Origin of the sequence: Flavobacterium sp. (assembly GCF_027531905.1) — a bacterium.
GTDB lineage: Bacteria > Bacteroidota > Bacteroidia > Flavobacteriales > Flavobacteriaceae > Flavobacterium.
Map to the genome: position 1 here is coordinate 1 of NZ_JAPZSU010000036.1, position 57,671 is coordinate 57,671.

Here is a 57,671-nt window from a genome sequence, read left to right on the forward strand (position 1 = left end):
AGCCTACCGTCTGGACACATCTTTTGATAGACCACAGATGACACAGATTGAACGGATTTAAACCAATACATTTGTTGTCTTTTGAAAAAATGTGTTGAAAAAACATTAAGTTTATAAATAATATTTTTAATATACAACCAAAAATCGGCGATAATCTGCCTAATCTGCGTGCCATTTTAACATAAAAATATTTGTGTCCAGACGGTAGACTCCTGCCGGGGCTATTGAGCAACAAATAGCCTATTTATTCACAAAAAGTTGTCAATCAAACCTATGCTTGAGTGCTTTTCGATGAATAGTGTAACTCTCAATTGCGAAAATGATGATTGTATTAAATAAAAAAAAACTAGCGTTCATGACTTTTCGGATAAAATCATGAACGCTAGTTAAAAACAAGTTCCGTTTGAGTTAAGCGTCTTGCTTGGTATCCGTAATAATAATTTCACGTAAAAGGACACCTTGTGGTAATTCGTAGGCGAATTTGATCGTAGTAGCTATGTCTTTGGCGTTAATATTTAACGCACCCACAGTTTCTTTCCATTGGTTATATCCATCAATAATATTTTGGTCTGTGGTATGCCCAAGAAGTTCGGTAGTCACCGCGCCAGGTTCAACTACGATAACGCGGACATTGTGTGGACTCATCTCCATTCTGGCGGTTTGTGTAAGTCCTCTAACGGCGTATTTTGATGCGCAATAAGCCGCATGATTCCCAAAAGGTTGAAGTCCTGCTATAGAAGAAACATTAATGATGGTCCCACATTGTCTTGCTTTCATGTCATTCATAACAATTTGCATTCCATTCATAACGCCAGTAACATTAATGTCCAACATCGATTTCCATTCTGCTGGATCTTGAGTAGCAAGGTCGCCAAGAAGCATTTTTCCAGCATTGTTTATCAATAAGTCTGTTTTCCCGTATACTGCTTCTGCTTCTCTAATGGCGTTTTCAAAAGCATTTTTATCTGTAATGTCCACTTTTCTACATAGCGTATTGGGTAGATTGAGCGCTTCCATTTTTTCTAATCATCTGGCCAAAAGTAAAAGGGGATAGCCGCTTTTTGAGAATTCTTTAGCCATTTCTAATCCAAAACCCGAGCTTGCTCCAGTAATAACGATGAGTTGTTTGTTCATGATTTTTTCTGTTTAAAAGGTAAATTTAATTCTAATTCTTGATTTTGACCTAATTTTGAATGAATTATAACATAAGTTTAAAGAAAATAAGCGCTTGTTTTTCAATTCAAAAGGTTGGAAATAAAAAGCTTGTTTGCCAGTTGAAAATTTTATAATTTTGCCACCCAATTTTATTACGTAAATTAAAGAAGACGATGGATATCAAAAGAGTAGCTATAGATGCTGTGACTGAAACAATTGTGATGAATGTGGTACACATGGATTACAAAGGTCAAGTAGCCAAAAGAATCAATGAAAAAATGCCTTTGGCGCAAGTAAAAGGGTTTAGAAAAGGTGCAGTGCCAAAAGATTTGGTTGAAAAACAATACGGAAAAGCAATCAAAATAGAAGAAGTTAAAAAAGTAATTGATTTAGCTTTGGAGCGTTACATTCAGTCTGAAAGATTGAACTTGTTAGGAACGCCTCTTGCAAAAGAAGAAAAAAATAGAGATTGGTCTGCGGAAGAATTAACTTTTGAGTTCGAAATTGGTTTAGTACCTAATTTCGAATTGGATTTAGAAGCTAAAAACGACATCGTAAAATACACAGTGATTGCTGATGATAAGTTAATTGACGGTCAAGTTGCGCGTATCCAAAAACAATTCGGAAAAGCAATTCCTCAAGAAGTAGTTGCAGAAGGATGTGACTTAACTGGAATTTTCTCTAGCGAAGCCAACGGAATCAACAATCCAACAACAATTGCATTAGATACTTTCAAAGACAAAGCGACTCAAGATTTATTTATTGGTAAAAAAGTAGGTGATGTTGTGACTGTAAACACTAAAGGTTTATTTGAAGACGACCACCAATTGATGGACTACCTAAAAGTAGGACACGATAATGTACACGACTTAGCGGTTGATGTTGATTTTACAATCGAAGCAATCAACGCTTCTGAGCCAGCTGAATTGAACCAAGAATTGTTCGATAAATTGTTTGGTGAAGGAAATGTTGCTACATTAGAAGAATTGAAAGCAAAAATCAAAGAAGATGCTGAGGCGCAATTCGCTCAACAAGCAGATCAAAAATTATTGGCTGATGTTCAAAACTTCTTGATTGACAATACTAAATTTGATTTACCAGCTGAATTCTTGAAAAAATGGTTGCAAACTGTTGGAGAAAAAAAATTAACTCCAGAAGAAGCTGAAGTAGAATATGCACGTTCTGAAAAAGGATTGCGTTTTCAATTGATCGAAGGAAAAGCGATGGCACAAAGTAATATTCAAATTACTTTTGAGGATTTGAAAACGTTTACTACCAATGCCATCAAACAACAAATGGCACAATTCGGACAAACAAATCCTACAGACGAAGAGGTTCAAGGAATTGTAGCTAGAGTATTGTCTAACCAAGAAGAAGTAAAAAGACTTTCAGAGCAAGTAGTTGCGGTTAAATTATTGGAGCTGTTCAAAGAAAAAGCAAATCCAACAACTAAAGAAGTTACTTACGAAGAATTTATCGCTGCTTCATACGGAGAATAAATTATAGTTAGGGTTAGAAATAGAAGTTTGATTTCTGAAATAGAGAGCTAAACTTTATGATTTCATTAGAAAACCGAAACCATAAAAAATAGTTATATTTGAGCGTCAAAAGAATTTTTCTTTGACGCTCTTTTGTTTAAAAATAAGGATTTATAGATTGTACCTTGAACTTTTAAACTTTTAAACTTTAAACTAAATAAAAATGAACTACGGTAAAGAATTTAAAAAATTTGCTACAAAGCACCAAGGAGTAAATGCCATGTATTACGATAAAATCGTTGCGGCAATGAATCCAACGAATATGACTCCATACATTATTGAAGAACGTCAATTGAATGTATCTCAATTGGATGTTTTTTCGAGATTAATGATGGATAGAATCATTTTTTTAGGCACGGGTATCGATGACCAAATTGCCAATATTGTTCAAGCACAGTTACTGTTCTTAGAAAGTGCCGATGCATCTAAAGACATTCAGATTTACTTGAATTCACCAGGCGGAAGCGTATATGCAGGATTAGGAATTTATGACACGATGCAATACATCAAACCAGATGTAGCGACTATTTGCACAGGTATGGCTGCTTCTATGGGAGCGGTTTTGTTATGCGCAGGTGCTGCCGGAAAACGTTCTGCTTTGCCGCATTCACGTGTGATGATTCACCAACCTTCTGGAGGCGCACAAGGTGTAGCTTCAGATATGGAAATCAACTTACGCGAGATGTTGAAATTAAAAGACGAATTGTATAGAATCATTTCACATCATTCAGGGCAGACTTTTGATAAAGTATATGCTGATAGCGAGCGCGATTATTGGATGATTTCTGATGAAGCCAAAGAATACGGAATGATAGATGAAGTTTTAAGAAGATAAAATAAAGTTAGAAATTAGAAATTAGAAGTATCAACTAACTTCTAACTTCTAACCTCTGACTTCTAACCTCAAAAGATGGCAAAACAACAGTTACAATGTTCTTTCTGCGGAAGGAAAAAATCAGAAACAAATCTATTGATTGCGGGTATAGATGCACATATTTGTGACAAATGTATCGAGCAAGCACATGGAATTGTTCTCGAAGAATTAAAATCAAACGGTAACTCTAAGTTAGTGGGTGATTTGATTTTGAAAAAACCAAAAGAAATTAGAGCGTTTTTGGACCAATACGTTATTGGTCAAGAGCAAACCAAAAAAGTGATGTCTGTAGCGGTGTACAACCACTACAAGCGTTTGATGCAACAGCAATTAGACGACGAAGTAGAAATCGAAAAAAGTAACATCATCATGGTGGGCCAAACCGGTACCGGAAAAACATTGGTAGCCAAGAGTATTGCCAAAATGCTAGATGTTCCCTTGGCGATTGTTGATGCTACGGTTTTGACAGAAGCTGGTTATGTTGGAGAAGATGTGGAGAGTATCTTGACTCGTTTGTTGCAAGCGGCAGATTATGATGTAGCCAAAGCAGAGCGAGGAATTGTATTTATTGACGAAATAGATAAAATTGCTCGTAAAAGCGATAACCCTTCTATCACTCGTGACGTTTCTGGCGAAGGAGTGCAACAAGCTTTATTGAAATTGCTAGAAGGAACCGTGGTAAATGTGCCGCCAAAAGGAGGACGTAAGCACCCAGACCAAAAATTTGTTGAAGTAAATACTCAAAACATTTTGTTTATTGCTGGTGGTGCCTTTGATGGTGTGGAACGTATAATTTCTAAACGTTTGAATCGCCAAGCGGTTGGTTATTCAACTTCTAAAAATGAGGATAATATCGACAAAGACAATTTATTGCAGTACATTATTCCAAAAGACATTAAGGATTTTGGTTTGATTCCTGAAATCATTGGACGTTTACCGGTGTTAACACACATGGATCCTTTGGATAGAGCTACTTTGAGAGCGATTTTGACACAGCCTAAAAATGCTTTAATCAAGCAGTATCAGAAATTGTTTTTGATGGATGAAGTAGCTTTTAGCATTACAGATGAAGCTTTGGATTTTATTGTGGATAAAGCTTTAGAATACAAATTAGGAGCTCGTGGTTTACGTTCTTTATGCGAAGCTGTTTTGACGGATGCCATGTATGAATTACCAAGTTCAGATGATAAGGTATTAGCAATCGATAAAGACTATGCGCAAGAAACTTTAAATAAAAATTTATTGAAACGTTTGGAGATAGCTTCTTAAGTAATTTCAAGCGCAATGAAAAGGAAAATAAAGCTCAAAAACAATTGTTTTTGAGCTTTATTCGTTAAAGATTATAGCTAAAATGGTATTTATTTTTTCGAAATTGATGATTAAAAGTCGTGGTTTAAAACATTATTTTCACTTTTGATAAAAACACGAAAGTCCTTTCTTTTCAACATAAGAATCCCGATTTTTGGGACTCATTAAATCGTTCATAAAATGGCAATAGGAAATAAAGAAATAATCTTATTAAAAGTTTCAGGTCAGGACAAAATAGGAGTAACCGCTGGCCTAACATCTATTTTGGCTAATTATGACGCGACTATTTTGGATATTGGTCAAGCTGATATTCATGATACGTTGTCTTTAGGAATTCTATTCGAAATTGAGAAGGGGTCGAATTCAGGTCCGGTTTTGAAAGATCTATTATTTAAAGGATATGAGCTTGGAATCAAAGTTAAATTTACTCCTGTTACTATTGAAGATTATGAAAATTGGGTGAAAGGCCAACGGAAACAACGCTATATCATCAATGTTTTGGGAGAAGAACTGACTGCGGTTCAATTATCCGCAGTAACTCAAATTTTATCCAATAACAAACTAAATATTGATTCAATCATACGATTGACGGGAAGAGCCTCTGTGGTCGAAAAAGAAGAATATCCCCGTTCTTGTATTCAGTTATCCGTTACTGGAAGTTTATTAGATAAAACCGGAATGACCGCAAGTTTTATGGACGTGTCCCGCGATTTGAATGTAGATATTTCTTTTCAAGAGGATAATATGTACCGTCGTAACCGTCGCTTGGTTTGTTTTGATATGGATTCAACGCTAATCCAAACCGAAGTAATCGATGAATTGGCTGAGTTGGCTGGAGTAGGGGAAGAAGTTAGAGCGATTACCGAGTCGGCTATGAATGGCGAAATTGATTTTAGTGAAAGTTTCAAAAAACGAATGGCGCTTTTAGAAGGCTTGAGCGAAGAAGTGTTGCAAAATGTAGCTATCAATCTTCCAATTACTAAAGGAGCCCACCGATTGATGAAAGCCTTGAAGTATTATGGCTATAAAACAGCTATTCTATCAGGAGGGTTTACTTATTTTGGCGAATATTTACAAAAAGAATTGGGTATCGATTATGTGTATGCCAATCAATTAGAGATAAAAGACGGAAAGTTAACGGGCAATTATTTAGGAGAAATCGTAGATGGTCAAAAGAAAGCCGAATACTTAAAGGCAATTGCTGAAAAAGAAGGCATTCATATCAACCAAACCATAGCCGTTGGTGATGGTGCCAATGATTTACCCATGTTGAATTTAGCTGGACTAGGAATAGCTTTTCACGCTAAACCAAAAGTAAAAGAAAGTGCTTCTACTTCCATTTCGAGTTTAGGATTGGATGGTGTCTTGTATTTATTAGGTTATCATGACCGACACATCGATATGATGCAAGAATAGTCGCTTTATAAAAAAAAATCCCATTTACCAAGTGTAAATGGGATTTTTGGTTTAAAGAAGTCGGGATGACTGGATTCGAACCAGCGACCCCTAGCACCCCATGCTAGTACGCTACCAGGCTGCGCTACATCCCGAGAGGGGTCGAAATTACTATCTATTGTAAAAAAATCAAAGTAAAAGTTATGTTTTTTTAATAGGGAGTTAATTTAAAAAGGTAACTTTATTGTTGTCAATCGGTTAGGGTAAATGATAAAACAATGGAAATATTACATTTTTCAATTTTGATACAAGCTACAAAAGAAAAAATTTGGGCTGTTTTATGGGATGATGCTACTTACAGACAATGGACGTCCGCATTTTGTGAAGGAACTTATACTGTTAGTGATTGGGAGGAGGGAAGTAAAATTCATTTTCTATCTCCCACTGGCGAAGGAATGAATAGCCTTATCCAAACAAAACAAGAATATGAGTATATGGCTTTTAAGCATTTAGGAGAATTGAAAAACTTTCAGGAAATGCCTATAGATGAAGCGACTCAAGTATGGACAGGGGCTATGGAAACGTATCGATTAACAACAATACCTAATGGGGTTGTACTTGAAACAACAATGGATTGTTTAACGCAGTATCAGCAGTATTTTGAAGATGCTTTTCCAAAAGGTTTAGCCATTGTAAAACAACTTTCAGAAACTAAATAGGATATAATTATGACAGCAATCAATCCTTATTTAATTTTTAATGGCAATTGTGAAGAAGCTTTTTTGTTATACCAATCTGTTTTTGGTGGCGAGTTTCCTTATGTGGGCAGGTACGGAGAAATGCCTGAAAGTGATGGAAATCCTTCTTTGTCTGAGGAAGACAGTAACAAAATTATGCACATTTCTTTACCTATAGGCGCTCATTCGGTTTTAATGGGAAGCGATAGTAATAGTGCTTCGGGTGCAGTTACTTTTGGGCAAAATATGTCGGTGTCTATCAATGCCTTGAGTCGTGAAGAAGCCGATAGGTTTTTTAATGGTTTATCTGAAAATGGTGTAATATCGATGCCTATGACCGATACTTTTTGGGGCGCGTATTTTGGAATGTGTACTGATAAGTTTGGGGTAAATTGGATGGTGAATTTTGATGAAGTTAAGGAGGAATAAAAGAATAATTGATGTTTATTGTACTTAAATCAAATGCCTAATTTTTTTAATGAAATTAGGCATTTTGGTACACGTATTAATTTTGTAATTCCTTCAATTGCTCCAAATAGTCTCGTTGGTTAGATAGTCTCGGAATTTTGTTTTGTCCGCCCACTTTATTGCGTTGTTTGAGCCAATCATAAAATAGATTTTCTCTAGCCACATTAATGACCAAAGGGTTTAAGGTCATGTTGTTGTAGCGTTTGGCTTCGTAATCAGAATTTAAAGATTGCAACGTATTGTCTAACACTTGGTGAAAATACGTCAAGTCTTGTGGCGGAGTTTTAAATTCAATCATCCATTCGTGTGCTCCTTTTTGCTTGCCTTCCATAAAAATAGGTGCCACCGTATAATCTACAATTTCAGCTTGAGTCGCTTTGCATGCTTTGGCCAAGGCTTGATCCGTATTTTCGACCATTAACTCTTCGCCAAAAACATTAATATGATGCCTGGTTCTTCCAGTTACTCTTATTCGGTAGGGGCTTAGCGAAGTAAAACGAACTGTGTCGCCAATCAAATAACGCCATAAACCACCATTGGTAGTAATGACCATGGCATAATTTTTAAATAATTCCACATCGGCCAAACGCACTACTTTTTGGTTGGGAGAGCCGTAAGAATCCATCGGAATAAATTCATAAAAAATACCATAATCTAACATCAACAACAAATCGCTTGAATAGTTTAAGTCTTGAATAGCAAAAAAACCTTCGGAAGCATTGTATATTTCGTAATACTTGAAATTGTTTTTAGGCAAAATCTTATGGTATTGTTCGCGATACGGATCAAAACTTACGCCACCATGAAAATACACTTCTAGATTGGGCCACAATTCTACCAAATTGCTTTTTCCAGTCTCTTCTAATATTTTATTCATCAAAACCAACATCCACGAAGGAACACCTGCAAAACTGGTTACATTTTCATTAACAGTTTCTTTGATGATGGCATTCATTTTAGATTCCCATTCGCTCATCAAGGAAATTTTGCTACTTGGAGTACTGCTAAATTCAGCCCAAATTGGCATGTTTTCTATCAAAATCGCTGATAAATCGCCAAAGAAAGTATTGTTGTTTTCATAAATTTGAGAACTCCCGCCCAAGCGAAGACTTTTACCTAAAAACATCTCTGAATCCTCATTGTTGTTGAGGTACAAACAAAGCAAATCTTTACTGCCTTTGTAGTGGCAATCTTCTAAAGCTTCATTGCTGACTGGGATAAATTTACTTTTAGCATTAGTCGTTCCGCTTGATTTAGCAAACCATTTTATGGGAGTTTCCCATAGCACATTTTGCTCGCCTTGACGTGTTCTTTCTATCATTGGTTCCAAATCCTCATAACTCGAAATCGGAATACGTGCCGCAAATTGGGCATACGATTTTATGGAACTATACTCATATTGCTTTCCCAACAATGTGTTTTCAGAAGAGCGGAGCAAATTCATTAGCAGTTCTTCTTGAACTTCGTTGGGGTATTTTAAAAACAATTCAATTTGATGGATGCGTTGCTTTAAAAACCAAGAAGCGATGGAGTTGATAATGGATAAAGGCATGAAAATATATTGTTTTAGAAATTAGATCGCAGTAATTAGATTTGAAAATATCGATTCAAATACTAACTTTGCGGTAATCCCAAAAATAGTGTTTTTTATAAAAATACTTCATTTGTTTTTTTAAATATTCTGACACCTAAATAGGACTTTCAGAAGTGAAATTTTAATCTAAATCAACCGTCCCAAATGATATACGAAGGAGTACTCTCTAAAATGCCAACCGAAATAGGAAATCCTATTCAATATTATTTGGTTTTTGAATCCAGTTTTTTAAACATGAACCAACTTTTGAATAAAGAAATTAGTATTCAGTTTCAAGGGTATCAATGTTTGAATTGCGGAAAAAAGAAAAAAATTTTCAGACAAGGATTTTGTTACGACTGTTTTTATTCCAGTCCAGCAGTAGGCGATTGGATTATGAAACCCGAATTAAGTACCGCACATTTAGGAATAGAAGACAGAGATTTGGCTTACGAACAAAAGGTGCAGTTACAACCTCATATCGTTTATTTGGCTTTGTCAAGTGAAGTCAAAGTGGGTGTCACGCGCAAAACCCAAATGCCCACCCGCTGGATTGACCAAGGTGCTGAAGAAGCCATCGTCATCGTGGAGGTTCCCAATCGATATTTAGCAGGAATTACAGAGGTCGCGCTAAAAAATCATTTTGCAGACAAAACCAACTGGCGAAAAATGCTGACCAATACTTATGACGCCGTAGATTTGGTTCAAGAAAGGGCAAAAGCTCAAGCTTGGCTTCCAGATGAAGTTCGCGAATATTTTAGTTTAGAAAAAAATGAAGTTATTACGATGCATTATCCAGTAGCCGCTTATCCTTCCAAAGTGAATAGCTTGAATTTAGATAAAACGCCTTTTTATCAAGGGCAACTCATTGGAGTGAAAGGCCAATATTTGTTATTTGCCGACGGAACCGTTTTTAATGTTCGAAGCTATGAAGGCTATGTGGTGAAAATAGAAATGCAATAATCTGGAATAGTAGAAGCGGAATGATTTGGGCTTTTTTGGATGCAAAGTCCCGCTCTCCGTTATATCTTTGCCTTTTAAAGAAAAAAGACAAAGGATGCCACTACAATCGGGGCTAAAAGCTAGCATTTGGCTTCAAAGTAAGAGCATCAAAAGAGTATTATCTTTTCAAAGAAAAATGACCTCTTTTTTCAATCCCAGAATCATCTAGTTTCAGTACATACCAATAATCGGTCGAAGGCAGAGGGTTCTTGTTTAAAGTGCCACCCCAAGACAAATTAGCTGATGATAATTGGCTAATTAGTTTTCCGTACTGGTCAAAAATAGAAATGGTCGCCTTTGGGTAAACCTCAAAATCTTTTACATACCAAACATCATTGAAACCATCATTATTTGGGGTGAAAAATTTTGGTGGAGCTATAACGATAAATTGTTCTTGGTCCTGGTTACAAAAGCTAGTATCTCTTACATAAGCCGTCTGAATTCCAGCAGGTGCATTCGTAAAGATATTTGAACTTTGATAACTAATGTTGTCAAGAGAATATTCAAAATAAGGAGCTGTATTCGTTACTTCTATGGTTACTGTTGTTTCTTTTACCGTTACTGCTTTTATTTCAGGTACAATTTGGCGAATCACTGTAAAGTTTTTTCTACTCGTGCAATTCTCAGGTGCTGGGCTAGTAAGGTCTACATAAAAATTGCCAACATCATTCACTTGTATAGTTGAAGTCGTTGCTCCCGTTGACCACAAATAAGACATTCCGCTCAAGCCAGCATCAAGAGTTACAGGATTTGACTGGCAAATAACTTTTTCTTCATCGGTAACAGCCGGAAGCGGATAAATCTTCACTTCTACAGGAACTCTAGTTCCGTTGCTACAATTCGAATTGACGGCCTCGGCATAGAAAGTAGTATTCGCATTCAAAAACGGAGTAACGTAGGTAGTTCCTGTTCCTAATGTAGTTGTACTCGTAGCGTCTGCATACCAATTAACTGTACCCGAAGAGGCTGTAGCTTTTAAAGTTACTACAGATGGTCCGCAATTGCTCACAGGAGAATTGGTAGCTGTTATGGTTGGAATTAAATTGATGGTAGCAACAACGGCTGTTCTATTAGTAGTGCATCCTCCAGAAGTTATCCCTACATAATAAGTGGTAGTAGCGTTTATAATTGGAGTGATAAAACTAGAACCACTACCAATTAGATTTCCGCCGAAGCTTTGGTCGTACCAATTGATGGTGCCGATAGAAGCAGTAGCCTGTAAGGTTAAGCTGCCAGAATCACATTTTGTAGCAGGTGTTGTACTTAGAATTGATGGAATAGTAATCGAAGTACTGGCTGAAAGTTGTAAAACAGGATCGCCTGGCATGCCGCCATATTCCACAATAAATCCTTTGGGTTGGTAATCGCCACTAGAGGCGCCAGTATTGGACAAATCATTCCACGAACCCGCTATTCCTATTCCTGGTGCGGTAATGTGAGCGTAATCTTCATCACCGGATTGATTTGGTTCGCTAGTGTTCCAAAAAGCAAAATTAGGCGTGCTTCCATTGGCGTTTCCATTCCAGAAAATTGTTCCGGCTTCTGGACCAGTAACCCATTTCCAAATGCCTTCTGTTTCTGTATCACTTCCACCAATCCAGCCCGCTCCTGGGGCTTGTTTTCCAGCCAATTGTGCTTCGTCAGCGGCGGTAAGTGTGGCAAGATAGCCTTTGAGTCCGTAATAAGTGCGAAGTTCAGCCGCCGCTTTAGCGCTTGTCCAAGTAATTCCAATAGTAGGAACGTATTCATAATAATGTCCATTTCTTGGCAAATAATTGGCTTGACCAATACTAATTGAAAAACTTCTACTGCCAGTTGCAGTTGCAGATGAGTTGTTGAATTGAACATCCTTGATGGCGTTAACAAAATCCGTGTAACTTACAGCAACTCCTGTTGGACTATTCAGTGTTAGTTTTCCTTCAGCAGCATTCCAACTACTTTTAATTGCAGGATGTGCAGACACATTACTTAAAAAAAGCACATCTTGCCCTAAATTATAGCCTGAGGATATCTGAATGTAAATAGCCTCAGTGCTGGTGTCATCTGGATCTGTAATACTAATATTGGTTACAATGCTAATATTAGAAAGAGGGCAATAGGCTTGGTTTCCTGTTGCGGTAATCGTTGGAGCAATATTAGCCACTGTTTTTTTGATGCAGGCTAGTTTGGCTACAGTTGTTTTTTGTTTCTTTTCAGTTGAAGGAATTGTAGAGTGTGCAAACCCAAATTGAAATAAACAAAAGATAAAAAATAAAGGTAGTAGTAAGGAGCATTTCATTCTATAAAAATATGATTAAATTCAATTGTTTACTAATCAAAAGAAAGAATTTAGCACCTAATTTTATCTAATGTAAGGAATCAAACAATAAAGAAATCAATAGTTAAATTGTTTGAATAAATCCCAAACCACTATTCCTGCACTTACCGAAATATTTAAAGAATGTTTGGTTCCTAATTGAGGAATTTCTATACAACCATCACAAAGGGCTACAGCTTCTTGAGCGACTCCGTGTACTTCATTACCAAAAACTAATGCATATTTTTTTGAAGGATCAACTTTGAAATTTTGAAGAAAAACAGCGCTTTCCACTTGTTCAATCGCTAAAGTAATAACATTGTCTTTTTTTAGAGCAGTTATGGCATCCAAAACATTTTCATAATGTTCCCAAGCTACTGTTTCTGTAGCGCCCAAAGCGGTTTTGTGGATTTCTTTGTTGGGAGGTGTCGCTGTAATGCCACAGAGTATAATTTTTTCTACCAAAAAAGCATCAGCCGTTCTAAATACAGATCCAATATTGTGAAGACTTCTCACATCATCAAGAACCAGAAGTAGAGGTGTTTTTTTAGATTGTTTGAATCCTTCAACAGATTTTCTTTCGAGTTCGCTATTCTCCAATTTTCTCATTGCAATGTCGATTTAATAAAAAAAGCCTCCTAATGGAAGGAAGCTTTTTGTGTACTATTTATGTTTTTTAGCTTTTTACTTCGTCAGGTAAAACGTTTCCTTTGACTGTCAAAGTCTTGGTTGGTTGACCAGCTGCATTTGAAGTAATAGTAACGGTTTTAGTAAAAGCACCCACTCTATCCGTAGCATATTTTACACCAATAACACCTTTTGCGCCTGGCATAATTGGTTCTTTAGGACTACTTGGTACTGTGCAACCACAAGATCCTTGAGCATTGGTAATGATTAATGGTGCATTTCCGTTGTTGGTGAAAACAAATTCACGTTTTCCGTCAGAATTACGTGCAATTGTTCCGTAATCAATAGTTTCATTAACGAATACCATTCCAGCTCCTTCAACTTTGGCAACAGTTGCTTTTGCTTTTTTAGCTTTTTTTGAAGTCTCTTGTGCTGTAGCTGTAGTTATTCCTAAGCTCAAAACGAAAAGTAGGGTAAGTATTTTTTTCATAAGATTTAAATTTTAGTATACGCAAATCTATGCAAAAAATACAAATCAGCGCTTAAAATTGACTTAAAATTTTAATTTTTGAACCCTTCATTATTGCTTTAAAATCTATAAATTCGCTGTCATATTTACAGAATTTAATTCCCACTAATTTGGCAGCAAAAGAAAAAGGCGTGAAAGAAACGCCATTGATGAAGCAATATAACGAAATAAAAAGAAAGTATCCTGATGCTTGTTTGTTGTTTCGAGTAGGTGATTTTTATGAAACGTTTGGCGAAGATGCGATTCGTGCATCCAAAATACTCGGAATTACTTTAACTAAGCGAGGTGCAGGATCCGATACTGAGACCGCGCTAGCGGGTTTTCCTCATCATTCTATCAATACGTATTTGCCCAAGTTAGTTAAAGCTGGACTTCGTGTAGCTATTTGTGATCAGCTAGAAGATCCCAAAATGACCAAAACGATTGTAAAACGTGGCGTGACCGAATTGGTGACTCCTGGGGTTTCTATGAACGATGAGGTGTTGCAATCCAAAACCAATAATTTTTTGGCTTCGGTATATTTTACCAATAAAAATATTGGGATTTCATTTTTAGATGTTTCTACTGGAGAATTTCTAACCGCACAAGGAAATGCAGAATATATCGATAAGTTGTTGCAAAATTTCAATCCTAGTGAGGTCTTAGTGCCAAAAAACAACAAAAATACGTTCCGAGAAACATTTGGAGACGATTACCATAGTTTTTATCTAGAAGATTGGATTTACAAAGAGGATTATGCGTTTGAAAGCTTAACGAAGCATTTTCAAACCACTTCTTTAAAAGGTTTTGGTGTCGAAGAATTGAAAGAAGGAATCGTGGCTTCGGGCGCTATTTTGTATTATTTGTCCGAAACACAGCACAATAGAGTGCAGCATATTACGGCCATACAGCGCATTGCAGAAGATGCTTATGTTTGGATGGATCGTTTTACCATTCGAAATCTAGAGTTATACCATAGTTATAATCCTAATGCTGTGACCTTGCTAGATGTAATTGATCGAACACTTTCGCCTATGGGCGGACGATTATTGAAGCGTTGGTTGGCTTTGCCTTTGAAAGATGCAGCCAAAATTCAGAGTCGTCATCAAGTTGTAGCTTATTTGAAAGAAAACCAAGAAGTTTTAAAACAAATACAATATCAAATCAAACAGATTTCTGATTTGGAACGTTTGATTTCAAAAATAGCAGCAGGCAAAGTGTCGCCTCGTGAAGTGGTGTATTTGAAAGAATCTTTAGATGCTATTCTGCCAATTAAAACGATAGCCTTGCAAAGTCCGCAAGAAGCTGTAAAAGTAATTGGTGATAGTTTACACAGTTGCGATTTACTTCGTGAAAAAATAAAAACCACCTTAAATCAAGATGCGCCAGTAGCTATTGCCAAAGGGAATGCGATTGCGGTTGGTGTACATTCAGAATTGGATGAGTTGCGCGCTATTTCTACTTCTGGGAAAGAATTTTTAGAAGGAATTGAGAAACGTGAATCGGAGCGTACAGGGATTTCTTCTTTGAAAATTTCTTTTAATAATGTTTTTGGGTATTATATCGAAGTTCGAAATACGCATAAAGATAAAGTGCCAAGCGAATGGATTCGTAAGCAAACTTTAGTGAATGCGGAACGTTATATTACCGAAGAGCTAAAAGAATACGAAACCAAAATTTTAGGTGCCGAGGAGAAAATCCATAAAATTGAAGGTGAGATTTTTGAACAATTAGTGCAATGGATTTCAACGTATATCAAGCCAGTACAAATGAATGCCAATTTGGTGGCTCAATTGGATTGTTTGTGTTCGTTTACACAATTGGCTATAGAAAACCAATATGTTTGTCCTGAATTGGATGAAACCTTTGAATTGGATATCAAAAACGGTCGTCATCCAGTAATTGAAAAACAATTGCCTGTTGGTGTGCCTTACATCGCCAATGATGTTTTCCTAGACAGAGACACACAACAGTTGATTATGATTACTGGGCCAAATATGTCGGGTAAGTCGGCTATTTTGAGACAAACTGCTCTGATTGTGCTCTTGGCTCAAATGGGAAGTTTTGTTCCAGCAGATAGCGTTAGAATGGGTATTGTGGATAAAATCTTTACTAGGGTAGGAGCTTCAGATAATATTTCGATGGGTGAATCTACTTTTATGGTCGAAATGAACGAGACGGCTTCTATTTTGAATAATATTTCAGACAGAAGTTTGGTACTGTTAGATGAAATTGGTCGTGGGACAAGTACCTATGATGGAATTTCTATTGCGTGGGCAATTGCTGAGTTTTTGCACGAACATCCATCGCAACCCAAAACCCTTTTTGCTACGCATTATCACGAATTGAATGAAATGAGTGAATCATTAGTTCGTATACAAAATTATAATGTCGCTGTAAAAGAATTAAAAGATAACGTGCTTTTTATTCGAAAATTAATAAAAGGAGGCTCTGCTCATAGTTTTGGGATTCACGTAGCCAAAATGGCTGGAATGCCACAGTTGGTGATTTTGAAAGCGCAGAAAATATTAAAGAAATTAGAAAAAGACCATTCAGGTGATGCGTTAAATGGGTTAAAGACTGCAAAAGATGAGATGCAAATGAGTTTTTTTAACTTAGATGACCCCTTGTTGGAGGAGATTAAAGAAGAAATTTTACAATTAGACATTAATTCGATAACGCCAATGGAGGCTTTGATGAAGCTAAACGAGATAAAACGAATGTTGAGTCGAAAATAATTGCAGTATAAAGAATAGGTTATCAGAAAGTTATATTTTTATTGAATTTTTTTTCTGAAAAAGGCTTGTTTTATTGAATATTTGTGCTAAATTTGCCACCGCAATACGAAACAAGTACTGCGGTTCTTTTGAGAATATGAAACGCGAAAATAGCTCAGTTGGTAGAGCGCGACCTTGCCAAGGTCGAGGTCGCGGGTTCGAGCCCCGTTTTTCGCTCAAACACCACATAATGCTCGGATGGTGAAATTGGTAGACACGCTGGACTTAAAATCCAGTGAACAGCAATGTTCGTGCGGGTTCAAGTCCCGCTCTGAGTACAAGAAAGCTTCAAACTATGTTTGGAGCTTTTTTTATTTATGATAAATCCTAACATCGGCCTGATGGGGATGGAGTAATTTGACTCTAAAATCTTTAACGTATAAATTATTGTATGGGTGCTTTTGTGATTAGTAAACGGTTTAATGATACTTATAAGTTTGTTTTTACTTCGCGTAAAGGAAAGGTGATTTTTACCAGTCAAAGCTATGAGTTGAAGTTTGAGGGTGAAGAAGACATTGCATTGTTGAAGGCGTCTATTGATACGGCTGTTTTTGTAAAAGTAAAATCTGCCAAGGGGCAATATTTTTTCAAGCTTTTGTTGGGTGAGCGTCATTTGGCGACCAGCAGGAAGTATACTACGGAGTTGCGATTGATAAAGGGAATTGAGGAGATAAAAAAGTATGCGGCGTTGGCTGAGATTTTAGATTTTTCTGAAAACACCTTTGTTTTTCCAGATTGATTTTATGATGTAGTGCTAAATAAACAAAAGCTCAAGATGATTCTTGAGCTTTTTGTTTTTGGGCATAAAAAAAGCCATCACATGGATGGCTTGATTTTTTTCTGTAATTTAAAAATTACTTTTTAGCTGGAGCTTCAGTAGCTGGAGCTTCAGTAGCTGGAGCAGCAGCAGAATCAACTACAGTTGCAGCAGAATCAACAGCTGGAGTTGCAGCAGAATCAACAGCTACAGCAGCAGTGTCAGCAGTAGCTTCAGCTCCTTCAGCAGCAGCGTCAGCTTTTTTACAAGATACAACAGTTAATACAGCAACAGCAGCTAAACTTAAAAATACTTTTTTCATCTTAATTTTATTATAAAGGTTAATTATTAATTCGTGGCAAAGATATAAAAAAATTAATACGCAATATATTTTTTTGTATTTTTTTTAAATTATATTCTATGCTCACGATGGGTTAAATATCAAATAGTATGCCAATTTGGGGGGTGTGTTAAAATAGTAGCTTTTAGTTACTAACGTTTCCCTTTTTGGTTTTTTTTAGGATGGACCAATTGTAATTCTTCTATCAAATTTTTGGCTCCCGCATATTTGTCGATTATAAAAAGCACATAGCGAATATCTACCATGATATTTCGACAAATGCTAGGGTCGTAATAAATATCACTCATAGTGCCTTCCCAAACGCGATCAAAGTTTAATCCAATTAAATTTCCTTTGGCATCTAGTGCTGGACTTCCAGAATTTCCACCAGTGGTATGATTGGTGCCAATAAAGCATACAGGCATTTTCCCATTTATGGAATAATTTCCAAAATCTTTGTTTTTGTACAAGTCAATCAATTTTGGAGAAACATCAAATTCGTAGTCGCCAGGGATGTATTTTTCCATGACCCCATCTAGATAAGTAATTGGGCTATAATATACGCCGTCCTTTGGTTCGTATCCTTTTACTTTTCCATAAGTCACCCTCAAAGTACTATTAGCGTCTGGAAAAATTCTTGAATTTTCGCTCAGTTCCAGTTGCGCTTTCATATAATGGCGTTGCAATTCCGTTATTTTCAAATTTAAAGCTTCGTAAGTAGGATTTACTTCTTTTAGATACATATCGGCCATACTTTTTACCAATACAAAAGCGGGATCTCGGTTAATATTTTCGATTACCGTTTTAGTATCGCCCGTTAGCAGTTCTTTTGAACCAGAATCGGTGGTTAGTTTAGAACTAGAATAAATGGATTTTGTTAGTTGGTTAATATCAATATTGTTGAGTGTATTCGGTAAGAATTGCTTGGGTACTTTTGTAGCGTATAATGCAATAAGTTGCTCGAATACTTTTTCGTCAACTTTAGCGCTAAAATCTTTGTAAAAGGCACCTAGTCCGCTATAAAGATTGTTTTTTCTGTCGGTAAAAGCTTGTTCTCCTTTGCTGTTGTAGAGTTGTTCCAATTGATAGAATTTATAAGCTACAGTAAGGAGTTCTGTGTTTCTTAAAACGGTTTCATTAAAATATTCTCTGGCTAAAGCGTAAGGTGCAATTGCAGCGTAGTTTTTTTCGAAGTCACTTAAAAGACTACCGTATTCTTTTTCTTTATTGGCTTTGCTAACTTTTTCTTGAAACTTCTTTTCGGCTTCTTTTTTTACGGCAATTGCATTTGATTTCTTGATGCCCAAAGTTTCTCCTTGCCATTTTTTCCAATAGTTTGCCGTTCCAGCATATTTTGAAGCATATTGAATTTTGATAGCATTATCTTTTCTCATAAAACCATCAGCTACTTTAAGTGCTTGTTCTCTGATTTCAATTTTTGCAGGATTTAATTCGTTTGCAATTTGATTGATGGCAACTGAAGGTAGGTATTCATTGGTTTTTCCAGGATATCCAAAAACCAAAGTAAAATCATCTTCGGCAATACCGTCTAAAGAAACAGGCAAAAAGTGTTTTGGAGTATAAGGAACATTTTCTTTTGAATAAGCGGCAGGGCGATTGTTTTTGTCAGCATAAATTCTGAAAAGTGAAAAATCTCCAGTATGACGTGGCCAAACCCAGTTATCAGTATCCGAACCAAATTTCCCAATCGAAGTGGGTGGTGCACCAACTAAACGAACATCTTTGAAGGTTTCGGTAACAAAAAGTAAGTATTGATTGCCGTCATAGAACGTTCGGATTTTGTTTTCTTGCCAAGCTTCTTTGGGAAATGAATTGCTTAAAGCGCTAATGTTTTCTTGAATTTTCTTTTGCTTATCGGCTTCATTTGATAACGTATTTACTCCTTCTAATACTTGTTTAGTCACATCTTCTATTTTGACAATAAAAGTCACCACTAAATCTTTATTTGGGAGTTCGTCCTCCATTTTGTATGCCCAAAAACCATCGGCTAAGTAATCGTGCTCGGTGCTAGAGTGCGATTGAATTTGTCCGTAACCACAATGGTGATTGGTTAGCAAAAGTCCTTTTGGTGAAATAACTTCCGAAGTACAGCCTCCGTTAAATTGCGGAACAGCGTCTTTTAAGCTGGATTTGTTGGTGTCATAAATGTCTTTGGCAGTCATTTTCATACCCAGACTTTTCATTTCTTTTTCGTTCATTCCTTCCAGGAGAGAAGGGATCCACATACCGCCTTGTTGGGCTTGTGTTTGGAATACAAAAAGGAATAAGAATAGTTTTAAGAATTTCATAAGAGTAATTGTGTTTAAAAAAGGTATTGAAGTTATAATTTGTATTGCATCAATTTTCGTGGATGATTGATGAAACCATTTTTTTGATATAATTGCTGTGCAGGTACATTGTGATTTTCTACTTCTAAGTAAATAAGTCGTATTCCCGATGCTTTGCAATGGGCTTGGGCAAAAGCTACTGCTTCTTTGCCTATTCCTTTGCCTTGAGCTTTGGGGAGAACATACAATTCATCTAAAAAAGCGATCATGCCTTGGTATTCAAAGCTAAAAACAAACGTAAGAATCAAGTATCCGGCTACCTCGTTGTCTTGAAGCATTAGCCAGCCTTGTCCCAGATTTTTGTTCTCGATAAATTCTTCAAATAAGTTTTGGGTAACTTCAGGATTAAAAGGATAATGATCAATAGCATAAAAATCAGCCATTAAAGAAGAGATGGTGTCAATATCTTTTTTTTCTAATGGTTTAAATTGTGTCATTGGATGTGTTTTAGTATAATTTTTGTCGCTCCTTTGTTGCTTTGGATAAAGGTTTTGCAAATTTCGCCTTTTTCTTTTTGAATATGGGTATTAATTAACAATTCGTTAAATAGTGACGAAAGTTCTAACTTATTTTTGATAGAAATGCAACCTTTTGCTTTTACTAACGCAATTGCTTCTGCAAAATGGGAATAATTTGGTCCAATTACGATTGGAATTCCAAAAGTGGCCGGTTCTAAAATGTTATGCACACCAGAATTTCCAAAACCACCACCTACGTAAGCAATGTCGGCATAACTGTAGATTTTAGTTAAAATCCCAACGGTGTCAATAATAAAAACGCGTTGGTTGGATAGGGATTGATTTTCTTTTTCAGAAAATAAGACCGTCGGTTTGGTAATTTGAGCTCTTAATTTTGCAATTTGTTCTTCTTTAATATTGTGCGGAGCAATGATGAATTTTACATTTTCGTTGCTACATTCGTTAATGTATTGAGCGATAATTTCTTCATCTTTAGGCCAAGAGCTACCTACAACAATAGTGGTTTTGTTGTTCTTGAATTCGGCTATAAAATCAAGGGTGTTGTCTTTTTCTAAAATGGTGCTCACACGGTCAAAACGCGTATCGCCAGAAACCAAAACATTTTGGTGACCAAGGCTTTGCAAGAGTTGTTTCGAAGATTCGTTTTGCACAAAAAAGAAATCAAAAGCGTTTAGTGCTTTTCTGTAAAAACCGCCGTACCATTTAAAAAAAGCTTGGTTTTCTCGTAGAATGCCAGAAATCAAATAGGTTTTAATGTTTCGTTTTTTTAGTTCGTTTAAGTAGTTTGGCCAATATTCATATTTGATAAAGAAAACCAGTTCGGGATGAGCTAATTCAATGAATTGTTTGGCATTTTTTTGTGTATCCAATGGTAAGTAAATCGTGCAATCAGCCACAGTATTGTTTTTTCGCACCTCGTAACCTGAAGGAGAAAAAAAAGAGACTATAATTTTATGAAAAGGGAATTTTTCTTTTATTTTTTCAATGACAGGAAGTCCTTGTTCGTATTCGCCTAGGGATGCGGCGTGAAACCAGATAGTTTTGTCGTTGGGTTGTATTTTTTCTTCTAAAGTCTTAAAAACAAGTTTCCTACCCTTTACAAAAAGTGCTATTTTTGGACTAAAGAGCGCAACGATTTTTAAAAGCAATCCAGCGATTTGAACAATGCAATTGTATAAAAAAAACATAGGGTTAAATTTTGGCTAAAATACAGTTTCTTTGCGGTTTTTTCGTTGTGCAAAGGCATTAAATGACTATTTTTGTTGCACTTTTTTGAGAAAACGAAATTGAAAACCTTGTTTTGTTTTCTAACCTTAAATTAATTTCCAATGAAAAAAATTCAAATGGTTGACTTAAAAAGTCAATATGATAAAATAAAAGACGTTGTAAATACCTCAATTCAAAACGTTTTAGATACGAATACTTATATCAACGGACCTGAAGTTCATACTTTTCAAAAAGAATTAGAAACGTATTTGGGGGTAAAACATGTCATTCCTTGTGCTAATGGTACCGATGCTTTGCAAATTGCGATGATGGGATTGGGTTTACAGCCCGGAGACGAAGTAATCACTGCCGATTTTACGTTTGCAGCAACAGTAGAAGTGATTGCATTGTTACAACTTACTCCCGTTTTGGTAGATGTTGACATGCATAATATGAACATTTCTCTAGAAGCTATCAAAAAAGCCATTACTCCAAAAACCAAAGCGATTGTACCCGTACACTTGTTTGGTCGTGCTGCTAATATGGAAGCGATTATGGCTTTGGCTAATGAGCATAATTTATTTGTAATCGAAGATAATGCACAGGCTATTGGGGCCAATTGCAAATTTTCAGATGGTACCAAAAAGAAAGCGGGAACTATCGGTCATGTAGGAGCGACTTCCTTTTTCCCTTCTAAGAACTTAGGATGTTATGGCGATGGTGGCGCTATTTTTACTAATGATGACGCTTTGGCACACACCCTTCGCGGTATTGTAAACCACGGAATGTACGAACGATACCATCATGATGTGGTGGGCGTAAATTCGCGTTTGGATAGTATTCAAGCGGCAGTTTTGAATGCCAAATTGCCATTGTTAGATCAATACAACAAAGCGCGTCAAGATGCTGCTCGCAACTATACCTTGGCTTTTCAAGATCACGCTAATATCATTGCGCCAAGTATTTGTGACATTTGTGATTGCCATGTTTTTCATCAATATACCTTACGCATCATCAATGCAGATCGCAACGGATTAATGCAGCATTTGTTAGATAAAGGTATTCCATGTGCCATTTATTATCCAATTCCTTTGCACGCACAAAAGGCTTACTTGGATCCAAGATATAAAGAAGAAGATTTTCCAGTTACGAATCAATTAGTGCAAGAAGTGTTGTCTTTACCTATGCATACCGAGCTTGATGACGAGCAAATTAAATTTATTACCGATAGTGTTTTAGAATTTTTAGGATAGTTTTTAGGAGCTATTTCCTGCTGTACGCTGTATCTTGCTTGGTCTCGTAGAAAAAACGAGACCAAGCAAGGATGCTGCTTCCATCAGGGCTAACCCAAACCACACAATTATGAAGATATTAGTTACAGGAGGCTTAGGCTTCATCGGTTCTCACACGGTAGTTGAATTACAAAACAAAGGTTTTGAAGTCGTAATCATTGATAACTTATACAATTCGTCTATTGACGTTTTACAAAGAATAGAAAATATATCTGGAACTGCGCCGCATTACAAAAATATCGATATGCGCGACAAAGCTGCGGTGCAGGCATTCTTCAAAGAATATGCTGACATTGCTGGAGTTATTCATTTTGCAGCTTCCAAAGCTGTAGGAGAAAGTGTTGAGAATCCTTTGTTGTATTACGAAAATAATATTGCAGCCTTAGTGTATCTATTGCAAGAATTACAGCAAAAAGATGCGGCTTCCTTTATATTTAGTTCCTCTTGTACTGTATACGGTCAGGCCGAAAAAATGCCAATTACCGAAGATGCTCCGGTACAACAACCGATGTCGCCTTACGGGAATACCAAAAAAGTGGGAGAAGAAATCATCAGAGATACCGCAAAAGCGTCATCTATCAATGCGATTTTATTACGTTATTTCAATCCTATTGGAGCCCATCCAAGTGCCGAAATTGGGGAATTACCTATTGGTGTGCCACAAAATTTAGTCCCATTTATCACGCAAACTGGAATTGGATTGCGCCAAGAATTATCGGTTTTTGGAGATGATTATCCAACGCCTGATGGTACAGCGGTTCGCGATTATATTCACGTAGTTGATTTAGCCAAAGCACACGTTATTGCTCTAGAACGCTTGTTAGAAAAGAAAAATCTAGAGAAAGTAGAGACTTTTAACTTAGGAACAGGTACAGGAAGTTCAGTACTCGAAGTGATTCAGAGTTTTGAGCGCGTAAGTGGTCAAAAATTACCTTATAAAATCATGCCTCGAAGAGAAGGTGATATCACAGAAGCCTATGCCAATACTCATAAAGCCAACACAGTTTTGGGTTGGAAAGCCGAGTCTACGCTCGATGAAGCAATGGCAAGTGCTTGGAAGTGGGAACAAAAAATACGCTCGTAGTGTAGTATTCAGTCACCAGTAAAAAGTAATCAGTAAGAAGCACCAAAGTATCCATTGATAGTTTGGTGTTTTTTCTTTAAAGAACTATTTGTAAATTCGTTAGGTAAAAATATAAAGGAATGAGTGCTAAAAAAACATCCTCAAAATTGCCCAAAGTAGAAGAACCAGCTGTGGTTTATGAATCTTCGAAGGTGAAACCGAAAGGAATAGATCGAGCTACATTTGATTTCGATACAGAGTTTGCTAATGGTTTGACTCCTGAGGAAGCGAAGGAAGAAGCTAAAAGAAGAATTAGAGCGTGGTGGGGAAAATAAAAGTTATTTTCACCCCAAAAGTAATTGCTGATTTGGATAATCTGGTTCAGATTTTATACAAAAAAGAGTATTTTGGATTTATAGAATCTGCTGAGGAATATGTCTCAAGGATTTATGATGCTACTTCCGAAAGATGTCAACTGGACATACATAAAATAGCTCCGAAAAACATCAGTCATTTAGGGACCTATTATATTTTTTACAAGTCGAATAAAAGAACTACTTGGTGCATATTTTTTGAAAAGAAAGCAACCGCTATTTTGATTACTGGAATTAGTAATAATCATTGCGAAGAAGCGAAAGAGTTATAAATTAAAGTAAAGCCGAATCCAAAGGATTCGGCTTTTTTGTTACTTTTTAGCGGCTTCTTTCATTTTATCAGCGGCTTTGTCTAGTTTTTCAGTACTTTTTTCTATCGCTTTATCGGTTTTGGCTTTGAGTGAATCAACCGCTTTTTCAACCTTTACTGTAGCGGTGTCAATTTTCTCTTTTACTTCCATTGTTACAGCCTCTTTTGCTTCATCCAGTTTTGCTTTGGTTTCTTCTTTGCAAGAAACAGTTACTACAGCTAAAGATGCCAATCCTAAAATTATTTTTCTCATCATTAATAGGTTATTATGTGTTGCTATTTTTTCGAAACTAAAGATAAATAAAAATCCCCACAAACTTTACGTTTATGAGGATTCTTCTGTTTTTCAAACACACTGGTCACTAATCCATTATATTAAGAACTGACCACTGAGCACTAATTCTAAGCATTCGCAGTAGCCGCTTCTTTATTGATTTTTCCAATCAGTCCGGTCAATACTTTTCCTGGACCTACTTCTGTAAATAGCGTTGCACCGTCTGCAATCATTTGTTGCACGGATTGTGTCCATTTTACAGGAGCAGTCAACTGAATGATTAAGTTTTTCTTGATTTCGTTAGGGTCAGAAACTGCGCTTGCCGTTACATTTTGGTACACAGGACAAATCGGAGTAGCAAAAGTAGTGGCTTCAATAGCAGCTGCTAATTCTTCTCTAGCTGGCTCCATCATTGGAGAGTGAAACGCACCACCAACAGGCAAAATCAAGGCTCTTTTAGCACCTGCTTCTTTCATTTTTTCGCAAGCCAATTCCACAGCTTTGTATTCCCCAGAAATCACCAATTGACCAGGACAGTTATAGTTTGCCGCCACCACAACACCATCAATCGAAGCGCAAATGTCTTCTACTATTTTGTCGTCTAGGTTCAAAACAGCAGCCATAGTTGAAGGGGTAATTTCGCACGCTTTTTGCATCGCTAATGCTCTTTGAGAAACTAATTTCAATCCGTCTTCAAAAGACAAAGCGCCATTGGCTACCAAGGCAGAGAATTCGCCTAAAGAGTGTCCAGCTACCATTTCTGGTTCGAAATTTTCTAAAGTTTTGGCTAAAATAACTGAGTGCAAAAATACCGCAGGTTGTGTTACTTTGGTTTCTTTTAGTTGTTCTGCAGTGCCTTCAAACATAATATCGGTGATGCGGAAACCTAAAATTTCGTTGGCTTTTTCGAATAATTCTTTGGCAAGTGGAGAGTTCTCATATAAGTCTTTGCCCATTCCTGTGAACTGTGCGCCTTGACCCGGAAAAACGTATGCTTTCATTTTTTTATAATTTAAATGTTTAAAAAAATTGGTCGTATGGTAAACCAATTGGGCAACAAAAATAGTGTTTTTTAGCAAAATGCTCTTTTGAAGTTGAATTTCTTTGCGAGGTCTTTAATGAACAGTTGGATTGTTTATCTTTACGAAGACGTTTTTTTGCGTGAGCGATGGTAGTGGAGCTCTTTTTCTTCTTACTGTAGCCTGCCATTAAAAGGCAGGCTACAGTAAGAAGAAAAAAGCGGGAACGTACAGCGCGACCCGAAGTTTTTACGTAGGGGCACGCCCAAATCAATACAATTACAAATCGATAATTTCAAAAGTATGCCTTCTGAAAAAGAAAAAATGCTCGCTGGCGAATCCTATCTCAGCAACGACAAAGAGTTGGTGCAAGAGCGATTGTGGGCCAAGAAAATGCTCCAACAAATCAATGCCGAGTACATCGTAAACGGCAAAACCCGTGGATTGTTCAAGCAGTTGCTGCCCAATGCGCACAAGCGGTTATACATAGAACCGCCGTTTCATTGCGATTATGGGTACAACATGCACACGGGCGAGAATGTCTATTTCAACCTCAATTGTGTGGTGCTCGATACGATGAAAATCACCATTGGCAACAACGTTTTTTTTGGACCAGGCGTACATATTTACACCGCTTCGCATCCCTTGGATATTGTCGAACGACGCACCTTCGAGCTGTCCAAACCCGTCACGATTGGCGATGATTGCTGGATTGGAGGCAATACCGTGATTTGCCCCGGAGTGACCATTGGCGACGGTTGCACGATTGGCGCAGGCTCGGTGGTGACCAAGAATATCCCGGCACATTCACTGGCCGTAGGCAACCCTGCACGGGTCATTCGAAAGTTACAGTAATCCTTTTTAGGAGCAGAAAGAAGCGGCTTTTTTATAGGCAAAGTCCCGTCATCCGCTGTATCTTTGCGGCCGAACCCCGGCCACAAAGGATGTCGCTCATACCAGGGCTAGAAGGCAAGAAAGGGCTTGAATAGCCAACATCCCAAAAAAAATAAAAAAATGAAAGTTATCCTACTTACCCCAATGGAAATCGAAGCCGAGAAAGTGCAAAATGCCTTGCAACGCTTTCCATCTTTGCAAAATGACTACCAAATCGTTATCTCTGGAGTGGGAAGAGAAACCACCGCCAAAGCAATGATGCATTTGCCTCCGCACGATTTGTGTGTGTTAATCGGCTTTGCCGCCATAGTAGGAAAACCCGAAAATTTGCCAGCCGAATTACAATTAGGAATGCCGATAGAAATTACCAACGCCTCGCTTTATGGTTACGAAGGACAATTGTTCGAAAACGGCAAACCGATATTGACGGAACCCAAAACCAACTTGCTTTGTTTGTCTTCCTTAACTTCGGATAAATTTGTCAAAACGACGAATTTGGCCGAACGCACCGTGGTAAATATGGAAGATTATACCTTTATGTATCTCAAGCGACCACAGGATTTTATTGTGCGTATTATTTCAGACTTCTTGCCACATACCCACGAAATCGACTTTTTTGAAGAAGTAAAACCCATTGATTTTTACAAAGCCATCGAAGCTATTGAGAAGGTGTTTTGAGTTATGAGTTATGAATTATAAGTTTTGAAGTTGTAACCAAAACTAATCGTAGCTTTTAATGCAAAGAGTGATTGCTAAATGAAATCGCTAAATACTTTTCACCCCTCACTTCTCACTCTTCACTTCTCACTCTATTGAAGCAATAATTTCTAGCAATTGTGCTTTCAATGCTTCGTTGGTGATTCCTTTTTCTGCATCAAAATTGGTGGCAAAACTCGGTAACGAAAAAGCACCTTTTACATCGGCTCCTTGGAAAGGGAATCTATTTTTTGCTATTTCCAAAACCGAAGCGCCTCCTCGTGGTCCGGGTGAAGTAGCGAGCAAAAGCGTTGGTTTTTCTTGAAAGGTTTTACCGTTGATGCGGGAAGCCCAATCCAAAATATTTTTGAAAGCAGTCGAATAGGCGCCATTGTGTTCTGCAAAAGAAATGACAATTACATCGGCACTGCCCAGTTTGGCTAAGAAATCTTGTGCTAATGGTGGGATTCCAGTTTTGGCTTCTTTGTCTTCTGAAAAAATCGGCATTTCGTAGTCATTCAAATCCAAGACTTCAACCGAAGCATTAGCGAATTGATATGCGGCATAGGTTGCCAATTGTTTGTTGATAGAGGTTGTGCTAGATGAAGCACCAAAGGCTAGTATTTTTTTCATTTTTTTTTACTATTTACTTATCACTAATTACTTTTTTTATTGTTCCATCGGGATTTCCATGAGTAAGAATTTTGCATCGGTTGTGGCTTTAAAGGCCAAAGTTGAAAACTCCCAAACACCAAGCCCATCTCGAGTTTGTAATTCTTGACCATCAACAGTGATCGTTCCAGAGATTACAAAAATGTAAAGACCGTTGCCTTCTTTTTTTAGTTCATAGGTTTTAGAAAAATCGGCCTCAAAATCAGACAAATAAAACCAAGCGTCTTGATGAATCCATACACCAGCATCGTCTGGATTTGGGGATAGAATTTGAGCAAAATCATTTTTTTGTTCGGTCACGTCCAAAGTGATTTGTTGGTAACGAGGTTCCACATTGCGGTATTTTGGGAACAACCAAATTTGGAATAGTTTGGTTTGTTGGTCCGCATTCGGATTGAATTCACTGTGTTGAATACCCGTTCCGGCACTCATTACTTGTACATCGCCCGTTTTGATCGTTGCGGCATTGCCCATACTGTCTTTGTGCGCCAAATCGCCTTCTAGCGGAATGGTGATGATTTCCATATTGTCGTGTGGATGCGTGCCAAAACCCATTCCGGCAGCAACAGTATCATCGTTCAAAACGCGTAGCATACCAAACTGCACTCTATCGGGGTTGTACCAACTCGCAAAGCTAAAACTATGATAAGCATTCAACCATCCGTGGTTAGCGTGTCCTCTTGAAGCTGCGGTATGTAAAACTGATTTTTTCATCTTCGTATAAATTTAGTGATTACTAGGATACAAAGGTATGCTCGTTGTGAGCAAAAGGCACTTAACCTAGATTAAGAAAGTAGTGTTTTGTATAACTGCTACAGCATTCAGTCTGTTTTAGGGCTATTGTAAAGCGCTTCACGAATGGCAATCAAATTTTTTATGGCTTTGTCTTCGTTTGGTTTTTCAGGAAGTGTTGAGGTTGCCCAATGATGCTCGACAGAGGCGATTAGCGCATCCGCCATTTCGAGTAATGTGTCGTACTCCATGGTGCCTGCTTTTATCGCCAATAATTCCTCTCGATTGTGCACTCGGATGTTTAATTTTCCTGTGGCGAGAATTTGCTCGGCGGATTGCAGCAACCGAATGGTGTGCATCATGTTTTTGCTGTCGTAATTTTTGCCGTGTTGTTGATTGGTATTGTAGCGTTCCTCATTGCGTTTTTCTACCCAATCCCAGTAGGCAGTGTATTCTTTACAGTATTTAGAGTATTCGTCTTGGTTAAAGAACAAATAGGCGATTTCTTTTTCGCCTTTTGGGATGGACGATAAGGAAACTTCATTCGACATTTCGTTTTGTATAATTCCGCGATACCCCAAGGTTCCGCTTTCGTCATAAAAGAGCGCGTACATTCCTTTGGAGTTGGGCAAGTTGATTAAGCCGCAGCGTTCTTGTAAAGCATTCTGACCTTTGGTCACCGCAGCAATAGAGGAAAACTCTTGTAGCCATTTCTTGAACGGAATCGAGTCGTAGCCTTGTAAGATATAGCAAAAATCCAACAGGCTTTTCTTTTCCTTAGCTATTGGATTGACGATTTTCTTTTTTAAACCACGAGCTTTTTTGATTTGGGTTAGGGCATAACCAGCAAAACTGTCTTTACACAATTTGGATAAAAAATCGTCTAGTTGCAAACGCTCCATCAGCGGATGTTGGTACAAAATACAATCTTGTGGCGATGCAAGAATCTCCAGAATATTGGGATTGTTTTTGAGTAGCAACTCAACAAAACGACCAATCTCATAATAGACCTCATCATTGGTTTCGTTACTGATTTGCGGAATATAATCGAGCCCAAAGAATTGATCCTTGGGCAAATAATACACGCCTTTGATATCGGTATCTGAGGCTGGGGTCGCTAACCCAAACGACTTACTGCCCGAAATGACTTCGAAAAGGATAAGGTTTTGAGCTTTTAGGTCTTGGATGGTCATTTGTATCTGTTTTTTGATTACACCTGTCAGGTTTCAAAAACCTGACAGGTGTGATATTACTTACTCCTCGAAATGACTTCGAAGAGGATAAGGTTTTGGGTGCAGAGGTCTTGGATGGTCATGGAATGGTTTTAAATTTGTTTTTTACCGTAATGCCTATGTTGTAAAAAATAGAAAACGATGGTTTTTTTAAAGGATTTTAGCTCATTTTAAAGGTTTTAGAAGCTAGCAGAAATTTATTCTTTTTTACGTTAAATGTAGTCTTACCGCTAAGTAATTTTGTTTTGATATTTACTGAATGCTCAACTTGGTTTACTGAAAGCGAAATTTTTAGGATTATAAAGAGTAAGGTTTTGGTTTAATGATTGTTTCGTTAATAAATTTCTAAAATCATTAATTCATCATTGGCAATAAAAGATTCAATCACATTTTTTTGAGTAATTAATGTTTGAGCAATTTGCTTTGTATTTTGATTGAAAGCTTTAATAATGATAACTTTTGGAGGCGCACCTTTTGTTTGTATTAATTTTTCAAAATCATCATCGTGTGTAACTATTGTAAATTGATTTTGCTTGGCAAAATACCAAATATCAATGTCTTTTGCGGGTTGAATTACAGGAATTGCATCAGAATGCAAGCTGTTTAAAAAATCATTTTCTAACAGTTTAATCACTCGCCAGGAGATATTAGCATCAAAAAGCAGTTTCATTACGCTGCAACAATTTTTGTGATATGCTCTCTATTGGCTGCAAAGGCTAATGATGCAAGAATGTGCTCGTTTTTTAATTCCGGAAAATCGGCTAGGATTTCTGGGGCAGACATTCCAGAGGCCAACCATGACAATATATCTCCTACACAAATTCTTGTTCCGGTGATGATAGGTTTTCCAAATCTAATATCTGGATTAATACTGATGTATGCTTGCCAATCATTTTTCATAATTTTTTTATTTACTCAAATTTACAAAATAAAGTTTAAAGTGAAGTTTTAATGCCATCATTTGCTTCTTATGATTTGCATCTGTTTTTTGATTACACCTGTCAGGTTTCAAAAACCTGACAGGGGTGATATTACTTACTCCCCGAAATGACTTCGAAGAGGATTAGGTTTTGAGATTTTAGGTCTTGGATGGTCATTTACATCTTTTTTTGATTACACCTTTCAGGTTTCAAAAACCTAACAGGTGTGATATTACTTACTCCCCGAAATAACTTCGAAAAGTATACCGTTTTGGATGCTGAGGGTTTGGGTGGTTATTGGGTTAAAAGCCATATTTTTCTTCACGCTTTTTAAAAGCTTCTTTACCTCCTTCAACAATTTGTGTAATATGTTCACGAATTCCCATTGATTTTAATAAATCTTTTTCTCCCTTTTCATTAGACAATGGAGCAATATCCTCAATTGCGCCATTTATATAATCAAATATATATGGACTTCCTAACTTGTCCTCATCACTTTGTCCTCTTTGATTAGCAATAATGATATTTTCTGCATCAGCATTTACTACTATATTAGCATTGTGGGTTACTAAAATGATTTGTCGTTCTTTTTTCTTTTCTTTTAAATATTCAATAAGTTCGTTAGTAACAGAACGATTATCTAAATTATCTTCTGGTTGATCAATTAATATTGGACCTTTAATATCACTTAATTTTATCATTACTTTAAGTAAAACTAAACTTGCTTTACCTGTTGACATTTTATGAATAGTGTCATTTTTGTAAGTTATGTCCCAATGATCAAAGAAATGTTTTTGTTCTAAAATCTTAATTATTGCATCTTGCTTTGAAGTATTAGTCCTTAACTTATAGTTTCCATTTTCAATATTTTCAAAAACTGCTTTTAAGTCTTTTAGATATTCTCCAAAATCATATTCCATTAAAGCTTTATTTTCTTCATTGAAAATTTTATAATTAGAATACGATTTATTACTTCCGTGACTAAAATCTGTAATAATTTCTCGATATTTTGGGAAGTTGAAATAAATTTTACCTTCAATTTTTAATTCAGGATCTTCTTCTTTAATTTTATCTATACGAGAAACAAAATCTTCTAACAAATTATCATACAGTTTTCTATTATTCCTAATATCTTCAAAAATTTTATCTTTTCTCTCATTCGCAGTTTTTGAAATATTTTCTATCTCTTTTTCAATTTGCTCAATTTCAGCTATTTTTATTTTTTCCTCAGAAATTGTTTTTTGATAGGCAATAATTAAACTTTGATTTTCAAATAAGCTATTTAATGGGATTAGCTTAGTGTTCAATTCATTTAATTCCTTATTTATTTCAAATAATTTTTTACTAAAAATATTATCTTCTGATAATTGAAATTTTTCATTTTCATCTTTTGTAACTAGTTTTTTTATGTTTTCATTTTCTAAAATTGCATCATCAATGAAATTAAGTTTCGTTGTATATTCATTTTTTATATCTGCTAATTCAAGATTATCAATCAATAATGTTTTCTTTGCCTTTAATTCATTGAGAGCATATTTTGCAGATTCATAGAAATTATATATTTTTTCTAAATCTCCTAATAATGATTTTTTATTTTTTTCTAATTCTGAATATTTATTTGTTAAAGTATTGTATTCTATCGTTTGATCAGGTGATAAATCTTTTTTAGTTTCTGCAATTTTTTTCTCTAAAGCTTCAATACCTTTAGCAATAGACTCTTTATCACCTTTATGTTGTAACTCCTCGTTTTTCTTTTTTAATTCTTCTTGAAAAGTAAAATATTGAAAAATGTCATCTTTTCTTATATCGTCATTTTTTCCTAATCTTTTTACAAAGTCTTCATAAATTTTATTATATATTGGATCTTCTCTCAATAGATTTCTTATATATTTTTTTAATTCATTTGAATTTCTTAAACTCTTATCTACTAAATCTGATAAATGATTTTGCGGAATATATTTTATACTTGCTAAAATGCTACCTTCTCCTTTTTCTCTTTTAATACTCTTACTTACACCTAAATAATTTTCGACTGTAAAATCAAATTCTGAATCATCAACACTTAAATCATATAAATCTTTTTCTTCATTTTTGTCACTTGCATCTTTATATTTTAGTATAGAATCATTTTGATTCTCATAAAGTGCTTTTGCAATATTATATAGCAAAATAGATTTTCCAGAAGATTTTCCACCAATAATTACGTTTAGATTTTTGTTAAAATAAATTGGTTCAGAAGTAAAACGGTTTTTTGATGAAGTGAACGTAACTTTTTCAATCATCAAATTATCTAATTTCTCTGATTCAGGCATTTCTGACTGAATTTTAACTCTTTCTTTTGGCTCGTAAATGATTTGTTTTAATCCTTCAAATGTTGGATTGGCTTTTATCCAAGTGTATTTACTTCCAATTTCTTCTAATGTATGTGCATCACTATTTTGTAATAAGGGTTTATTATAAGCTAACCAAAATTCTTTGTCCTGAATTACATTTTTTTCATTATCCGAAGAATGAATTAATAAATCTGCATCCTTAACAATTTTTTCATAGTTAGTACTGGTTCTTGCATTTCCTTTTCCTCTTGATAAGAAACCTACTACAAACTTTCCCTTAAGACCAATGGATTCTTCATTTAAACAAATCAATAATTTATCAAAGTTTACAACAGCTTTCTTTAAGTCATTTGTATCACTAATATCAATCAGTTTTTTGTCTGTTCCGTTAATATTAACGGTCATATTGTGAAGGAATTTGATAATTTGTTCTTTTGTGACAAGATTTGAAAAAATAACGTGTAAATCCAGACAATCATATTCCTTGTTTTGATAATCTAACCTTAATTCAAGGTTTAGAAAAACAGTAATATCATTTTTTTCAAGATTTTTTTTTAGCTCAAATTCTCTATCATCAAATTTGAAATAGTTTGTTAATCCAATACATGAAATTTGTTCTTCAATAATCTTATTTACAAACTCTTCATCTGTACAAGTGTATTTGTTAAGAAAAGTATAATGTGTGTGTAAGTGCAAATCCCACTTTCTCCATTCTGAACCTCTGTTGATTTTATTCATATTTTTATTTTATTACATTCCTAAAAAAACCATCCAACTCCTCCGCCATCTTCATCCCACTTCCCAGTCCGCTCGCATGTTCTTGATTAAACTGTACCGTTTCCAGTAAAAAATCAGTGATCAAAGTTTCTTTTGGGTGGAGGTAACTTTCGTCTTGTTGGGCTTTGAGTTGCATTAATTCTTTTATTTTATCTTGTATGTTTTGTGGCGCAATGGGCAGCAATTCGGCAAAAGCAACGGGCGGAAAGCTGTTGTTTTCTATGATCCATTTTCCGGCTAAGGCGGTGCGTAACGCATAAAAATAACTTTTTAGTTTTACCTCATCTTGCTCGCATACGGCCATGAATTTTTTGGTCGTGCCCAAATAATGGTGCAAACATGCAATAGGCGAGAAGCAGTCTTTGGCCAAAGCACGCATTTGGTTGGCAAACGCCTCATTTTCATAATACACCACCGGCGAGTACAACCACTCTAGCAAAGGTGCATTGCTTTTGGCTAATAATTGTACGGTTTTCCGTAAATCCCAACCGCTACCATCTAAATCGTCTTTGGTCATGAACTCAATGACATCGGGTTGTTCCCAAAGCGAGAGGTAATAGTTCAAATCGTGGCGGTATATAAAACGTATGTCATAATCGCTATCGGGCGAGGCAAAGCCCCAAGCACGACTGCCAGATTCTACGGCATAGAGTAGGGTCACGCCTTTTTCGTGTTCTATTTGTTGTAATTTATGGAGGATTTTATCTTTCATTTCTATTTTTTCAAATTAACAAATAATAAAGCACAAATTCGCAAAAAATAGGTGCGAATTTGTGCTTTATTCCAACTGTTTTTCTAGCCTAAACGATACGACTAAGTTGTTGGTCTAAATGGATTATTCCTGATTTTTGTAGGTAAGAAAACCTAACAGGCTTTTGAAACCTGTTAGGTTTGGCCCGCTTAATCTTCTCTACTTCCGTCATCCGCCATTCGTACCATTTTTGGGGTAAACTTTGCTACAACTTCAACCAATTCCTGTTGCGCGGCCATGACTTGATGGATGTCTTTATAAGCCATTGGGGCTTCGTCTAGTCCTGCGCCAATAAGCGTTACGCCTTGATCTTTCAGGATGGCTTGCATTTGGTTTGGAGTGATGGTTTTGATGGCTTGGGTACGGCTCATTTGTCTCCCTGCTCCGTGTGACGCCGAGTTGATGGCGTTTTCCTCGCCTTTTCCTCTTACCAAAAATCCTGGTGCGGTCATGCTTCCTGGAATAATTCCCATCACGCCTTTTGCTGCGGGTGTCGCTCCTTTTCTATGCACAATTACTTCTTCACCATTCCAAATTTCTTTCCAAGCAAAGTTGTGATGGTTTTCGACTTTTGTCAAAACTTCTGCACCTAAAGCGCGCTGCATTTTGTTATGGATGATTTCGTGACAAGCCGAGGCATAATCGCCAGCCAAATTCATCGCCAGCCAATATTCTTGCCCCAATTGGGAATTCATATCTAAATAGGCTAAGTTTTTCGCCACTTCTGGAAGTTTACAAACCTCTTTGGCCATTTTGATGTACTGTCCCGCAATGGTTGCGCCCATTCCGCGTGAACCAGAATGCGTTAACAAAGCCACATATTTCCCTTTTGGAATATTCAAAAGGACATCGTCTTGTTCAAACTCGATAATTCCAAATTCCACAAAATGGTTTCCACCACCAGAAGAACCCAATTGCGACCAAGCTTTGTCTTTTAAATTTTTTACAAACGGATTCAGATTGAAAGTATCATTTTCTAAAACTGCATGATCTGATTTGTATTGTCCATGAAAGCCATGTCCAGCACCAAACTTAGTATGAGCAATCAATTCTCTTTTGAATTTTGCTTCGTTCTCATAATAAAAAGCCTCTGGAATATCATAGACCGACAATGCCATTCTGCACCCAATATCGACTCCCACTCCATAAGGAATAATGGCATTTTTGGTGGCTAGGACTCCGCCAATGGGCAATCCGTATCCTTGATGCGCATCTGGCATTAAAGCACCTGCAATGGTAACGGGAAGTTTCATCGCGACTTCCATTTGTTTTCTGGCACCTTCTTCGATATGTTCTAATCCATAAGCGGAATACGCAGTTGGATTTTGGTTTAGCGCGATGAAATCTTCTGGTTTTTCATTGGCTTTCTCGATTAGCGCGACAGCTAATGGGCTGAAAATTGTATCGTCTATATATTGTTCTGGAGTTTCTAGTACGTTTTTGAAATGTTGTATCATTTCATCACGGGTAAATCCGTTTCTTTTGCTGTTTATTTTTAAAGCGATTCCGATTGTTTTTCCTTCAGGGAATCCTAATGCTTTTATATCGTTTCCTGTTATGGGTGTTTTCATTTGTATTGATTTTATAAACCTGATGACTTTCCGATGAAGCCATCAGGTTGGTTGTTATTGTTAGGCAAAGATGTTTATGCAACTGCGTAATTATCTTACGTAGTGGATTACTTTACGAAAATTTCTTTCAATTGACCAATGATGTTTCCGCTACCAGAAATGGTAATTTGACCAATTCTATCAGCAATTTTTTCTACATATTCCATTTCTTTCAATTTCCATAACATTTCGTTGTCTTCCATTAATTTGGCGGTATTCAACATGCTTCTCATTGCTGCGGTTTCTTCACGTCGCATAATACTGTTAGCTTGCGCTTTTTTCTCGGCAACTAAGACTTGATTCATGATCTCTTTCATATCACCAGGCAAAATCACATCTCTAATCCCTGCGTCAGCAACAGCTAAGCCTAAATCATTGATTTTGTTTGTTACTTGTGCTACAATTTCTTTTGAAATGGTTTCTTTTCTGGTCAATAATTCGTCTAAAGTAAAGCTACTCACAAAGGCTCTTATTGCCAATTGCATTACGATATATAATTGTTTTTCAAACTCTTTATTGTTGACTAATGCTTTGACAATATCAATCACTTGATATCTTACAAAAAAGTTGATTCGCAAGGTGGCTTTGTCTTTGGTTAATAATTCTTGCCCAGAAATTTCCATTTGTTGCTGTCTGGTATCCACGTTTTTTATTTCAACTTTTATAGCGTTGTTCCAAAAGTAATAGGTGCCTGCTTGTACTTCTTTTACAAAGGTTCCGTTTTCAAAGAGTAGTCCTTTTTCAAAGTTGGCTACTTCAAATTTTCTAACGAATGGTCTTACTTTGTTATTTTCTAATAAAGCAATTTTGATGTTTTCTGTTATTACTGTTTTAGATACATCGGCTTTTATATAGGAGTTTTCTATATATCCTTTCCAAAAAGCATATCTTCCCGTGGATAACACTTCCTTGAACATTCCGTTTTCAAAGTATAAGGCGATTTCGTTATCTTCAATTTGAAACACATCTAAAAGAGAGGCTAACTTTTCATTTTGCAATAAAATGTTTAGTTCTATTGGCGCTATAAAGGATTGCTTCATTTCGTAAATTTTCACTTCTTTGTTGCCAAAAATCCAATAAGAACCCGCTTCTAACACGTTCGTTACTCTTCCTTTTTCAAAAACCAAACCTACTTGGTAGGCATTGATAGTAGTTCTTTTAATCATAATTTCTTAATTTTTATGTTTTTTTTTGTTTTAAATGAAAAAATCTTTGGCACTTAATCCATAATCCAAAACGGAAATAAGTTGAATAACAATTGCATTGTAATGGTTTTGTATTGTTTTTTGAGGCTTTTATTGTAAGCTGCAATCAAATACAAAAGCAAAAAAACGGAACTGAAATTGAATCCTATTTCAGGCTTTTTCTTATGTGTTTTTCTAAGACAAAGTCAAATACAACCGACTAAGTCCAAAGATTTTTAATGATCATCATTTTTGAGAGTGATGGAGCTCTGGAAAACAGATTTTGAGTCTGTTAGCGACAAGCCGCTGTCAAATGCAAACCTAAATTGCATGTAGGATTCGAACCTACGTAACCAAAACTATTGTTCTAACCAACTGAACTATCCCGATACAATCGGGAGTGGGAATCGAACCCACGACGCATAGTGGCGATTGTTTTTTGGAAAACAACCAAAACCTTCAAGTCAAGTTGAATAGTACATCATCATTTGCTAAAGCAAAACGAATACTACAATAGTGCTATACAGAAACACCCAACAAGACTCGCTTGATATTTATAATTCAATGAACGTTTTTATTTCTTGAACAAAGATTTTAGAACTACTGCGCAATTATTTTGCGTAGGAAAAAAGAAATTTTACATTTGATGAAAAATGAGTGAATTTTTCTTAATCATAGGCATTAAACATTGAATATTTATAACTATGGCACAAACCAAAAACGCCCTTATCCGTTATAAAACCATTGACAAATGTTTGCAAAATAAGTATAGGCAATGGACATTAGACGATTTGATAGAAGCCGTTAGCGATGCTTTGTATGAATATGAAGGCAAAGAAAATCCAGTGAGCAAGCGCACCATTCAAGCCGATATTCAAATGATGCGAAGTGAGAAATTGGGCTACAATGCGCCTATTGTGGTGTATGATAAGAAGTTTTACAAATACGAAGACGAAGATTTTTCGATAACGGATATTCCACTTACAGAAACGGATATTAATGTTTTGACCGAGACGGTTTCGATGTTGAAGCAGTTCAAGGATTTTTCTTTGTTTACTGATGTTTCGGATATTTTACAGCGGTTAGAAGATAAAATTTATGCCGAGAAGTCGAATACACAACCCGTAATTCATTTGGACAAAAACGAAAATTTAAAGGGATTGCACTTTTTAGATGAATTGTATCAAGCAATCATTAAGAAAGTGGTTTTAAAAATACGGTACAAATCATTCAAATCTAGAGAGGAAAGTGCATTTTTATTTCATGCTTTTATACTGAAAGAGTTTAATAATAGATGGTTTTTGGTGGGTAGAAGAAAGAAGTCACAACCTATTGCCAATTTGGCTTTAGACAGAATCATCGCGATTGATTATGATTTTCAAACGCCTTATATTGATGAAGTATTCGACGCTGATCGTTATTATAAAAACACCATTGGAGTCACTGTAAATTCGGGATTACAAGCCAGAAAAATTGAACTGTGGATTGACAAAATCAATGCGCCTTACGTAATAACGAAACCGCTTCATGCTACGCAGCGCCTTATTTCAACCCATGCCGATGGTAGTATAATTATACATTTGTTAATCATTGTAAATTATGAATTCGAACGCCTATTGTTGGGTTTTGGTAAAGGTCTAGAAGTCCTAAAGCCGGCAGGTCTGCGTAATAGAATGAAGCAGATTTTAATAGGTGCTCTTGAAAATTACGAAGAGAATGAATCACTTCTTCAATAACCTACTCTTCATTTTACTAAAGAATTCAGGTGTTACGCCAATGTAGGAAGCGATGTGTTTTTGGGGGAGTTTGTGAATTAAAGAGGGGTATTTTTTGCAGAACTTTTCGTAGCGTTCTTCGGCAGTCAAACTCAAATTATCCATCAAGCGCTCTTGGTGAGTTACTAAGGAATTCTCGGCGAGTATTCTGAAAAAGCGTTCCAATTTTGGGATGGCTTTATAGAGTTTTTGATGGTTTTCTTTGGTTATGGTAACTATTTCAGCATCTTCTAGGACTTCGATAAAAAGATTGCCTGGTTTTCCAGAAATATAACTGTACATATCGCCCATCCACCAATCTTCGCAGGCAAAATGCAATACGTGTTCGATAATATTGTCGTTGATATTGAAGCTTCGCAATATACCTGAATTGACAAAATAAGTACTATCGGCCACTTTACCTGCGTGCAACAAAACCGATTTGGATTTGTGTTGTTGAGTCGTTGTTTTCGATAAAAATAAGGCCTCTTCCTCTGGGGTTAAGGCCACGTGTTTGGCAATATTTTGAAGAATTAAAGCCATTTATTTTACTTCGGGTAACAATTTGAAATACGTTACCTTAAAGCGATTGTCTACGATTTCACCAATTACTTCGGCTTTTCTTACAGCTGCACAAAAACCGTCTTTGGCGTGCGCATCTCCGTGTTGGTCGATGTGTGTACCGTCTACGAAATAAGATTTTCCGTTGATGCGAACGGCTAAATCACATTCTTTTCCTTCCATACCAAATTGGCATTGCCCGCAAGAAGCTTCTACAATTTGTTTCTTAGGGGTTTCTTTTTTTTCTTGTGCTGTTACAGCAAAACTTACGAATACCAGAATAAGAGTTATAATTTTTTTCATAAACGAAATAAAAATAGGGTTAGATTTTTTCAAAAATAGGAATAAAAAAGGACAGCTCGCAAGCTGTCCGTACATTATTTAATGAAAGTAATCTTCCTCGATTTCGAATTCGGCGTCTTTTTCCCAAATCTCCATTTCGCAGGGTTTGCAATTGAATTTGAGTTTGTATTCTAATTCGCCTTGTTTTAATACCAAAGGTTCTTTTACTTTTTTGTCCATATTTTCTCTATGGTATTTTGGACAGCGTTCCAACTCATATTTGATGCAATATTTAGTAGTCATCACTCTAGATTTTCCAGGGTCCCATTGCAATTCAAAGGCTTTTTCGATTTCGGTAACGCCGTGACGTTCGTAGAATTTACGGGCTAGTTTGTTCGAAACATTGTACATAAAATCCAGCTTGGTTTCAGGGAAAGGATGGTCTGTTTTTACCAATTGATGCTCTTCGCGATGGTAATTTTTCAATCGAATTTCAGACAGTTGTTCGTAAACTGTTCTTCTCATCTCGTTGATTTTGGATATCGGTAAGAACCAATTTTCTGAAAATAAAATATTGATTTCGTCTGCTTTGTAAGGTGTGAATCCTGTTTTTGCCAAATTCGTTTTGAAAGTGGCCTCAATGGATTCGTTGTTTTTGGTTCTTTCTTTTGGATGCGCCAATTGAACCGTACTTACATTTCCATCTTCGTCTGTAGCGATTAATTCGAATCCGTTTTCGTTTTCGGTCAATAATAAAGTAGTGCTGATTTTTCGAACCGCACTGTCTTCGCGTTCCACAACTTTGATGAAAGCCGCATCGTTATTGCGATAAATGAAGGTTCCTGGTTTGATGTCTTTCAACACATTTGGATAGGCCAAGCCGTTTTCAACTTTGTTGACATAGATTCCGTCGGATTCGTTGTTTTCGTTGATGAAACAAAGCCCATCACCGTTGTTTAGGAATTCACCGTTTTCGATTTCGTAGGCATTTCCAACGGTTTTAATCAATTTACCAATGTATTGTCCTTTCGATTTTGGGCTTTCCCAAGAACCAATGGACTGATGTCTTTCGTTGACAAAATAATCGGTATAACCACGATTAAAGGTTTTGTTCAAAGCGGAATCAAAAGTGTAGGTACAAGTTCCAGAAGAGGCTTTGGTGTATTTGTCATAACCATCTCCTTCTAAGAAAGCGTCTAATTTTTGACGCAAATACGAAACGTTATTTTTTACATAAACGATATCTTTCAAACGACCTTCGATTTTGAAAGAGCAAATTCCGGCTTCCACTAAATTTGGAATTTGGTCCGAAACGTCAAAATCCTTAATCGAAAGTAAATGACTGTTTTTGATTAAAGTCTCGCCATTGCCATCGATAAGGTTGTAGGGTAAACGACAGTTTTGGGCACATGAACCACGATTGGCAGAACGTTCTCCATTGGCTACACTCATATAACAGTTGCCGCTGAACGACACACAAAGTGCTCCAGTCACAAAAAACTCTAGTTCTACATCGGCTGTGTCTGCAATTTCTTTGATTTGGTGTAAATTCAATTCACGAGCCAAAACCACGCGTTTCATTCCCGCATCTTTTAAGAATTTGATTTTGTGTGGGTCGCGGTTGTTGGCTTGCGTACTGGCGTGTAAAACGATAGGAGGTAAGTCCATTTCCATAATGGCCATGTCTTGAACAATCAAGGCATCAACTCCAATATCGTAGAGTTTCCAAATCATTTGGCGGCATTCTTCCAATTCGTTATCGTACAAAATAGTATTGATTACAACAAAAACTTGCACGTTAAAAAGATGCGCATATTTTACTAATTCGGCAATATCATTAATGGAATTGGTGGCGTTAGAACGTGCTCCAAATTTTGGTGCTCCAATATACAGTGCGTCTGCTCCTGCATTGATGGCCGCCATACCATGAATTAAATCTTTAGCGGGCGCTAGTATTTCTATTTTCTTCTTCATTATTACAACTTTAGCTTTTCGAGTGTTCGCGAAAAAAAGTCTGCAAAGGTCTAATAAAATATTTAAGATTTCTAATTCAGGAATGGATTTTTTAAGAAATATTTTTTAAAACATAGCGAATTTAAAAAATATAGTATTTGCTTTTTTAACTCGAATAATAACTGGTTTTATATGAAAGTTGTCAATAAAATGTAAAAGAGCTGGTTCTTATAAAGAAAAAATCTCAATAGAATTGAGATTTTTAGAATAGATATTGTGTTTAGAGTTAAATTCCGTCGTAATCCGAGATTCTTTTAGTTGTTTTCATAATGATTTTTTTTAGTTTTCCCGTTATTATTTTTTCAAATATAATTGTTTTTTTTATTCTTCGGAGTCTTTGAACCATTTTTTAACAAGTTTTTCGAAATTTATCCAACTTCTATTACTTTCATCTTGTCTAAAGTCTATATAATGTTTTAGTTTGTTATAATATCTGCCAAAAAGTTTGCCAAAAAGTCTTTTTACAATTTCATTATCCAAGTCTCCTGCTAAAACCATAGCTGAAATACTTTCAAAATAATTCAAGGTTACTATTAGAGATTGCCTGTATTTTTTATTATCGGGATTTTCGATAAATGAAATAAATGAATCTATTTTGCCTTTTTCTAAATTTTGTTCTTGGAGTTTAATCAAATATCTCAAATCTTCATTTATGTCCATCATCATTGGTTTTCTAAAATCAGAGCAAATATCGTATGTGTATTTTGCTAAGTTTTGTTGATTGCTTTTTTGTTGTGTTCTTATTTGATTTTCTAAATTATGTAAATGATATAATAAAGTTAATAGTGCTAATAAGGTTAATGTAAATTTCGAAGTATAGTCAAAAGAATCTTTAGAATTACATTCTTGTATGTAGTATAAGAAAATGAAAGTTCCTGCTGCTATTATTATAAAAACTATCGTTATTAACCATATTAGTTTAATTGAATATTTTTTATTGAAAAAGTTTTCCATTTTTTAAATTATAAAGGATTTGAGTTTGAATATGACTATATTTATTACAAATATATTAAATAAATTACTACAAATTAATTTTAAATATAACATTTTAACTTTGAGGTAAACACAAAAAAAAGCCTCAAGAAATAATCCTTGAGGCTTACTATAGCAATAGCACTTTGGTTTATCCAGCCAAAGCGTCTTTTATTCTTTTTAAAGCTTCGGTTAATACAGCTTCGCTGGTAGCGTAAGAAAAACGGATGCAATTTGGATTTCCAAAAGCGTCACCTGTTACGGTTGCTACGCAAGCTTCAGCCAAAAGATACATCGAAACGTCGTTAGCGTCTTTTATTTCAGTTCCTCTTAGTGTTTTTCCGAAGAAAGAAGAAACGTCAGGGAATACATAAAAAGCGCCTTCAGGAACATTGATTTTGATGCCAGGAATTTCTTTTAATAGTCCCACCACTAAATCTCTACGACTGTGGAACGCTTGTACCATTTCGTTAAGTACTGATGGATCGGCATCAAGAGCCGTGATGGTAGCGCGCTGTGCAATACTGTTAGCACCAGACGTCACTTGACCTTGGATTTTAGTACATGCTTTGGCGATAAATTCTGGGGCACCAATGTAGCCAATTCTCCAGCCTGTCATAGCAAAAGCTTTAGCCACACCATTAACGGTAATGGTTTTTTCTAACATGCCAGGGATAGAGGCGATGCTACAAAAAGTTCCTGAGAAATTAATGTGCTCATAGATTTCGTCTGCTACCACATAAATATTTGGGTGTTTTTCTAATACTTTGGCCAATGCAGTCAATTCTTCTCGGCTGTAAACGGATCCAGAAGGGTTGCAAGGTGAAGAAAACCACATCATTTTTGTTTTAGGAGTGATGGCTGCTTCTAATTGTTCTGGGGTGATTTTGAAATCGGTTTCTACTGAAGTCGGAACTTCTACAGGTACACCACCTGATAATTTCACAATTTCGAAATAAGAAACCCAGTAAGGTGCAGGCAAAATCACTTCGTCACCATCGTTTAACATCACTTGGGCAATGTTGTACAATGATTGTTTGGCCCCCGTTGAAACTACAATTTGAGTTGGTTTATAGTCTAAATCATTGTCTCTTTTGAATTTTCTGCAAATAGCTTCTTTTAATTCTTGATATCCATCTACAGGAGAATAGGTGCTGTAGTTTTCGTCGATGGCCTTTTTTGCAGCTTCTTTTATAAAATCAGGAGTGTTAAAGTCAGGTTCTCCTAAACTTAAACTGATAATGTCTTTTCCTTGTGCTTTTAATTCTCTTGCTAAGGCTGCCATCGCTAAAGTTTGCGAAGTGGCAAGGTTGTTAATTCTGTCTGAAAGTGGATTCATTTTATATAGTAAATAGTAATTAGTTCGTGTTGGATTTAGCGGTAGTAAGTTTAGGCTAATTCTGGTTTCATTCCCAATTCTTTCAAGTGTTTGAAATGTGCAATTACAGCACTACGCATCGTCTTGTATTCGTAGTAAGGAAGGTTGCATTCTTGTGCAGTTTCTTTTACAATCTTTGCAATTTTTCCGTAGTGAATATGACTGATGTTTGGGAAAATGTGGTGTTCGATTTGGTGATTTAATCCTCCAGTATACCAGTTGATAATGGCGTTTTTTGGAGCAAAATTGGTTGTAGTAAACAATTGGTGTATTGCCCAAGTGTTTTCTATTTCTCCGTTTTCATTTGGTAATGGATTGGTTGTTTCTTCCACTACGTGAGCCAATTGGAAAACAATACTTAAGATAAGTCCTGCAGTATAATGCATTACAAAAAAGCCAATCAATACTTTCCACCAAGTGATACCAATAACTATTGGTAAAACAATCCAAATTGATACATAAATCATTTTTGTGATGATTAGAGTTGTCCAAAGAATTTTTGGACTCTTAGGCTCGCCATACGATAATTTGCGTTTCAAATAACTTTTCATTTGTTTGAAATCGGTAGTAATGGCCCAATTGAAGGTCAATAAACCGTACAAAAAGATAGAGTAGTAGTGTTGAAAACGGTGGAATTTTTGCCATTTGGCTTCTTTCGTAAAACGAATAATTCTTCCCGCGTCTAAGTCTTCGTCGTGTCCAGGAATATTCGTGTAAGTGTGGTGTAAAACGTTGTGTTGCACTTGCCAGTTGTACACATTTCCGGCTAGGATGTAGATCGAGCCTCCCATGAATTTATTGACCCAATTTTTGGTGGAATACGATCCATGATTTCCGTCGTGCATTACATTCATTCCAACACCTGCCATTCCAATCCCGATAACGATGGTTAGCAATAGATAGGCCCAAAATGGTAAATCAAGAGTTAGAATTATGAAATAGGGAGCCAAAAAAACAGTAAACAAAATAATTGTTTTTAAATGTAGTTTCCAGTTACCCGTTTTTTGAAGGTTGTTTTCCTTAAAGTAGTTGTTAACCCGAGAGTTAAGTGTTCTGAAAAATTTTAAATTGTCTTGCTTTGCAAAAGTAGGTGCAGTAGTATTCATAGGAATTTTTAAATAATTGCAAATGTAACTATTATAAATTTTCGATTATACATTATTGAGTTAAAAATTTCCGCGGTAAAATAAGTACTTTTGTTAAAAATTTAATGCCATGGATGAAATTCTAAAGTATTTTCCTGATTTGACAGAGGAGCAAAAAGAACAGTTTGCAAAATTGGATTTTTTGTACCATGATTGGAATGAAAAAATAAATGTTATTTCGAGAAAAGATATAGATGCTTTGTATACGAAACACGTTTTGCATTCGTTAGGAATTGCCAAAATAAATAAATTCGAACCTGGAACTTATGTTTTGGATGTGGGTACTGGCGGAGGTTTTCCTGGAATTCCACTAGCTATTTTGTTTCCAGAAACACGTTTTTATTTGATTGATGTTATTGCCAAAAAAATAAAAGTGGTCAAAGCGGTTGCTGAAGCTTTAGAATTAAAAAATGTAAAAGCAGAACAAATTCGTGCCGAAAATGTAAAAGGTGATTTTGATTTTATTGTGAGCCGAGCGGTGACCAACATGCCAGACTTTGTTTCTTGGGTAAAAACAAAAATCAAAAAGCAACACAAACACGAATTGAAAAATGGTATTTTGTATTTAAAAGGAGGCGATTTGACCGAAGAGTTAAAGGATTTTCCGAAAGCTACAGAATATAATCTGGCCGACATTTTTGAAGATGAATTTTTCGAAACCAAAAAAGTGGTGCACTTACCGTTGAAGTTTGTAGTGTAGCTTTTATAGCTCACAAAAACACACCCATTTTCCTTTTAACCCCGATGGTAGCGGCATCCTTGATTGACGGGGTTCGGCAAGCAAGATATAGCGTACAGCGGGACTTTGCTGGCTAAAATGCCTTTTGATGCTGTTGCTAAAATAGAGTAAAAAACAAACCCCACAAAAATCAATGTTGATTTATGTGGGGTTTTTCAATTTTGAATCTAGAAAAATTATTCTCCTAAAAATGGGTATCTGTAATCTTCGGGCGTTACAAAAGTTTCTTTGATAGTTCTTGGAGAAACCCAACGCAATAAGTTCAAGGCAGACCCAGCTTTGTCGTTGGTTCCTGAAGCTCTTGCGCCACCAAATGGTTGCATGCCTACCACAGCTCCTGTTGGTTTGTCATTGATATAGAAATTACCGGCTGCATTTTGTAAAGCTACAGTTGCTTCTTCGATGGCGTAACGGTCTTGGCTGAAGATGGCTCCTGTTAAAGCATATTCAGAAGTGGTGTCCACCAATTTCAATGTTTCTGCCCAATTTGCATCTTCGTAAACATAGATTGTGATTACTGGACCGAATAATTCAGTTTCCATTGTAGTATACTTTGGATTGCTGGTTACGATAATGGTAGGTTCGATAAAATACCCCACTGATTTGTCATAATTTCCACCAACAATTATTTCTGCATCGGCATCTTTTTTCGCTTGATCAATATAGCTAGCTAATTTGTCAAATGATCCTTCGTGAATTACTGCGGTAATGAAGTTACTAAAATCTTCTGGAGACCCCATTTTCATTGATTTTACATCGATAATCAATTGCTCTTTCAAGGCTGGCCACATACTTTGAGGTACATAGGCTCTTGAAGCAGCAGAACATTTTTGTCCTTGGAACTCGAAAGCGCCACGAACAATTCCTGTCGCTACTTGTTTTACATTAGCACTTGGATGCGCTACCACGAAATCTTTACCACCAGTTTCTCCTACAATTCTTGGGTAGGTTTTGTAATGGTGAATGTTCGTTCCAATTTTTGCCCAGATATCTTTAAATACATGTGTTGAACCTGTAAAGTGAACCCCTGCGAAATCGCGACTTGCTAGAACCGTATCGGTAACCATTAAAGCATCTCCAAAAACGACATTGATTACTCCATCAGGAACTCCGGCTTCTTTGAATACATCGATGATGATTTTTGCAGAGAATACTTGGCTGTCACTTGGCTTCCAAATTACTACGTTACCCATCATAGCAGCACTTGCTGGAAGATTGGCAGCGATAGCAGTAAAGTTGAATGGAGTGATTGCGTATACGAACCCTTCTAGCGGACGGTATTCCAATCGGTTCCACATATCAGAAGTCGATTTAGGTTGGTCAGCATAAATTTGAGTCATAAACTCTACGTTGAAACGTAAAAAGTCAATCAACTCACATGATGCATCAATTTCGGCTTGGTGAATATTTTTTGATTGCGCAATCATAGTTGCAGCATTGATTTTGGCTCTGTATGGTCCAGCAATCAACTCGGCAGCTTTTAAGAAGATAGCTGCACGTTGTTCCCATGCCATGTTTGCCCATGCTGTTCTGGCTTCAAGAGCACTAGCAATGGCTTTTTCAACATGTACTTTTTCGGCTAAATGATACGTTCCTACCACATGTTGATGATCGTGTGGCGAGGTCATATTTCTAGTATTACCCGTTTTGATTTCTTCGCTACCAATGTATAAAGGAACATCAATTTTTGAATTCCACATGGCTTTGTATGCTGCAAGAACTGCTGCTTTTTCTGGGGAGTTAGGGGCGTAACCTTTTACAGGTTCGTTAACCGCTTTGGGTACGTTAAAAAATCCTTTTAGCATATTTTTTATATTAAATAATTGAACAGAAAATTACGGTGATTGGGTTGTAGATGATAATTTGATGTAAAAGTACAAAGTAAAAATGAAATTTTAATTCCAAATAACGGAATAAAAGTCAAATTAATTCAAGGCAAAAGGCGCACATAGTCTAAAAGTAGGCACAATCACTTTGAAATTTTTTGTAGTGGTGAAATTAATCATGTTGAAATATCCTTTCATAGCACCATAAGGCGAGGATAATAAACAACCAGAGCTGTAGGTGTGTTGTTCACCCGGTTTTAATACAGGTTTTTTTCCAATGACTCCTTCGCCATCTACCAACTCATTGTAATTGAGAGAATCGAAGATTTCCCAGTGTCGAGAGGTAAGTTGGACAGAATCTTTGCTGTGATTCTCAATTGTTATTTGGTAACTAAAAGCAAAATGTATTTTATAGTTTTTGAAGTAAGTCCCTTCAAAACTAGTCAAAACTGATATTTTTATGCCTCTTGTTATTTGTGAAACCATAATTGTGAAAAGTAGCTGCTTAATAATGACAAAATTACAAAAAAATGTATTGATTTTTAATTTTTTATTTAATTGGTAATGTTAATTGAATTCAATGTGACAAAACCAATTACGCGATCATATCTTTGGGTATTTTCTCTGTAATATACGATTACTTCATATTCATTTTCAGTTTGATAGAAATTGCCATCGATACTATTTTCGGGATCTAAATTTCCTTTAGCGTCAGCAACAACATATTGATAATTGGTAAAACCTTGTTTGATGAGCAGGGCTTTTTCGTAAAGGTTTTTTTTCTGATTGTATTCCATTTTGTTTTCGGGAGAAAGCGCATAATTGTTGAACATACCCGTGATGTAAATGTCTTTGTCTACTCGAAAGCTTGGGGCAGAGAGACTAAAATAAATCCACGCGTAATCGGCTTCGATTTTTTGATTGGTGGCATTCAAGTTTCGAACTACAAAGTTTCCGTTGGCATCAAGTGTAAAACTATAGGGAAAGTTCGCTCTGGCTTCGTCTGTAAATAGATAACCACTATAAATACCGCCACTCGAACTTATTCTGGAAACATTGTTCGAGGCGTTTCTGATTTCTTTGTTGTCAAAAAAACGAAATTCATTGCCAGCCCAAAACTGAGTTTCAGTATCGTATTTGTAAATTAATTCGTTGCCAATGGTGTATTGCGGAGCAATGTTTTTGATTCCCGTGTTGAATTGACGATTTTGTAAAAGAAGCACCTTGACATTTTGTAATGGATTTTGAAAAGTAAGGCTCTTAGACGTTATAGAAAAATCTAGGTTTTGTTTGCTTTCTATGGTGCTCAAGTTTCTACCTCTCTTGATTTGCAAGCGTACTGACGCTAAGTCTTCGTAAATTATAAATTTCCTTGAAAAAACAATTTCTCTATCTTCATTCAATATTTTAATCATATAATTGCCACTCAAAGCCAATTGTGTAAACTGATTGGGTATGCTTAATTGGTAATGCGAGTACAATTGCAAACAGTTAAAGGAGTTAGAGTAATTAATAATTCTTTGGTTGTCAAGGCCTTTTAGGTATTCTTGTTTGGGAATATCTGAAGGCACCCAGTTGTAGTCACAATGAATAATTTCGTAGTAATAATTGGCTTCATTCCCAAATAAATCATCAAAATTAAGCTCGAATGCTTCCCCCAATTTAAAGACCGGAATTACATTTTGGCCATTGTCCATAAAGGAAATAGTCTTAATGTTGTAAGGTGGGATTATTTCTTGAAGGTTTTGAGCTTCAATGATTTCTATAGATAAAAAGCCAAGTACTCCCAAGAAGATTTTAAATAAACGGTACCGCATTTTTGATTATTTTGTAGTGTAAATATACTAAACCGCTTTATTTATCGTGTTTTTTTGTAGTTAAATTGAGGGTATTATTTTTTTAGAAGTAATTTCTGTTAATTTTTTTATAATGAAGATTTCGATTTGTAGTTAAATCTATAGTTTTACGCTATCAACAAAACATATTTTATGAAAAAATTCAACCAATTTGCACTAGGGATAATGTTGTTTCCTGTAACAATATTAGCCCAAACTATGGATTATGGACAGGCTATTCCATTTGATCCTAATGTCAAAACCGGTAAACTCGATAATGGGTTGACCTACTACATTAAAAAGAATGTCAAACCAGAAAAGAAAGTAGACCTTAGATTGGTCGTAAACGCAGGTTCTATTTTGGAAGACGATGACCAACAAGGTTTGGCTCACTTTATGGAGCATATGTGTTTTAACGGCACAAAACGTTTTCCGAAGAATCAATTAGTAGATTATTTACAAAGTATTGGAGTTAAATTTGGTCAGCATCTTAATGCTTACACTAGCTTTGACGAAACCGTTTATTTTCTTCCGATTCCTTCTGATAATCCCGAAAAATTAGAGAAAGGATTCCAAATTTTAGAGGATTGGGCATTCAATACCGTATTGACACCTGAGGAAATTGATAAAGAACGAGGTGTAGTTCTGGAAGAATATCGTTTAGGATTAGGGGCTCAAAAAAGAATGATGGGGCGTTATTTTCCTAAAATGATGTACAATTCTAAATACGCCAATCGATTGCCAATTGGTCAAAAAGAGATTTTAGAAAAATTCAAATACGAAACCTTAACTCGTTTCTATAAAGATTGGTACCGTCCCAATTTGATGAGCGTTATTGTGGTTGGTGATATTGATGTAGCCGAAATGGAAAAGAAAATTAAAGAACATTTCTCAGCTTATAAAAACCCAGCCAACGAAAAAGTGAGAAACGTTTTTGAAGTACCCAATCACAAGGAAACTTTTGTTGCGGTAGAAAGTGATAAAGAAGCTTCGAATACTCAGGTGCAGTTGGTCTACAAAGATTATGATGCACCAAAGAAAATTACAACAATTGGAGATTTTAGAAGTTACCTTGTAGAAGGCTTGTTTACCACTTTATTGAACAATCGTCTTGAGGAATTGACTAATTCTGCTACACCGCCCTTTACTTTTGGATATTCCTATTATGGAGGGACGTATGCTAGAACTAAAAAGGCCTATCAGTCTGTTGCCATGATGGCTGAAGACAAGCAATTAAGCGCTTTGAAAGTGTTGGTGACCGAAAATGAAAGAGCCAGAAAATTTGGTTTTACTTCAGGTGAATTGGATAGAGCCAAAGCCGATTTCTTAGCACAAATTGAAAAGAATTACAACGACAGAACTAAAACAGATTCCGAGAATTTTGTAGAAGAAATACAATTGAATTTCCTTGAGCAAGAACCTCTACCTGGAATAGAATGGACTTTTGAAACCATGAAAAAAATATTGCCAACGATTGCTTTGGCAGATGTAAATGGGTTTATCAAAAATTATATCAAAGAAGATAATCGCGTGGTTGTTTTTACTGGACCACAAAAAGATAACTTGAAAAAAGTTACGGAACAAGAAGTGTTAGAAACGCTAAAAGTAAATGAAACAGATTTGAAACCTTATGAAGATAAGGCGGTGGCGACGAGTTTACTTAGAAAAGAGGCAAAAGCTGGAACTGTTGTGAAAAGAGAAGCCAATGCTACTTTAGGTACTAAAACGTTAGTCTTGTCTAATGGTGTAAAAGTAGTATACAAAACGACCGATTTCAAAAACGACGAAGTGCTTTTTGAAGCTGTAAGTTTAGGAGGAAGCAATTTGTACTCGAATGAAGAAATGAAAAAAGTACAATTTGCCAACGGCGCTCTTGCAGAAGCAGGATTTTCAGGATTGAAATTGAATGACATCAACAAATTCATGACAGGAAAAATTGCACGTGTCAATCCATACATTGGTCAAACAACAGAAGGACTTAGAGGAAATACTACCCCAAAAGATTTAGAATATTTGTTCCAAATGGTGCATGCTTATTTTACTGATTTGAATTTTGATCCAGAAGCATTTGAAGGCTTTAAACAAAAACAAGCTAGTTTCTTCAAAAACATGGCTTCACAACCACAATATTATTTCCAACAAGAGTTTTACACCTATTTGAATAAAGAAAACCCAAGATTTAACGGAATCATGCCAACAGATAAATCATGGGCAGATACAGATTATAAATTAGCGTATGACAAATACAAAGAGCGTTTTGCTAATGCAGCCGATTTTGAATTCTTCTTCGTAGGAAATGTAGACGATAAAACCATTGAGGCTTTTGCTACTAAATACTTGGCATCTTTGCCTACAACAGCAGCCAAAGAAAAAACAGTAGACTTAGGTTACCGTATGCTAAAAGGCGATTTGAAGAAAGTGGTGAACAAAGGAACCGATCCTAAAAGTAATGTGAATATTATGTTCTATGGTGAGGCAAAATATTCTCCAAAAGAAGCTTTAGCGATAGAAGCTTTAGGTGAAGTATTGACTATTAAATTGATTGAGCAATTGCGTGAATCTGAAAGCGGGGTATATGGGGTTTCAGCTCGTGGTAGTATGAACAAAGTGCCTTACGGATCTTATAATTTTACTATTAATTTTCCTTGTGGTCCGGATAATGCAGAGAAGCTTACGGCATCGGCATTGAACGAGTTACAAAAGATTATTACCAATGGTCCAGAGGAAAAAGATGTAGCCAAATACAAAGAAGGAGAATTAGCTGATTATAGAAAAGACAGTAAAGAAAACCGTTTTTGGTTGACTAATTTCACTAGATCTTTCCTGTATGGAAGCAATCCTGAAAATGCATTGAAATACGAAGCCGAAGTGAATGCTATAACCGCAAAAGACATTCAAGAAGTGGCTAAAAAGTATTTAACCAAAGACAAAGTAATTGGGATGTTGATGCCTGAAAGCAAATCATAAATCCGAAAAGAGTATAAAAATTAAAACCTGCTATTTCTATGAAGTAGCAGGTTTTTTTAGGTTAAAATAAAATCTAAATTTTCTTCAAGTTCTGGGCTGATGTGCTGTTCATCAAGCAACGCATCCGAAAGCAGTTTTTTGTTTTCCTGCAAACGAATGATTTTTTCCTCCACCGTATTTTTAGTAATGAATCGGACTACATTTACTTTGTTCAACTGTCCAATGCGATGGGCACGACCGATACCTTGCTTTTCGGCAAAGGGATTCCACCAAGGGTCTAGAAATAAAACATAAGAAGCTTTTGTAATATTGAGTCCCACGCCACCCGCTTTTAAGGAAATGAAAAACAATTTTGAGCGCTCTTGTTCTTGGAATTTCTGAACTTGATAAGCCCGTTCTTTTTGTGGGGTAGCACCAGTGAGTTCGCAAAAATCAATCTTGTTCTCGAGGCTCCATTTTTTATAAAATTCCAAATTCGATACAAACGAACTGAAGACTATCGTTTTTTGATTGGACTGCACCAAGGTTTCTAAATATCGCGTCACTGCCATATATTTTCCCGAATCCATTTCAGAGTTGGCATCGACCATTTTTGGGTGATTGCTCAATTGTCTCAAACGCATCAAGGTATTGATAATATTGATTTTGTCAATGCCAGAACCATCGGTTTTTAAAAGTGCATTTCTCGCTTTCGACTTTTCTTCTTCGTATAATTTCTCTTGTTCGGGTTCCATCTCGCAATAGAAAACTTGCTCCGAGAGTTCTGGTAAGTCTTTTAAAACTTGCTCTTTGGTACGTCTTAAAATAAAGGGACTGACTAAGGTTTTGAGTTCTGCGAGACTGTTTTCGTCTTGTTTTTTCTCAATCGGGAATTTGTAATGCTCGGCAAAAAAAGCATAACTCCCCAAGATATTTGGATTGATAAATTGCATTTGCGACCACAAATCGTCGAGTGAATTTTCAATAGGTGTTCCGCTCAAAGATATTTTATGAGTGGTTTGCAGTTGATTAATGGCTTTGAATATTTTCGAATTTTTGTTTTTGATGTATTGGCTTTCATCTAAAATCAAATAGCGAAATTGGTATTTTTCTAAAATAGAAAGGTCTCTCGCTACCACCGCATAACTGGTAAAAATCAAGTCGTACTTTGCTAATTTTTTAGACAATAGTTTTCGGTCTTGTCCTACATACTGAATTCTTCGAAAATGAGGCGTAAATTTTCTAGCTTCGTTATACCAGTTGAACACCAAAGAGGAGGGAAGCACAATCAAGGCTTTTAGGTATTCTTTGGCTACGGGGATTTCGTTGCCAAACAAATCTAGTTGTATGTTTTCGGCTTTTTCAAATTCTAGTTTTTCTTGTACGGCAACCAGCGTGGATAAGGTTTGCAATGTTTTTCCCAAACCCATATCATCGGCTAAGCAAGCGCCTAAACCGTTGTTGTAATGTTCCAAAAGCCATTGTACGCCCTCTATTTGATAAGGTCGCAACGTGGCTTTAACCAAAGGCGAAGGTTGGTATTGAACAGATTCCTTAACGTGTAAGGATTGTTTCAACTGTGGGATATCTTCAAAAACTGCAAAATTACTTTTGAGAACAGCGATACTTCCATTTTTGATTTTGGCTAATCTTGCCATCGCACTGTAGCGCGTCATCCATTCTGATGGAATCAAAAAGTAATTTCCGTTGGGTAAGGCAAACAAGCGATTTCTATTTTTTATATTCGGAATCAACTCGCTGAAATTAAATTCAAAATCATCACAAACCACCGTCATTTTGATGTCAAACCAGTCGTTTTGAATGGTGTTGGAGAATGCAATCGTTACGGTATTACTGTCGATTTTCTTTCCGTCTATTTTTAAATTTTCTAATGAAAAACCTAAGGATTCCAACTTTTCTTTATTTTTGATTGCCCATTGAATGGTTCCGAAAGCGTCTTGATTTGCTGTGTTTTGGTTCAACCAAAACAAATTATTCTCGTTTTTACTTAATCCCAAATCCAATAACGCCTCGTTATAGGTAAGTTCCGCATCAGTTCGTTTGAATTGCATCAATTGGATGTTGTTCAAATCCTTTAAGTCAATTTCTGAATGGGTATTTTTGGGTTTAGTAGCATCAAATACAAAGCCATCGTACTCAAATAAAAGCCCAATAAAATAGCTGTTTTTGAAAAAATCATGCACTAGCTGTAACGTACATTGGTGTATGGTTTCGTGAGTAATGACTTCAAATCCTGTAGCCGTAATGTCTACTTTTTTAGCAATGTCTTTGATGAATTTTTCAAAATAATCTGGCACTAATTTCGAAGGGATTTCGACTACTTTTTTGGTCAAAAAAGGCGTAATTTTTTTTGAATTGATGTCTTTTAGTTGATACAGTTTATGATGTGCAACAACCCAAGCAGGATTGTCTAGCAAAAGTGTAATTTTAGTATTCGAGGGATAAAACGAAGTGTCAGCATCTTGGAGCAGTAGGGTATAGGAAATCCCGTTGTCGTGTTTGTCAAAACGCAGTTCGGTTCCCAAAGCTGGATTTTGAGTAATAATTTGGCTGATGCGAAAATCTTTTTCTTTTCCCAAGTTTAATGAGAGCGGGAAATCGTTCTCTTTTACTAAAGTATAAAATTGCGCTAAGCTTATTTTTATAAATTGTTCAATGCCGAATTTTAGTTTCTCGTCTTTAAGTAAATCTTCAATATTTTTGGCTGATTTGCTTTTGGTTCGGTATTTCTTAAACAGCGCTTCAGGTTGGAGTACTTCACAAAGCGACACTGTTTTTTGTGTAGCAGTATTTAAGTTCTCAAGCGTTATCCCCATACTTTGAAGGACTTCAGGACTGGCTTTTTTTTCTAAATAGGTAATGGTATCCGTATGCCCAACTACATACGAAGTAGGGATATAGTAATTGAGTCTCGCTTCGAAACTGATATCAAAGCAAAGCTGGAAATTTTTTTCGGGTTCCAAATACAATTATTTATAAGATTGTTTTTGATTTTGGTTTGTTGTAAATACAAATTAACAACTAAATAGCTAGAAAATATTTGTTGAATCTGTGTCTAAAAATTTAACCGCAAATGGCGCAAAGTTTTACGCAAGCACTCAAAGGTTTTTTTAATGCTGTCAAAACTTTTTTAAATCTGTGTAATCTGTGTAATCTGTGTCAAATTTTTTATTTAAAACAAACTGGGATAATTTCACCTTTGGCCAAACAATATTTTTCTACCAATTCAGGTGCAATTTTTCGGGTATAATCTTCTTCGATTACCGTAAAACCAATGCTTCTTAATTTGTCAAAATAATCACGGCCGTAAATGCGCACATGGTCGTATTGTCCAAATATTTTCGCGCGTTCTTTTTGGTCGGTAATTGAGTCATCGGCAAACGTCACTTCACGATTTAAGTCCTGCGGAATCTGTAAAATGGCCATTCCGCCAGGTTTCAACACGCGGTACAATTCCTGCATCGCTTTGGTATCGTCAGGGATGTGCTCCAAAACGTGATTGCACAAAATCACATCGTATTGATTGTCTTCAAAAGGCAAATTACAAATGTCTGCTTTTACATCTGCCAAAGGCGAAAACAAATCGGTAGTGGTGTAGTCTAAGTTTTTTTGTTTGCGAAACAATTTATAAAAAGCTTGTTCAGGAGCAAAATGCAAAACTTTTTTGGGTGCTGTAAAAAAGTCAGTTTGCTCGTTGAGGTACAACCACAATAAGCGGTGTCTTTCTAGCGAAAGCGTACTTGGCGAAAGCACGTTGTTGCGCTGGGTTTCGTATCCGTAGGGCAACATCGATTTAAAGCTTTTGCCATCAATTGGGTCCGTAAATTTGTCACCTTTTAAGGTAAAAGCAATGATTGGTCGCGCCACATAACTCAAACGAATTAATAATGGACGCGGAATGGTATTGAGTACGGTTTTGAAAAGTCTTTTCATAGTTGTTACACAAAGGAAGATTCACAAAGAAATGCAGAGATTCTCAAAAAAATAGAATTCTCTATTGGTGTTTATGAATCGTTTTATATTATTTTTTTAAATTATAATTGATAGGCAATCCGACTGGATATTGTCCTAATTCAAATCTGTGCAATCTGTGTCAAAAAAGTGACGAGTTACACTACCAAAGGCACTTTTCTAAACTCCTCTTCTTCGTCGCTTTCAATACCAAGTGCTTTGTAAATGTATTTGAAAGTCGATAAAATTTCAGGTTTTCCATCAATGATGGCCACATCGTGTTCAAAGTGAGCACTTGGTTTTCCATCGGCAGTAGTGATGGTCCAGCCGTCTTTGTGTTGTTTGATGTTTTTGGTACCCATATTAATCATCGGTTCGATGGCTACCACCATTCCTTCAACAAAAAGTTTACCGCGACCTCTTTTGCCGTAGTTTGGCATTTCGGGGTCTTCGTGCATTTTTTGTCCTAAACCGTGACCTACCAATTCACGAACCACACCATAACCGTGGGCTTCAGTATATTTCTGAATCGCATTTCCTACGTCTTCCACGCGATTTCCTAATTTGAACTCGCGAATTCCAACATACAGCGATTCCTTCGTAACCTGTAATAATTTTTTCGTTTCAGGTGCCACTTCGCCAATCTCAAAAGAGTAGGCGTGGTCACCGTGAAATCCGTTTTTGAAAGCCCCGCAATCCACTGAAATCACATCCCCACTTTCTAGCG

51 protein-coding genes and 4 tRNA genes (1 of these 55 running past the window's edge) are annotated in these 57,671 nt (G+C 36.2%); 20 read left to right on the plus strand and 35 right to left on the minus strand.

Translation table 11 applies throughout. The features are described 5' to 3' along the window. Window positions 1-408: 408 nt before the first annotated feature. Entirely contained in the window at window positions 409-1,017 is a 609-nt protein-coding gene (locus O9307_RS09720; RefSeq protein ID WP_298298366.1) for an SDR family oxidoreductase, read from the minus strand. A gap of 9 nt (window positions 1,018-1,026) precedes the next feature. Then, window positions 1,027-1,134: an SDR family NAD(P)-dependent oxidoreductase gene (locus O9307_RS09725; protein ID WP_298298370.1), complete on the minus strand. Its 108-nt coding sequence runs from the start codon at window positions 1,132-1,134 to the stop codon at window positions 1,027-1,029. Window positions 1,135-1,328: 194 nt separating this feature from the next. Here O9307_RS09725 and O9307_RS09730 point away from each other — a divergent pair, with 194 nt between their 5' ends. From O9307_RS09730 to serB, 4 genes are all read left to right on the plus strand, one after another. Further along, window positions 1,329-2,654, plus strand: coding sequence for a trigger factor (locus O9307_RS09730; protein ID WP_298298372.1), 1,326 nt, complete (start codon window positions 1,329-1,331; stop codon window positions 2,652-2,654). 202 nt (window positions 2,655-2,856) lie between these two features. Continuing rightward, window positions 2,857-3,528 carry an ATP-dependent Clp endopeptidase proteolytic subunit ClpP gene (gene clpP / locus O9307_RS09735; protein WP_298298375.1) on the plus strand — a complete coding sequence of 224 codons (672 nt, stop codon included), beginning with the start codon at window positions 2,857-2,859 and terminating at the stop codon, window positions 3,526-3,528. A 75-nt stretch (window positions 3,529-3,603) separates the two neighbouring features. Next, window positions 3,604-4,836, plus strand: coding sequence for an ATP-dependent Clp protease ATP-binding subunit ClpX (clpX, locus tag O9307_RS09740; protein WP_298298378.1), 1,233 nt, complete (start codon window positions 3,604-3,606; stop codon window positions 4,834-4,836). Window positions 4,837-5,055: 219 nt separating this feature from the next. After that, complete coding sequence (gene serB, locus O9307_RS09745; RefSeq protein WP_298298381.1) at window positions 5,056-6,291, plus strand: phosphoserine phosphatase SerB; 1,236 nt, start codon at window positions 5,056-5,058, stop codon at window positions 6,289-6,291. A gap of 60 nt (window positions 6,292-6,351) precedes the next feature. Here the strand turns inward: serB and O9307_RS09750 are convergent. After that, window positions 6,352-6,425: transfer RNA gene (locus O9307_RS09750), tRNA-Pro, on the minus strand. 123 nt (window positions 6,426-6,548) lie between these two features. Here O9307_RS09750 and O9307_RS09755 point away from each other — a divergent pair. Both O9307_RS09755 and O9307_RS09760 read left to right on the plus strand, forming a co-directional pair. Next, window positions 6,549-6,989 (plus strand): SRPBCC domain-containing protein, encoded by a 441-nt coding sequence (locus O9307_RS09755; protein WP_298298384.1) that lies wholly within the window; start codon window positions 6,549-6,551, stop codon window positions 6,987-6,989. Between the two features lie 9 nt (window positions 6,990-6,998). Further along, entirely contained in the window at window positions 6,999-7,436 is a 438-nt protein-coding gene (locus tag O9307_RS09760; RefSeq protein WP_298298387.1) for a VOC family protein, read from the plus strand. Between the two features lie 76 nt (window positions 7,437-7,512). Here the strand turns inward: O9307_RS09760 and O9307_RS09765 are convergent, their stop codons facing one another. After that, window positions 7,513-9,027 (minus strand): GH3 auxin-responsive promoter family protein, encoded by a 1,515-nt coding sequence (locus O9307_RS09765; protein WP_298298390.1) that lies wholly within the window; start codon window positions 9,025-9,027, stop codon window positions 7,513-7,515. A 186-nt stretch (window positions 9,028-9,213) separates the two neighbouring features. Between O9307_RS09765 and O9307_RS09770 the strand changes: the two genes are divergently transcribed. Beyond that, complete coding sequence (locus tag O9307_RS09770; protein ID WP_298298393.1) at window positions 9,214-10,011, plus strand: DUF2797 domain-containing protein; 798 nt, start codon at window positions 9,214-9,216, stop codon at window positions 10,009-10,011. Between the two features lie 157 nt (window positions 10,012-10,168). Here the strand turns inward: O9307_RS09770 and O9307_RS09775 are convergent, their stop codons facing one another. The 3 genes from O9307_RS09775 to O9307_RS09785 form a co-directional block, all read right to left on the minus strand. Beyond that, window positions 10,169-12,328, minus strand: coding sequence for a T9SS type B sorting domain-containing protein (locus O9307_RS09775; protein ID WP_298298397.1), 2,160 nt, complete (start codon window positions 12,326-12,328; stop codon window positions 10,169-10,171). Between the two features lie 96 nt (window positions 12,329-12,424). Next, window positions 12,425-12,955: an RNA methyltransferase gene (locus O9307_RS09780; protein WP_298298400.1), complete on the minus strand. Its 531-nt coding sequence runs from the start codon at window positions 12,953-12,955 to the stop codon at window positions 12,425-12,427. Between the two features lie 67 nt (window positions 12,956-13,022). Further along, a complete protein-coding gene (locus tag O9307_RS09785; protein ID WP_298298403.1) occupies window positions 13,023-13,463 on the minus strand; it encodes a DUF1573 domain-containing protein in 441 nt (146 codons plus the stop codon). A gap of 149 nt (window positions 13,464-13,612) precedes the next feature. Between O9307_RS09785 and mutS the strand changes: the two genes are divergently transcribed. The 4 genes from mutS to O9307_RS09805 all read left to right on the plus strand — a co-directional run bounded on the left by mutS (window position 13,613) and on the right by O9307_RS09805 (window position 16,997). Beyond that, window positions 13,613-16,219, plus strand: a complete 2,607-nt coding sequence (gene mutS, locus O9307_RS09790) for a DNA mismatch repair protein MutS (RefSeq protein ID WP_298298406.1) — start codon at window positions 13,613-13,615, stop codon at window positions 16,217-16,219. Between the two features lie 143 nt (window positions 16,220-16,362). Then, window positions 16,363-16,435: transfer RNA gene (locus tag O9307_RS09795), tRNA-Gly, on the plus strand. A gap of 15 nt (window positions 16,436-16,450) precedes the next feature. Beyond that, window positions 16,451-16,536 (plus strand) — tRNA-Leu (locus tag O9307_RS09800). A gap of 113 nt (window positions 16,537-16,649) precedes the next feature. Continuing rightward, window positions 16,650-16,997 carry a DUF1508 domain-containing protein gene (locus O9307_RS09805; protein WP_298298409.1) on the plus strand — a complete coding sequence of 116 codons (348 nt, stop codon included), beginning with the start codon at window positions 16,650-16,652 and terminating at the stop codon, window positions 16,995-16,997. Between the two features lie 115 nt (window positions 16,998-17,112). Here O9307_RS09805 and O9307_RS09810 read toward each other — a convergent pair whose 3' ends face one another. The 4 genes from O9307_RS09810 to O9307_RS09825 form a co-directional block, all read right to left on the minus strand. Then, window positions 17,113-17,337, minus strand: coding sequence for a hypothetical protein (locus O9307_RS09810; RefSeq protein ID WP_298298412.1), 225 nt, complete (start codon window positions 17,335-17,337; stop codon window positions 17,113-17,115). 170 nt (window positions 17,338-17,507) lie between these two features. Continuing rightward, window positions 17,508-19,664, minus strand: a complete 2,157-nt coding sequence (locus O9307_RS09815; protein ID WP_298298415.1) for a S46 family peptidase — start codon at window positions 19,662-19,664, stop codon at window positions 17,508-17,510. Between the two features lie 32 nt (window positions 19,665-19,696). After that, the gene (locus O9307_RS09820) at window positions 19,697-20,140 is read right to left on the minus strand and encodes a GNAT family N-acetyltransferase (RefSeq protein WP_298298418.1); all 444 of its coding nucleotides are present in this window, start codon (window positions 20,138-20,140) and stop codon (window positions 19,697-19,699) included. Next, window positions 20,137-21,369 (minus strand): glycosyltransferase N-terminal domain-containing protein, encoded by a 1,233-nt coding sequence (locus tag O9307_RS09825; RefSeq protein ID WP_298298421.1) that lies wholly within the window; start codon window positions 21,367-21,369, stop codon window positions 20,137-20,139. The genes O9307_RS09820 and O9307_RS09825 overlap by 4 nt, the downstream gene beginning before the upstream one ends. A 141-nt stretch (window positions 21,370-21,510) precedes the next feature. Between O9307_RS09825 and O9307_RS09830 the strand changes: the two genes are divergently transcribed. The 4 genes from O9307_RS09830 (at window position 21,511) to O9307_RS09845 (ending at window position 24,389) form a co-directional block, all read left to right on the plus strand. After that, entirely contained in the window at window positions 21,511-22,641 is a 1,131-nt protein-coding gene (locus tag O9307_RS09830) for a DegT/DnrJ/EryC1/StrS family aminotransferase (protein WP_298298424.1), read from the plus strand. A 109-nt stretch (window positions 22,642-22,750) separates the two neighbouring features. Continuing rightward, complete coding sequence (gene galE / locus O9307_RS09835; protein ID WP_298298427.1) at window positions 22,751-23,764, plus strand: UDP-glucose 4-epimerase GalE; 1,014 nt, start codon at window positions 22,751-22,753, stop codon at window positions 23,762-23,764. Between the two features lie 119 nt (window positions 23,765-23,883). Next, window positions 23,884-24,078, plus strand: coding sequence for a hypothetical protein (locus O9307_RS09840; RefSeq protein WP_298298430.1), 195 nt, complete (start codon window positions 23,884-23,886; stop codon window positions 24,076-24,078). Next, window positions 24,066-24,389 carry a hypothetical protein gene (locus tag O9307_RS09845; protein WP_298298433.1) on the plus strand — a complete coding sequence of 108 codons (324 nt, stop codon included), beginning with the start codon at window positions 24,066-24,068 and terminating at the stop codon, window positions 24,387-24,389. The genes O9307_RS09840 and O9307_RS09845 overlap by 13 nt, the downstream gene beginning before the upstream one ends. 39 nt (window positions 24,390-24,428) lie before the next feature. On the opposite strand, the gene O9307_RS09850 is transcribed toward O9307_RS09845, so the two are convergent. Together O9307_RS09850 and fabD are read right to left on the minus strand one after the other, a co-directional pair. Next, window positions 24,429-24,683 carry a hypothetical protein gene (locus O9307_RS09850; RefSeq protein ID WP_298298436.1) on the minus strand — a complete coding sequence of 85 codons (255 nt, stop codon included), beginning with the start codon at window positions 24,681-24,683 and terminating at the stop codon, window positions 24,429-24,431. A gap of 146 nt (window positions 24,684-24,829) precedes the next feature. Then, entirely contained in the window at window positions 24,830-25,702 is an 873-nt protein-coding gene (gene fabD, locus O9307_RS09855) for an ACP S-malonyltransferase (protein WP_298298439.1), read from the minus strand. A gap of 321 nt (window positions 25,703-26,023) precedes the next feature. Between fabD and O9307_RS09860 the strand changes: the two genes are divergently transcribed. Further along, complete coding sequence (locus O9307_RS09860) at window positions 26,024-26,575, plus strand: sugar O-acetyltransferase (protein ID WP_298298442.1); 552 nt, start codon at window positions 26,024-26,026, stop codon at window positions 26,573-26,575. Between the two features lie 159 nt (window positions 26,576-26,734). Then, window positions 26,735-27,292, plus strand: a complete 558-nt coding sequence (locus O9307_RS09865; protein WP_298298444.1) for a hypothetical protein — start codon at window positions 26,735-26,737, stop codon at window positions 27,290-27,292. Window positions 27,293-27,418: 126 nt separating this feature from the next. Here the strand turns inward: O9307_RS09865 and O9307_RS09870 are convergent, their stop codons facing one another. From O9307_RS09870 to O9307_RS09915, 10 genes are all read right to left on the minus strand, one after another. Further along, window positions 27,419-27,943 (minus strand): NAD(P)H-dependent oxidoreductase, encoded by a 525-nt coding sequence (locus O9307_RS09870; protein ID WP_298298447.1) that lies wholly within the window; start codon window positions 27,941-27,943, stop codon window positions 27,419-27,421. A 36-nt stretch (window positions 27,944-27,979) separates the two neighbouring features. After that, complete coding sequence (locus O9307_RS09875; RefSeq protein ID WP_298298450.1) at window positions 27,980-28,696, minus strand: pirin family protein; 717 nt, start codon at window positions 28,694-28,696, stop codon at window positions 27,980-27,982. Between the two features lie 107 nt (window positions 28,697-28,803). Continuing rightward, a complete protein-coding gene (locus O9307_RS09880) occupies window positions 28,804-29,925 on the minus strand; it encodes a nucleotidyltransferase domain-containing protein (protein ID WP_298298540.1) in 1,122 nt (373 codons plus the stop codon). Window positions 29,926-30,280: 355 nt separating this feature from the next. Beyond that, on the minus strand, window positions 30,281-30,616 hold the full coding sequence (locus tag O9307_RS09885; RefSeq protein WP_298298453.1) for a DUF5615 family PIN-like protein: 336 nt from the start codon (window positions 30,614-30,616) through the stop codon (window positions 30,281-30,283). After that, window positions 30,616-30,846: a DUF433 domain-containing protein gene (locus O9307_RS09890; RefSeq protein ID WP_298298455.1), complete on the minus strand. Its 231-nt coding sequence runs from the start codon at window positions 30,844-30,846 to the stop codon at window positions 30,616-30,618. The genes O9307_RS09885 and O9307_RS09890 overlap by 1 nt, the downstream gene beginning before the upstream one ends. A 322-nt stretch (window positions 30,847-31,168) precedes the next feature. After that, window positions 31,169-33,937, minus strand: a complete 2,769-nt coding sequence (locus tag O9307_RS09895) for a TrlF family AAA-like ATPase (protein ID WP_298298458.1) — start codon at window positions 33,935-33,937, stop codon at window positions 31,169-31,171. 4 nt (window positions 33,938-33,941) lie between these two features. After that, window positions 33,942-34,688 carry a nucleotidyltransferase domain-containing protein gene (locus O9307_RS09900; RefSeq protein ID WP_298298461.1) on the minus strand — a complete coding sequence of 249 codons (747 nt, stop codon included), beginning with the start codon at window positions 34,686-34,688 and terminating at the stop codon, window positions 33,942-33,944. Window positions 34,689-34,876: 188 nt separating this feature from the next. Next, window positions 34,877-36,298: an RtcB family protein gene (locus O9307_RS09905; protein WP_298298465.1), complete on the minus strand. Its 1,422-nt coding sequence runs from the start codon at window positions 36,296-36,298 to the stop codon at window positions 34,877-34,879. 107 nt (window positions 36,299-36,405) lie between these two features. After that, window positions 36,406-37,503 carry a slipin family protein gene (locus O9307_RS09910; RefSeq protein ID WP_298298467.1) on the minus strand — a complete coding sequence of 366 codons (1,098 nt, stop codon included), beginning with the start codon at window positions 37,501-37,503 and terminating at the stop codon, window positions 36,406-36,408. 341 nt (window positions 37,504-37,844) lie between these two features. Beyond that, window positions 37,845-37,917: transfer RNA gene (locus O9307_RS09915), tRNA-OTHER, on the minus strand. A 308-nt stretch (window positions 37,918-38,225) separates the two neighbouring features. Here O9307_RS09915 and O9307_RS09920 point away from each other — a divergent pair. Further along, window positions 38,226-39,257 carry a WYL domain-containing protein gene (locus O9307_RS09920; RefSeq protein WP_298298469.1) on the plus strand — a complete coding sequence of 344 codons (1,032 nt, stop codon included), beginning with the start codon at window positions 38,226-38,228 and terminating at the stop codon, window positions 39,255-39,257. On the opposite strand, the gene O9307_RS09925 is transcribed toward O9307_RS09920, so the two are convergent. The 6 genes from O9307_RS09925 to O9307_RS09950 form a co-directional block, all read right to left on the minus strand. Continuing rightward, window positions 39,243-39,818, minus strand: a complete 576-nt coding sequence (locus O9307_RS09925) for a Crp/Fnr family transcriptional regulator (RefSeq protein ID WP_298298472.1) — start codon at window positions 39,816-39,818, stop codon at window positions 39,243-39,245. The genes O9307_RS09920 and O9307_RS09925 overlap by 15 nt on opposite strands. Next, entirely contained in the window at window positions 39,819-40,139 is a 321-nt protein-coding gene (locus tag O9307_RS09930) for a DUF6370 family protein (protein WP_298298475.1), read from the minus strand. Window positions 40,140-40,217: 78 nt separating this feature from the next. Next, a complete protein-coding gene (locus O9307_RS09935; protein WP_298298477.1) occupies window positions 40,218-42,092 on the minus strand; it encodes a U32 family peptidase in 1,875 nt (624 codons plus the stop codon). A 360-nt stretch (window positions 42,093-42,452) separates the two neighbouring features. Continuing rightward, window positions 42,453-43,085 (minus strand): DUF4760 domain-containing protein, encoded by a 633-nt coding sequence (locus O9307_RS09940; protein ID WP_298298479.1) that lies wholly within the window; start codon window positions 43,083-43,085, stop codon window positions 42,453-42,455. A 169-nt stretch (window positions 43,086-43,254) separates the two neighbouring features. After that, entirely contained in the window at window positions 43,255-44,442 is a 1,188-nt protein-coding gene (locus O9307_RS09945; protein ID WP_024981404.1) for a pyridoxal phosphate-dependent aminotransferase, read from the minus strand. 50 nt (window positions 44,443-44,492) lie between these two features. Next, on the minus strand, window positions 44,493-45,587 hold the full coding sequence (locus tag O9307_RS09950) for an acyl-CoA desaturase (protein ID WP_298298483.1): 1,095 nt from the start codon (window positions 45,585-45,587) through the stop codon (window positions 44,493-44,495). Between the two features lie 109 nt (window positions 45,588-45,696). Here O9307_RS09950 and rsmG point away from each other — a divergent pair, with 109 nt between their 5' ends. Beyond that, window positions 45,697-46,326, plus strand: a complete 630-nt coding sequence (gene rsmG, locus O9307_RS09955) for a 16S rRNA (guanine(527)-N(7))-methyltransferase RsmG (RefSeq protein WP_298298486.1) — start codon at window positions 45,697-45,699, stop codon at window positions 46,324-46,326. Window positions 46,327-46,541: 215 nt separating this feature from the next. Here the strand turns inward: rsmG and pruA are convergent, their stop codons facing one another. The 3 genes from pruA to O9307_RS09970 all read right to left on the minus strand — a co-directional run bounded on the left by pruA (window position 46,542) and on the right by O9307_RS09970 (window position 50,008). Further along, complete coding sequence (gene pruA, locus O9307_RS09960) at window positions 46,542-48,170, minus strand: L-glutamate gamma-semialdehyde dehydrogenase (protein WP_298298489.1); 1,629 nt, start codon at window positions 48,168-48,170, stop codon at window positions 46,542-46,544. Window positions 48,171-48,290: 120 nt separating this feature from the next. Further along, window positions 48,291-48,677 (minus strand): Co2+/Mg2+ efflux protein ApaG, encoded by a 387-nt coding sequence (gene apaG / locus O9307_RS09965; RefSeq protein WP_298298492.1) that lies wholly within the window; start codon window positions 48,675-48,677, stop codon window positions 48,291-48,293. A gap of 68 nt (window positions 48,678-48,745) precedes the next feature. Next, complete coding sequence (locus tag O9307_RS09970) at window positions 48,746-50,008, minus strand: DUF5103 domain-containing protein (protein ID WP_298298494.1); 1,263 nt, start codon at window positions 50,006-50,008, stop codon at window positions 48,746-48,748. Between the two features lie 171 nt (window positions 50,009-50,179). Between O9307_RS09970 and O9307_RS09975 the strand changes: the two genes are divergently transcribed. Continuing rightward, window positions 50,180-52,993, plus strand: coding sequence for a M16 family metallopeptidase (locus O9307_RS09975; protein WP_298298498.1), 2,814 nt, complete (start codon window positions 50,180-50,182; stop codon window positions 52,991-52,993). A gap of 56 nt (window positions 52,994-53,049) precedes the next feature. Here the strand turns inward: O9307_RS09975 and O9307_RS09980 are convergent, their stop codons facing one another. The 3 genes from O9307_RS09980 to map all read right to left on the minus strand — a co-directional run. Continuing rightward, window positions 53,050-55,956, minus strand: coding sequence for a DEAD/DEAH box helicase (locus O9307_RS09980; protein ID WP_298298501.1), 2,907 nt, complete (start codon window positions 55,954-55,956; stop codon window positions 53,050-53,052). A 205-nt stretch (window positions 55,957-56,161) separates the two neighbouring features. Continuing rightward, the gene (locus O9307_RS09985; protein WP_298298504.1) at window positions 56,162-56,926 is read right to left on the minus strand and encodes a class I SAM-dependent methyltransferase; all 765 of its coding nucleotides are present in this window, start codon (window positions 56,924-56,926) and stop codon (window positions 56,162-56,164) included. Window positions 56,927-57,102: 176 nt separating this feature from the next. After that, window positions 57,103-57,671: the 3' portion of a type I methionyl aminopeptidase gene (gene map, locus O9307_RS09990; protein WP_078211098.1), read on the minus strand. The gene runs 250 nt beyond the window's last position; 569 of the gene's 819 nt are visible here — the last part of the coding sequence; its start codon lies off the right edge, out of view; the stop codon is at window positions 57,103-57,105.

Coding starts and splice junctions, on each gene's coding strand:
- O9307_RS09720 (WP_298298366.1), bottom strand. CDS start 1,017: ATGGAAGCGCTCAATCTACCCAATACGCTATGTAGAAAAGTGGACATT.
- O9307_RS09725 (WP_298298370.1), bottom strand. CDS start 1,134: ATGAACAAACAACTCATCGTTATTACTGGAGCAAGCTCGGGTTTTGGA.
- O9307_RS09730 (WP_298298372.1), top strand. CDS start 1,329: ATGGATATCAAAAGAGTAGCTATAGATGCTGTGACTGAAACAATTGTG.
- clpP (WP_298298375.1), top strand. CDS start 2,857: ATGAACTACGGTAAAGAATTTAAAAAATTTGCTACAAAGCACCAAGGA.
- clpX (WP_298298378.1), top strand. CDS start 3,604: ATGGCAAAACAACAGTTACAATGTTCTTTCTGCGGAAGGAAAAAATCA.
- serB (WP_298298381.1), top strand. CDS start 5,056: ATGGCAATAGGAAATAAAGAAATAATCTTATTAAAAGTTTCAGGTCAG.
- O9307_RS09755 (WP_298298384.1), top strand. CDS start 6,549: ATGGAAATATTACATTTTTCAATTTTGATACAAGCTACAAAAGAAAAA.
- O9307_RS09760 (WP_298298387.1), top strand. CDS start 6,999: ATGACAGCAATCAATCCTTATTTAATTTTTAATGGCAATTGTGAAGAA.
- O9307_RS09765 (WP_298298390.1), bottom strand. CDS start 9,027: ATGCCTTTATCCATTATCAACTCCATCGCTTCTTGGTTTTTAAAGCAA.
- O9307_RS09770 (WP_298298393.1), top strand. CDS start 9,214: ATGATATACGAAGGAGTACTCTCTAAAATGCCAACCGAAATAGGAAAT.
- O9307_RS09775 (WP_298298397.1), bottom strand. CDS start 12,328: ATGAAATGCTCCTTACTACTACCTTTATTTTTTATCTTTTGTTTATTT.
- O9307_RS09780 (WP_298298400.1), bottom strand. CDS start 12,955: ATGAGAAAATTGGAGAATAGCGAACTCGAAAGAAAATCTGTTGAAGGA.
- O9307_RS09785 (WP_298298403.1), bottom strand. CDS start 13,463: ATGAAAAAAATACTTACCCTACTTTTCGTTTTGAGCTTAGGAATAACT.
- O9307_RS09805 (WP_298298409.1), top strand. CDS start 16,650: ATGGGTGCTTTTGTGATTAGTAAACGGTTTAATGATACTTATAAGTTT.
- O9307_RS09810 (WP_298298412.1), bottom strand. CDS start 17,337: ATGAAAAAAGTATTTTTAAGTTTAGCTGCTGTTGCTGTATTAACTGTT.
- O9307_RS09815 (WP_298298415.1), bottom strand. CDS start 19,664: ATGAAATTCTTAAAACTATTCTTATTCCTTTTTGTATTCCAAACACAA.
- O9307_RS09820 (WP_298298418.1), bottom strand. CDS start 20,140: ATGACACAATTTAAACCATTAGAAAAAAAAGATATTGACACCATCTCT.
- O9307_RS09825 (WP_298298421.1), bottom strand. CDS start 21,369: ATGTTTTTTTTATACAATTGCATTGTTCAAATCGCTGGATTGCTTTTA.
- O9307_RS09830 (WP_298298424.1), top strand. CDS start 21,511: ATGAAAAAAATTCAAATGGTTGACTTAAAAAGTCAATATGATAAAATA.
- galE (WP_298298427.1), top strand. CDS start 22,751: ATGAAGATATTAGTTACAGGAGGCTTAGGCTTCATCGGTTCTCACACG.
- O9307_RS09840 (WP_298298430.1), top strand. CDS start 23,884: ATGAGTGCTAAAAAAACATCCTCAAAATTGCCCAAAGTAGAAGAACCA.
- O9307_RS09850 (WP_298298436.1), bottom strand. CDS start 24,683: ATGATGAGAAAAATAATTTTAGGATTGGCATCTTTAGCTGTAGTAACT.
- fabD (WP_298298439.1), bottom strand. CDS start 25,702: ATGAAAGCATACGTTTTTCCGGGTCAAGGCGCACAGTTCACAGGAATG.
- O9307_RS09860 (WP_298298442.1), top strand. CDS start 26,024: ATGCCTTCTGAAAAAGAAAAAATGCTCGCTGGCGAATCCTATCTCAGC.
- O9307_RS09865 (WP_298298444.1), top strand. CDS start 26,735: ATGAAAGTTATCCTACTTACCCCAATGGAAATCGAAGCCGAGAAAGTG.
- O9307_RS09870 (WP_298298447.1), bottom strand. CDS start 27,943: ATGAAAAAAATACTAGCCTTTGGTGCTTCATCTAGCACAACCTCTATC.
- O9307_RS09875 (WP_298298450.1), bottom strand. CDS start 28,696: ATGAAAAAATCAGTTTTACATACCGCAGCTTCAAGAGGACACGCTAAC.
- O9307_RS09885 (WP_298298453.1), bottom strand. CDS start 30,616: ATGAAACTGCTTTTTGATGCTAATATCTCCTGGCGAGTGATTAAACTG.
- O9307_RS09890 (WP_298298455.1), bottom strand. CDS start 30,846: ATGAAAAATGATTGGCAAGCATACATCAGTATTAATCCAGATATTAGA.
- O9307_RS09895 (WP_298298458.1), bottom strand. CDS start 33,937: ATGAATAAAATCAACAGAGGTTCAGAATGGAGAAAGTGGGATTTGCAC.
- O9307_RS09900 (WP_298298461.1), bottom strand. CDS start 34,688: ATGAAAGATAAAATCCTCCATAAATTACAACAAATAGAACACGAAAAA.
- O9307_RS09905 (WP_298298465.1), bottom strand. CDS start 36,298: ATGAAAACACCCATAACAGGAAACGATATAAAAGCATTAGGATTCCCT.
- O9307_RS09910 (WP_298298467.1), bottom strand. CDS start 37,503: ATGATTAAAAGAACTACTATCAATGCCTACCAAGTAGGTTTGGTTTTT.
- O9307_RS09920 (WP_298298469.1), top strand. CDS start 38,226: ATGGCACAAACCAAAAACGCCCTTATCCGTTATAAAACCATTGACAAA.
- O9307_RS09925 (WP_298298472.1), bottom strand. CDS start 39,818: ATGGCTTTAATTCTTCAAAATATTGCCAAACACGTGGCCTTAACCCCA.
- O9307_RS09930 (WP_298298475.1), bottom strand. CDS start 40,139: ATGAAAAAAATTATAACTCTTATTCTGGTATTCGTAAGTTTTGCTGTA.
- O9307_RS09935 (WP_298298477.1), bottom strand. CDS start 42,092: ATGAAGAAGAAAATAGAAATACTAGCGCCCGCTAAAGATTTAATTCAT.
- O9307_RS09940 (WP_298298479.1), bottom strand. CDS start 43,085: ATGGAAAACTTTTTCAATAAAAAATATTCAATTAAACTAATATGGTTA.
- O9307_RS09945 (WP_024981404.1), bottom strand. CDS start 44,442: ATGAATCCACTTTCAGACAGAATTAACAACCTTGCCACTTCGCAAACT.
- O9307_RS09950 (WP_298298483.1), bottom strand. CDS start 45,587: ATGAATACTACTGCACCTACTTTTGCAAAGCAAGACAATTTAAAATTT.
- rsmG (WP_298298486.1), top strand. CDS start 45,697: ATGGATGAAATTCTAAAGTATTTTCCTGATTTGACAGAGGAGCAAAAA.
- pruA (WP_298298489.1), bottom strand. CDS start 48,170: ATGCTAAAAGGATTTTTTAACGTACCCAAAGCGGTTAACGAACCTGTA.
- apaG (WP_298298492.1), bottom strand. CDS start 48,677: ATGGTTTCACAAATAACAAGAGGCATAAAAATATCAGTTTTGACTAGT.
- O9307_RS09970 (WP_298298494.1), bottom strand. CDS start 50,008: ATGCGGTACCGTTTATTTAAAATCTTCTTGGGAGTACTTGGCTTTTTA.
- O9307_RS09975 (WP_298298498.1), top strand. CDS start 50,180: ATGAAAAAATTCAACCAATTTGCACTAGGGATAATGTTGTTTCCTGTA.
- O9307_RS09985 (WP_298298504.1), bottom strand. CDS start 56,926: ATGAAAAGACTTTTCAAAACCGTACTCAATACCATTCCGCGTCCATTA.